Origin of the sequence: Bifidobacterium stellenboschense (assembly GCF_000741785.1) — a bacterium.
Lineage (GTDB): Bacteria > Actinomycetota > Actinomycetes > Actinomycetales > Bifidobacteriaceae > Bifidobacterium > Bifidobacterium stellenboschense.
In genome coordinates this window covers 57,672-115,342 of the sequence record NZ_JGZP01000016.1, presented here as the reverse complement: position 1 = coordinate 115,342, position 57,671 = coordinate 57,672, and the positions used below count along the sequence as shown (strand labels likewise).

Annotated in this window: 40 protein-coding genes, 2 tRNA genes and 2 pseudogenes (2 of these 44 cut by a window edge); 22 read left to right on the top strand and 22 right to left on the bottom strand. The window is 63.6% G+C overall.

Going from position 1 to position 57,671, the window contains the following annotated elements; translation table 11 throughout:
- The 5 genes from BSTEL_RS08605 to rsmI all read right to left on the bottom strand — a co-directional run.
- Positions 1 to 1,057, bottom strand: the 5' portion of a protein-coding gene (locus BSTEL_RS08605; RefSeq protein WP_034529572.1) for a hypothetical protein. It extends 647 nt beyond the left edge of the window; 1,057 of the gene's 1,704 nt are visible here — the first part of the coding sequence; its start codon is at positions 1,055 to 1,057; its stop codon lies beyond the left edge, outside the window.
- Entirely contained in the window at positions 1,057 to 2,148 is a 1,092-nt protein-coding gene (locus BSTEL_RS08600; RefSeq protein WP_162178992.1) for a hypothetical protein, read from the bottom strand. Before BSTEL_RS08600 ends, BSTEL_RS08605 begins: the two co-directional genes overlap by 1 nt.
- A gap of 195 nt (positions 2,149 to 2,343) precedes the next feature.
- Positions 2,344 to 2,961 carry a ribonuclease H family protein gene (locus BSTEL_RS11880; protein WP_034529566.1) on the bottom strand — a complete coding sequence of 206 codons (618 nt, stop codon included), beginning with the start codon at positions 2,959 to 2,961 and terminating at the stop codon, positions 2,344 to 2,346.
- 136 nt (positions 2,962 to 3,097) lie between these two features.
- Entirely contained in the window at positions 3,098 to 3,373 is a 276-nt protein-coding gene (locus tag BSTEL_RS12205) for a hypothetical protein (protein ID WP_156963245.1), read from the bottom strand.
- A gap of 400 nt (positions 3,374 to 3,773) precedes the next feature.
- Entirely contained in the window at positions 3,774 to 4,772 is a 999-nt protein-coding gene (rsmI, locus tag BSTEL_RS08585; protein WP_051922995.1) for a 16S rRNA (cytidine(1402)-2'-O)-methyltransferase, read from the bottom strand.
- A 326-nt stretch (positions 4,773 to 5,098) separates the two neighbouring features.
- Here rsmI and BSTEL_RS08580 point away from each other — a divergent pair, with 326 nt between their 5' ends.
- Together BSTEL_RS08580 and BSTEL_RS08575 are read left to right on the top strand one after the other, a co-directional pair.
- Positions 5,099 to 7,774 carry a YhgE/Pip domain-containing protein gene (locus tag BSTEL_RS08580; RefSeq protein ID WP_051922993.1) on the top strand — a complete coding sequence of 892 codons (2,676 nt, stop codon included), beginning with the start codon at positions 5,099 to 5,101 and terminating at the stop codon, positions 7,772 to 7,774.
- Positions 7,771 to 10,113: a YhgE/Pip domain-containing protein gene (locus BSTEL_RS08575; RefSeq protein WP_034529562.1), complete on the top strand. Its 2,343-nt coding sequence runs from the start codon at positions 7,771 to 7,773 to the stop codon at positions 10,111 to 10,113. The genes BSTEL_RS08580 and BSTEL_RS08575 overlap by 4 nt, the downstream gene beginning before the upstream one ends.
- Positions 10,114 to 10,742: 629 nt before the next feature.
- On the opposite strand, the gene BSTEL_RS08570 is transcribed toward BSTEL_RS08575, so the two are convergent.
- The 5 genes from BSTEL_RS08570 to BSTEL_RS08550 form a co-directional block, all read right to left on the bottom strand.
- Entirely contained in the window at positions 10,743 to 12,047 is a 1,305-nt protein-coding gene (locus BSTEL_RS08570) for an ATP-binding protein (protein WP_034529691.1), read from the bottom strand.
- A gap of 453 nt (positions 12,048 to 12,500) precedes the next feature.
- Positions 12,501 to 13,568: a class II fructose-bisphosphate aldolase gene (fbaA, locus tag BSTEL_RS08565; RefSeq protein WP_034529559.1), complete on the bottom strand. Its 1,068-nt coding sequence runs from the start codon at positions 13,566 to 13,568 to the stop codon at positions 12,501 to 12,503.
- 1,027 nt (positions 13,569 to 14,595) lie between these two features.
- A tRNA-Gly gene (locus BSTEL_RS08560) sits at positions 14,596 to 14,669 on the bottom strand.
- A gap of 277 nt (positions 14,670 to 14,946) precedes the next feature.
- The gene (locus BSTEL_RS08555; protein ID WP_238567679.1) at positions 14,947 to 15,849 is read right to left on the bottom strand and encodes a copper homeostasis protein CutC; all 903 of its coding nucleotides are present in this window, start codon (positions 15,847 to 15,849) and stop codon (positions 14,947 to 14,949) included.
- Between the two features lie 54 nt (positions 15,850 to 15,903).
- A complete protein-coding gene (locus BSTEL_RS08550; RefSeq protein WP_034529557.1) occupies positions 15,904 to 17,127 on the bottom strand; it encodes an ROK family transcriptional regulator in 1,224 nt (407 codons plus the stop codon).
- Between the two features lie 244 nt (positions 17,128 to 17,371).
- On the opposite strand from BSTEL_RS08550, the gene BSTEL_RS08545 reads away from it, so the two are divergent.
- Positions 17,372 to 18,895 carry a xylulokinase gene (locus tag BSTEL_RS08545; protein ID WP_034529556.1) on the top strand — a complete coding sequence of 508 codons (1,524 nt, stop codon included), beginning with the start codon at positions 17,372 to 17,374 and terminating at the stop codon, positions 18,893 to 18,895.
- A gap of 352 nt (positions 18,896 to 19,247) precedes the next feature.
- On the opposite strand, the gene xylA is transcribed toward BSTEL_RS08545, so the two are convergent.
- The 4 genes from xylA to BSTEL_RS08525 form a co-directional block, all read right to left on the bottom strand.
- A complete protein-coding gene (xylA, locus tag BSTEL_RS08540) occupies positions 19,248 to 20,594 on the bottom strand; it encodes a xylose isomerase (protein ID WP_034529555.1) in 1,347 nt (448 codons plus the stop codon).
- A 493-nt stretch (positions 20,595 to 21,087) separates the two neighbouring features.
- Positions 21,088 to 22,053 (bottom strand): zinc metalloprotease HtpX, encoded by a 966-nt coding sequence (gene htpX, locus BSTEL_RS08535; protein ID WP_051922991.1) that lies wholly within the window; start codon positions 22,051 to 22,053, stop codon positions 21,088 to 21,090.
- Positions 22,054 to 22,238: 185 nt separating this feature from the next.
- A complete protein-coding gene (locus BSTEL_RS08530) occupies positions 22,239 to 23,582 on the bottom strand; it encodes a serine hydrolase (protein ID WP_034529552.1) in 1,344 nt (447 codons plus the stop codon).
- A 255-nt stretch (positions 23,583 to 23,837) separates the two neighbouring features.
- Entirely contained in the window at positions 23,838 to 25,298 is a 1,461-nt protein-coding gene (locus BSTEL_RS08525; RefSeq protein WP_034529550.1) for an FAD-dependent oxidoreductase, read from the bottom strand.
- Between the two features lie 408 nt (positions 25,299 to 25,706).
- On the opposite strand from BSTEL_RS08525, the gene BSTEL_RS08520 reads away from it, so the two are divergent.
- The gene (locus tag BSTEL_RS08520; protein WP_084686215.1) at positions 25,707 to 27,230 is read left to right on the top strand and encodes an amino acid permease; all 1,524 of its coding nucleotides are present in this window, start codon (positions 25,707 to 25,709) and stop codon (positions 27,228 to 27,230) included.
- Positions 27,231 to 27,290: 60 nt separating this feature from the next.
- Entirely contained in the window at positions 27,291 to 28,286 is a 996-nt protein-coding gene (locus BSTEL_RS08515) for an asparaginase (RefSeq protein ID WP_034529547.1), read from the top strand.
- Positions 28,287 to 28,753: 467 nt separating this feature from the next.
- Here the strand turns inward: BSTEL_RS08515 and BSTEL_RS08510 are convergent, their stop codons facing one another.
- On the bottom strand, positions 28,754 to 31,942 hold the full coding sequence (locus BSTEL_RS08510) for an HAD-IC family P-type ATPase (RefSeq protein ID WP_338010581.1): 3,189 nt from the start codon (positions 31,940 to 31,942) through the stop codon (positions 28,754 to 28,756).
- Between the two features lie 593 nt (positions 31,943 to 32,535).
- Positions 32,536 to 34,524 (bottom strand): trypsin-like peptidase domain-containing protein, encoded by a 1,989-nt coding sequence (locus BSTEL_RS08505; protein ID WP_084686214.1) that lies wholly within the window; start codon positions 34,522 to 34,524, stop codon positions 32,536 to 32,538.
- A 245-nt stretch (positions 34,525 to 34,769) separates the two neighbouring features.
- Between BSTEL_RS08505 and tgt the strand changes: the two genes are divergently transcribed.
- From tgt to BSTEL_RS08490, 3 genes are all read left to right on the top strand, one after another.
- Entirely contained in the window at positions 34,770 to 36,119 is a 1,350-nt protein-coding gene (tgt, locus tag BSTEL_RS08500) for a tRNA guanosine(34) transglycosylase Tgt (RefSeq protein ID WP_034529544.1), read from the top strand.
- Positions 36,120 to 36,388: 269 nt separating this feature from the next.
- Positions 36,389 to 37,204 carry a nitroreductase family protein gene (locus tag BSTEL_RS08495; protein ID WP_034529541.1) on the top strand — a complete coding sequence of 272 codons (816 nt, stop codon included), beginning with the start codon at positions 36,389 to 36,391 and terminating at the stop codon, positions 37,202 to 37,204.
- 93 nt (positions 37,205 to 37,297) lie between these two features.
- A tRNA-Leu gene (locus tag BSTEL_RS08490) sits at positions 37,298 to 37,383 on the top strand.
- Between the two features lie 217 nt (positions 37,384 to 37,600).
- Here the strand turns inward: BSTEL_RS08490 and BSTEL_RS08485 are convergent.
- Complete coding sequence (locus BSTEL_RS08485) at positions 37,601 to 37,945, bottom strand: putative heavy metal-binding protein (protein WP_034529539.1); 345 nt, start codon at positions 37,943 to 37,945, stop codon at positions 37,601 to 37,603.
- A gap of 401 nt (positions 37,946 to 38,346) precedes the next feature.
- On the opposite strand from BSTEL_RS08485, the gene BSTEL_RS11525 reads away from it, so the two are divergent.
- From BSTEL_RS11525 to BSTEL_RS11515, 4 genes and pseudogenes are all read left to right on the top strand, one after another.
- Entirely contained in the window at positions 38,347 to 39,093 is a 747-nt protein-coding gene (locus BSTEL_RS11525) for a GNAT family N-acetyltransferase (protein WP_051922990.1), read from the top strand.
- Between the two features lie 1,043 nt (positions 39,094 to 40,136).
- Positions 40,137 to 40,239 (top strand): annotated as a pseudogene (locus BSTEL_RS13045) (DivIVA domain-containing protein); the annotation flags it as partial.
- Positions 40,240 to 40,244: 5 nt separating this feature from the next.
- Entirely contained in the window at positions 40,245 to 40,634 is a 390-nt protein-coding gene (locus BSTEL_RS12805) for a DivIVA domain-containing protein (protein WP_420796405.1), read from the top strand.
- A 125-nt stretch (positions 40,635 to 40,759) separates the two neighbouring features.
- Positions 40,760 to 41,152 (top strand): annotated as a pseudogene (locus BSTEL_RS11515) (very short patch repair endonuclease); the annotation flags it as partial.
- A gap of 212 nt (positions 41,153 to 41,364) precedes the next feature.
- Here BSTEL_RS11515 and BSTEL_RS08465 read toward each other — a convergent pair.
- Positions 41,365 to 42,672, bottom strand: coding sequence for an ATP-binding protein (locus BSTEL_RS08465; protein WP_034529537.1), 1,308 nt, complete (start codon positions 42,670 to 42,672; stop codon positions 41,365 to 41,367).
- A gap of 294 nt (positions 42,673 to 42,966) precedes the next feature.
- Here BSTEL_RS08465 and BSTEL_RS08460 point away from each other — a divergent pair, with 294 nt between their 5' ends.
- The 4 genes from BSTEL_RS08460 to dcm all read left to right on the top strand — a co-directional run bounded on the left by BSTEL_RS08460 (position 42,967) and on the right by dcm (position 47,453).
- Positions 42,967 to 44,121 carry an ATP-binding protein gene (locus BSTEL_RS08460; protein ID WP_238567677.1) on the top strand — a complete coding sequence of 385 codons (1,155 nt, stop codon included), beginning with the start codon at positions 42,967 to 42,969 and terminating at the stop codon, positions 44,119 to 44,121.
- Between the two features lie 47 nt (positions 44,122 to 44,168).
- Positions 44,169 to 44,414 (top strand): hypothetical protein, encoded by a 246-nt coding sequence (locus BSTEL_RS08455; protein WP_034529532.1) that lies wholly within the window; start codon positions 44,169 to 44,171, stop codon positions 44,412 to 44,414.
- A gap of 107 nt (positions 44,415 to 44,521) precedes the next feature.
- Positions 44,522 to 46,012, top strand: a complete 1,491-nt coding sequence (locus BSTEL_RS08450; protein WP_034529530.1) for a Sau3AI family type II restriction endonuclease — start codon at positions 44,522 to 44,524, stop codon at positions 46,010 to 46,012.
- 151 nt (positions 46,013 to 46,163) lie between these two features.
- On the top strand, positions 46,164 to 47,453 hold the full coding sequence (dcm, locus tag BSTEL_RS08445; protein WP_034529529.1) for a DNA (cytosine-5-)-methyltransferase: 1,290 nt from the start codon (positions 46,164 to 46,166) through the stop codon (positions 47,451 to 47,453).
- Between the two features lie 2 nt (positions 47,454 to 47,455).
- Here the strand turns inward: dcm and BSTEL_RS12200 are convergent, their stop codons facing one another.
- Positions 47,456 to 48,262 carry a hypothetical protein gene (locus tag BSTEL_RS12200; protein ID WP_156963244.1) on the bottom strand — a complete coding sequence of 269 codons (807 nt, stop codon included), beginning with the start codon at positions 48,260 to 48,262 and terminating at the stop codon, positions 47,456 to 47,458.
- 95 nt (positions 48,263 to 48,357) lie between these two features.
- Between BSTEL_RS12200 and BSTEL_RS08440 the strand changes: the two genes are divergently transcribed.
- A complete protein-coding gene (locus BSTEL_RS08440; RefSeq protein WP_051922987.1) occupies positions 48,358 to 49,209 on the top strand; it encodes an HNH endonuclease in 852 nt (283 codons plus the stop codon).
- 296 nt (positions 49,210 to 49,505) lie between these two features.
- On the opposite strand, the gene BSTEL_RS08435 is transcribed toward BSTEL_RS08440, so the two are convergent.
- Positions 49,506 to 51,911 carry an N-6 DNA methylase gene (locus BSTEL_RS08435; protein ID WP_156963243.1) on the bottom strand — a complete coding sequence of 802 codons (2,406 nt, stop codon included), beginning with the start codon at positions 51,909 to 51,911 and terminating at the stop codon, positions 49,506 to 49,508.
- A gap of 341 nt (positions 51,912 to 52,252) precedes the next feature.
- Here BSTEL_RS08435 and BSTEL_RS08430 point away from each other — a divergent pair, with 341 nt between their 5' ends.
- The 5 genes from BSTEL_RS08430 (at position 52,253) to BSTEL_RS08410 (ending at position 56,570) form a co-directional block, all read left to right on the top strand.
- Complete coding sequence (locus BSTEL_RS08430) at positions 52,253 to 53,356, top strand: hypothetical protein (RefSeq protein ID WP_034529522.1); 1,104 nt, start codon at positions 52,253 to 52,255, stop codon at positions 53,354 to 53,356.
- Positions 53,357 to 53,564: 208 nt separating this feature from the next.
- Positions 53,565 to 54,284 (top strand): hypothetical protein, encoded by a 720-nt coding sequence (locus tag BSTEL_RS08425; protein ID WP_034529521.1) that lies wholly within the window; start codon positions 53,565 to 53,567, stop codon positions 54,282 to 54,284.
- 28 nt (positions 54,285 to 54,312) lie between these two features.
- Positions 54,313 to 54,906, top strand: a complete 594-nt coding sequence (locus tag BSTEL_RS12195) for a hypothetical protein (protein ID WP_156963242.1) — start codon at positions 54,313 to 54,315, stop codon at positions 54,904 to 54,906.
- A complete protein-coding gene (locus tag BSTEL_RS08415) occupies positions 54,906 to 55,646 on the top strand; it encodes a prolipoprotein diacylglyceryl transferase (protein WP_034529516.1) in 741 nt (246 codons plus the stop codon). The genes BSTEL_RS12195 and BSTEL_RS08415 overlap by 1 nt, the downstream gene beginning before the upstream one ends.
- 165 nt (positions 55,647 to 55,811) lie before the next feature.
- Entirely contained in the window at positions 55,812 to 56,570 is a 759-nt protein-coding gene (locus tag BSTEL_RS08410) for a hypothetical protein (RefSeq protein ID WP_156963241.1), read from the top strand.
- A gap of 245 nt (positions 56,571 to 56,815) precedes the next feature.
- On the opposite strand, the gene BSTEL_RS08405 is transcribed toward BSTEL_RS08410, so the two are convergent.
- The gene (locus BSTEL_RS08405; protein ID WP_034529511.1) at positions 56,816 to 57,280 is read right to left on the bottom strand and encodes a hypothetical protein; all 465 of its coding nucleotides are present in this window, start codon (positions 57,278 to 57,280) and stop codon (positions 56,816 to 56,818) included.
- Positions 57,280 to 57,671, bottom strand: partial view of a hypothetical protein gene (locus BSTEL_RS08400; protein ID WP_156963239.1) — the 3' portion only. It continues 340 nt past the right edge of the window; the window shows 392 of its 732 coding nt (coding positions 341-732); the start codon falls outside the window, past its right edge; the stop codon is at positions 57,280 to 57,282. Before BSTEL_RS08400 ends, BSTEL_RS08405 begins: the two co-directional genes overlap by 1 nt.

Below are 57,671 nucleotides of genomic sequence, written 5' to 3'. Positions count from 1 at the left end.
GATCGCGGCTCAGCAGATACAGGGATCCATCGCCCATCAAGCGCCGGTCGAGAGGAATGTTCACCGGCGCATTGCGGGCGCTCTTCGCAAACGCACGGTATAACCGATATGCGTCCGCGATCGCACCGGACGGCCCGGCATCCGGATTCGGGCTCGGATTCGGATGCCCCGACTGATTATCGAACCACAGCTTCACCAGCTTCACCGGAATATCAACGACACGGATGGAACCGTTATATCGATCGCCATCATCCTCGGCGCTGAGATTGCATCCGCAATTGCTGAACCATTGACGGGCCTTGTTGATCATTTCTTTACGGATCGCTTCATCGATGCGATTGTCGAAATCAAGATCCGTCGAAGCGGTCTTTTTCGGCCATGTGCCGCTGTCGCCGCCGAACGCGTGTTCAAGGTCCTTCCTGATTCTCCGACTTTCCGTGTCGCCGCCCAGTACCGGCCCGCCATCCGACTCGGCCGGCTTGCCATCCAGTTGGAGCTCCTGTTCCAGCCGGTATACGTGCAGGGTCTCCATCACCCGCACGCTGGACTCATCCGACTTGAGATCCAGCATGGCATCTATCAGAGCACGCAACTGCCCATCGGTGATATCGCCGAGGTTCAGCTCGTCCTTGTCGGCGTTGGCCTCGCTCAACCGGCGCAGTTCCTCACGAGTCGCCCTGCTGCGCTCACGCTTCCGCATGGCGCCGATCGCGTTCGCATCGCGCCCGCCCGCGCGCACGTGCAGCAGCGGCTCGACCAGTTCCCACCGATCATTGATCACCGTGCTGAATCGGTATTCACGGTACAACCGGCCGGCGAGGTATCGGATGAGTCCGAGATTGTCGTCGCGATTCCTGTCCCTCCAGCGTTCCCGCACTCGCGCGCGGAATCCCCGTTTGATCAGATCATCGTAATATCGACCGATGATGGATCGTTTGGGTTCGGGCTCCCAATCGTCCGGGGCGGTACCCGGCTTGCGCACGGCGTCCAGAAAATCGTCGAACAGTTCCTGGACGATTTCGTCGCGCGATGGAAACGTCACGTTCTCCACGGCCATCACCGACCGTCCTCCTGCGGACGTGGCGCGCCGTTGGACGGCACGGTGTTCGGCGTCGCATCGCCGACCAACTCCTCCAACTGTTTTCTGACGTTTTGCAGCAGGCCCCTGATCGTGGCGAGCCGCGGATCGCCCAATGCCAATGGCGAAATACCAAGCTCCGCAAGCGTCAGGTCGAATGCACGGTACACGTCCATATCCAGGCCTTCGGGAAGCCCCCGCTTCTCCCACATACGACGGAATCGCTCATAACGCGCGATGAACTCATCGGGATTGATGAACCCGTCACGCCATTGCGTATAACGCTCGCATTGATCCCGGCACCCGATCTCGTAGGAATCAGGATTGAAATCCCAAGACTCCTCCCGCGCGCGAACGTCTCCCGGCACATACGTCAGCTCGCACCCGCTCAGCAATGCATAATATTGGGCCATCCTCATGGCCGCGTCATCGGCTTCGCAGAGGGGGTCGTCGAATTCATTGAGATCGAACTCGCGCTTCGTCAACGCCCGATCCAACCATCCGGCGTAATCCTTCCCCGCCGAATCGGCCGCCGGCATATAGGCGAAGTCGAAGAACACGCTGTGCTCGTCGTGGTTCAGGGGAAACTCGGGGTTCTGCGCCGCGATTCTGACCGCGCAGTAGAACAGATCGGCCAGCATCGCCTGGGTTCCGTCATCCGTTTCCCGAATCGCATCACCGTACTGCCAGGAGGGCCCCTCGATATCGTCATCGGAAGATATCCAATCGCCATTGGTGTCATCAGTGTCGAGAGGTTCCGGAACGTCAGGGAATTCGGCGGCAAGCCTGGCCCCTTCGTCGGCGGATTCCTGCCAGGCCACCATCTCGCCCCATGTCATTCCTTCGACGCGGCAGATATTCCTGAGACGCCGCACCGCGGTGCATTTGCGCGCCATGGCGTCGGCGAACCGCGCGGCCGCATCCTCGCTGTACCGCCCGTGGTCATCGCTGATCAAACGCCACAACGACACGGTACGTCCCAACGCGATTTCCTGTAATTGCGCCAGACCGCCTTCCACCACCGCGTGCCTGCCGTATAGATCAAGCAGGTCGGATTCGCTCATCGCCATGGTTCCCAGCTCCATTCATCCATCGTCATGCTCTATTATTCACCATTCGCTTCGCCGCATGATGACGCCATCGGCATCGTATACGACCGAAGTGGGGGTATGCTTCGGAACGATTCCGAAGCATACCCCCACCGTCTCATCGGGCATGCGCATCAGGCCGCGCCCCGGCCGTCGGGGCGCGGAGCCGATCCGGCGTCAGCAGTTCCCGACCGCCTCGTTGGCCAGACGATCGACCTCGTCGTTGCCGGAAGCACCGGAATGTCCCTTGACGTGGACGAACGTGATGGCGAGACCGTGCTCCTTCGCCTTCCTGCATGTCTCGATGTACTTGGAGACGCCGGCCGCACCGTTGTCCTCGTACAGGCCCGTCCCCCATGTGAAGATATTGAGATAGTCGTGAAGGATGACGAGCTTGGTCATGCCAAGCTCCATGGCCTTCTCGATGGCGACCGTGGCCCCCATGACCTCGCCGGCGGAATTACGGTCCTTCAGCATGGCCGGGTCGGCGCACGAATCCTTCCACCTATGCTCCTTCCCGTTCTGGTCGACGAGGAGGACGCCATACCCCACCTTGTCGACGTTCCCATTCGCATCCGAATGGGTCGAGCCATCGGTGAACGCATAGCACGATTCCGGCATGACGAACTCCGCGTCGCCGTAGCTCATCTCATAGGAGTCGGCGAGGAACTGTTCGGCCTCGGCACGGGTGTCGAACTTCTTGCAGAGATTGTAGGAATGGCTTTTGCACTCCTCCCAATCCTCGTAGATGCCCGTCTTCGAACCGGAGCGTCCGGCATAGAACTTCTTTCCCATGTGATTTCCTTTCAGGGTTGTTGTGGATACGATGTATTCGAGGTCTGCCTGTGGTCCGGGCGGTGTCGTTCGTTTCCGTCGACGGAAACGAACGACACCGCCGGGATGCGGGGCGCGCACGTCCATGCGCGCGGGCTCAGTAGAACCAGTAGGAACGGTCCGCGTACGAGGAGTTCGGGTTCTGGCGTGCGGCCTGGACGTTCGCGTTGTGCGCGTCCACCATCGCACGGTGCGCGGCCTGCCGCGCGGCCCTGTCCTGCGCGCGGCGCTGCGCGGCCTGCGCCTCGCGGTACGCCGCCGCGGACGCGCGACGCGCGTCGTGGCGCGCCTTGTCGCGCGCGGCCATGTCCTTGAAGAACGCGTCGTCGTCATTGGACGGTATGAGGTATCCGATGAGCATGAAAATAAGCATGACCAACATGGCGATCACCTCGCTTTCCTCTCACATCGGCTTGTTCCAGCCGGTTTGTCGTTGTTGTTTTGTTATGGCTTCATGGTATTCCCCTCATTCATCGCCATCCGTAATAATTACGAACGTCCGGAATCGCTGGAGGTGCTAAAGGTGGTAAAGACACTAAAGACGGCGAGACGGCAGCGCGACACCCCCTCACGACACCCCCTCAGTCAGCTTCGCTGACAGCTCCCCCTCAAGGGGGAGCAAAGGGATTTGAAGTCCTTGGTGGTCACGTAACGACCGATACGACAGCTCCCCCTCAAGGGGGAGCAAAGGGATGGAGCCCACCAAGGCCAGACCACAAAAGGGATGAGCCGGGCGGAGGCCCGGCTCAGAGGAGCAGAATCAGAGCGGAAGGCTACTGCTTGATGGCGAGGACGGCCTGATAGACCTGCTTGCGGTTGGCGAGCGTGCCGTCGGGCAGCGGGTGTTCGCCGACGACCTGCGTGATCGCCTCCTTGATGCGCAGGCCGTCCTCGAGCGCGCGGTCGATGGCGAGCACGGCCAGGTCCTCGATGGACAGCGCGCTCGGCGCGACGGCGGCCGCCTCCTCGTCGGAAGCGCCGGCGACGACGAGCACCATCTCGCCGCGCGGCGGATCGTCGTGCACGCTGTCGCGGATTTGGAGAATCGTGCCGCGGCGGATCTGCTCGTAGTCCTTGGTGAGCTCGCGGCACAGGGCCATGCGGCGGTTCGGGCCGAACGCGTCGAGCAGGTCGTCCATCGAATCGTCGATGCGGTGCAGCGTCTCGTAGAACACGATCGTGCGGCGTTCGCCCTGCAGCATGCGCAGATGCTGCACGCGCTCGGAGTGCTTGCGCGGCAGGAAGCCCTCGTAGCAGAAGCGGTCGGTCGGCAGGCCGGACAGGGCGAGCGCGTCGAGCACGGCGGACGGGCCGGGCGCGCAGGTGACCGGCAGACCGCGTTCGATAGCGCGGCGCACGATCGCGAGACCCGGGTCGTTGATCGTGGGCATGCCCGCGTCGGAGACGACGAGCACGGTCGCGCCGGTTTCCACGTTGTCGAGCAGGCCGTCGGCCTTGTCGCGCTCGTTGTGGTCATGGTAGGCGACGACGCGGCCGTTCACATGCACGCCCAGACGGTTCGCAAGGTCGTAGAGGCGGCGTGTGTCCTCGGCGGCGACGATGTCCGCGTGCTCGAGCAGGGCGCGCAGGCGCGCGGACGCGTCGCCCACGTTGCCGATCGGGGTGGCGGCGAGCACCACGGTGCCGGCCGGAATGGCGACAGGCACGGCGCCCGCCACGCCCGCCGTCACCACCGCGCCTGCCACGCCCGCCTCCAGGGCGCCCGCAGACTCGGCCGATTCGTTCACGTTCACATCCGCTGCATTCGTCATACCTCCAGTATCCCCCATCCCCTCGGACGCGTCGTCGCGAAGGTGAGGCGGGCACCCGGCGAACGCCCGATGGTCGTCCGACGGCCATCTGAGGGCGCCTCAGAACCTTCCGCGTCGCCTTCATCGTCACTTCTTAGGTACATTCACTGTTTCTTAGGTACGTATGCCCCGGGCCTGGGCGCCGGAACAGCCCCCTTTCGGCACCGAATCCGCGAGAACACCAACCTAAGAAACGCGCGATGTACCTAAGAAATGGGCAACGCCACCGAGTAATGTGCCCCACGGAACCGAAAACACGCCGGAGGAACGGAAAGAAGGCTGCCGAAGTGCGAACGATATGGCGTGTGTTCACCCGCGATCTGACGCGCATCCTGCGCAACCCGGTCGCCGTCGTGGTCACGTTGGGCGTGGCGATCATCCCATCGCTGTACGCATGGTTCAACATCCTCGCGAACTGGGACCCGTACTCCGCCACCGGCAACATCCAGGTGGCGGTCGTGAACAACGACAAAGGCACCACCTCGCCGCTCGTCGGCAAGCTGGACGCGGGCGCGCAGGTCGTCGCGCAGCTCAAGCGCAACCACCAGCTCGGCTGGCGGTTCGTCGACGAGACGACCGCGCTCGACGGCATGCAGACGGGCGACTACTACGCGGCCATCGTCCTGCCGAAGGACTTCAGCGCGAGTCTCGCCGACGCGCTCACTAGCCCGAAGCGGCGCCCGAAGATCACGTACTACGTGAACGAGAAGAAGAACGCGATCGCGCCGAAGATCACCGACACGGGCGCGACCACGATCGACGAGCAGATCAACCAGACGTTCGTCGCGACCGTCGGCGACACGGTCGCGAAGGCCGTGTCGCACGCCGGACGCGACCTGACCGGCGCGACCGACGCGACGCAGAGCGACGTGCTCGACGACCTCGACACCGTCGTCGACGACATCCGCGACGTGCGCGCGTCGCTCGACGACATCGCGACCACGCTCGACCAGTCCGACGGCACGATCGCGAGCGCGCGCGGCACGATCGCGAAACTCAGGAAGGCCATCGCCGCCGCGCAGCGCACGTCCTCGCAGTCGGGGTCGCTGCTCGCGCAGGCGCAGACCTCGTCGCAGCAGCTGTCCACGACAATGGTCGGCGCGCTCGACCAGGGTTCGGCCGGGTTGAGCGGCATCGGCGTGAAGGTGAACACGGCCGCGGGCAACGTGACCGGCACGCTCAACGGCGCGCAGGAATCCGTCGACCAGATCCACAACGCGATCGCGACGCCGCTCGGCCAGACCGCCGCCGCGGTCGACGACCTCAAGACGGCGCTGAGGCGCGCGGGCGTCGACGAGCACACGTCCGACCCGGCAGGTCAGCGCATCTGGAAGCAGGTGGACTCCCTCGCCGACACGGTCGCGAAGCAACAGCAGCAGGTCGACGACTTCCACAAGAACACGACCGCGTTCATCGGCGCCGGCAAGGACGCGGCCACGAACCTGTCCGATGCGACCGGCACGGCCGTCTCCGGCGGCATCACCGGACTGAACACGGCGCGCGGCACGCTCACCGGCACGGTCATGCCGAACCTCAACGCGTCGCTGGGCTCGTTCGCCGCGTTGAACGGCACGATGGCGGGCACGCTCGTCACGCTCGCCGACACCGCCGACCAGACCGACGGGCTGCTCGGTCAACTGGCCGACACGATCGGGCAGACCAAGACGACGGTGGCGGACACGCGCGACCAGCTCGACCAGCTCATCGGCGACGTGACCGGCGTGCGCACCGACGTGGCCGCGCTCGACAGCTCAGCCGCGTACACGGCCATCAAGGACCGGCTGCATCTGGACGACAAGGAGTTCGGCAGGTTCATGGGCTCGCCGGTCGCGCTCACCACGCGCACCGTGTATCCGACCGACAACTACGGATCGTCGGTCACGCCGTTCTACACGAACCTCGCGCTATGGGTGGGCGGGTTCGTGCTCATCGCCATCTACAAGCTCGAAGTGGACCGCGAGCAGCGCGGCGAACTGCGCCACCTGACCGCTACGCAGGCGTATCTGGGACGCTGGCTGCTGCTCGTCACGATCGGCCTATTGCAGGCGGTCATCGCCTGCGTGGGCGATCTCGTGCTCGGCATCCAATGCGAGCATCCACTGCTGTTCCTGCTCGCCGGGCTCGTCTGCTCGTTCGTCTACGTGAACATCATCTACGCGCTGGCGGTCGCGTTCCGGCACATCGGCAAGGCGGTGGCCGTGATCCTCGTCATCGTGCAAATCCCGGGCGCATCCGGCCTGTACCCGATCGAACTGATGCCGAACTTCTTCCGCGAACTGCACCCGTGGCTGCCGTTCACCTACGGCATCAACGCGATGCGCGGTCCGATCGCCGGCACGTACGCGAACCACTACTGGCTGGACCTGGGCCATCTGCTCTGCTACCTGCCGGTCGCGCTGTTCGTGGGCCTCGTGGTGCGCCGCTACGCGATGAACCTCAACGCGCTGTTCGACCGTCGCCTCGGCGACACCGACCTGATGATCACCGAGCACGACACGATGGTCAACGAGCGTGTGCGGCTCACCTCCACGTTCCGCGTCGCCGCGAACTCCGCCGAACTGCGCGAGTTCGTCACACGCCGCGCGCACCGGTTCTTCGACCGCTATCCGAAGATGATCGTCGCCGGACTCGTGCTGCTCACCGTGCTGCCGTTCGTCTTCCTCATCCTCCTGTTCCTCACGCAGGCGAAGATCGCGATGCTGTCCGCGTGGATCGCGTCGATCATCATCATCGACGCGTTCCTCATCATCGTCGAATACACGCGCGAGAACTATGCGCGCGAACTGGGCGTGAGCGCGCTGAGCGCCGACCAGTTCCGCGACGTGATGCTCAACGGCTACATCTGGCGGCGCCGGCGCGCGGGCGCGCACGCGGCGCCGGAAGCCGCGCCGGACGCGCCGGAACGCGCGGCGGCGCCGGAACCGGACGCCGAAACCGACGACACGAAGGGAGGCGCGCGATGAGGAACATCTGGCGGATCTTCGCCCGCGACGTGCAGCAGGCCACGCGCAACGTGATCGCGATCATCGTGGCGATGGGCCTCGTCATCGTGCCGGCGCTGTACGCGTGGTACAACATCGCCGCGAGCTGGAACCCGTACGGCAACACGAAGGCGCTCAAAGTCGCCGTCGCGAACACCGACAAAGGCTACAAATCCGACCTGATGCCGGTGCGCATCAACGTGGGCGAGACCGTGACGAGCGCATTGCGCGCCAACCACCAGCTCGACTGGCAGTTCGTCGACAGGACGAAAGCCATCGACGGCGTGTACTCCGGCGAATACTATGCGGCGCTCGTCATCCCGCAATCGTTCAGCGCCGACATGATGACCCTCTTCTCGCCGAAGATCCGCCACGCGAAACTCGACTACTACCTCAACGAGAAAATCAACCCGATCGCCCCGCACATCACCGACGCGGGCGCGAGCACGGTCGCCACGACCATCGACAAGACATTCGTCAAAACCCTCGGACAGGTGGCGCTGGGACTCGCCTCGAACGTCGCGCAATACGCCGACAGCCCGCAGATGCAACAGTACGTGACGAACGCCACGCAGCACATCACGACCATGTCGACGCGGCTGAAAGGCGCGAGCGCGCAGGCCGACTCCTACGCGAACCTGCTCGGCGCGGCCGACGGAATCATCGCGTCCACCGACCGGCTGCTCGGCTCCGCCGGCACCGGCGCGGCCGACGCGAAAAAAGCACTCAAACAGGGCACGAAAGGCGCGAAGGACCTGAACGCGGCATTATCCGGCGCGACCGACGGCGTCGGCGACGCGCTCACGCAGGCGGGCGGCGCCTACGACGGCGTCGACAAGCAGATCGATCAGGCGTTCGGCGACGTGAACACGCAAACCGGGCAGGTCGCGAGCGCGCTCACCACGCTCCAATCGAAAGTGAACGGTCAGGCCGACGCATACGGCGACTACGCGACGGCGCTACGTTCGCTCGCCGGATCGGCCACCATCCCCACGGTGCAGGACGCGTTGAACGCGGCCGCCGACCAGGCACAGAGCACGCAGACCAAGCTCGCCGCGGCCGCCGCCTCGCTCGGCGACGCGGCGAAACAAGTGACCGACGGCACGGCCGACATGGCCGCGACGCGACGCGACCTGAAGGCGCAGGTCGCGAGCGCGCGCAAAGCCGTCACCGATGCGGCCTCCACATACCAGTCGACGTTGAAGCCGCAGATCGACGCGCTCACCGCGTCTATGAGCGCGATGGTCGACCAGGCCGGCGGCGTGGTCGACGGGCTCACCGCGACCACGGCGAGCGTGCGCGGCCTGTCCGGCGGTATCTCGGACGGGCTGACGAACGTGCGCACCGCATTGGGCGAGGCCGCTTCGACGCTTGACAAGTCGGCGGCGAAACTCGACGACCTGAACGCGAAGTTCACGTCGGTGGCGGGCGGCTCCGGGGCCACCGGCGGCTCCGGGATGGACCTGTCCGCGATCACGTCCGCCGATCCGGACGCGATCGCCACGATGCTTTCCGCACCCGTCGCGGTCGACCGTGAGGCGATCTACCCAATCGCGAACTACGGTTCCGCGATGGCGCCGTTCTACACGATCCTCGCGATCTGGGTGGGCGCGATCATCCTCGTCGCGATGCTCAAGGTGGCGATCTCCGACCATGAGAAGGCGAAGATCCTCGGCCTCGGCAACGTGCTGCCGCTCGGCGAGGACGTGGGTCTGCGCGACGCGGTCATCATCGGACGGGCCGCCGGGCCGGGCGCGATGCTCGATGTGCTGCGCAAGCCGCGCTCCGAGTCGCCGGGCAACGCGCGACGGTTCGGGCTGCGTCTGCATCAGGAGTATTTCGGACGGTACATGCTGTTCGGCATGCTCGCGCTCATGCAGGGCACGCTCGTCTGCCTCGGCGACCTGCTGTATTTGGGCGTGCAATGCGAGCATCCGATCCAGTTCATGATGGTCGGATGGCTGGCGGCGCTCGTGTTCTCGAACATCGTGTACACGCTCACCGTCTCGTTCGGCGACATCGGCAAGGCGATCGCCGTGGTGCTGCTCGTCATGCAGGTGGCCGGATCGGGCGGCACGTTCCCGGTGGAGACGCTGCCCCCGTTCTTCCAGGTGGTGTCGCGGTGGCTGCTGTTCCCGTACGCGGTGGACGCGATGCACTCGGCCATGGCCGGCGCCTACGGCATGGAGTACTGGGTGGCGATGGGCAAGCTCGCCCTGTTCCTCGTGCCGTCGCTCGTGCTCGGCCTCGTACTGCGCAAGCCCGTGATCCGCCTCAACGACTGGATCATCCGCAACCTCGAAAGCACCAAAGTGATGTAACGATCCGGTCGCCTTCCGCTGAGGGCCGTCACCTTTCACGGAGGGTGACCCTCTCTCGCCCCCGCCGGCGGGGGCTGTCGGCGAAGCCGACTGGGGGTGGTCCACCCCGCCACGGCGAACGTGTACGATTCCATACCCAACGTGTACGGTTCGCAAGGCAACCTGCATGGTCTGACCGGCAACCTGTATACCCGAGGCACCAACCTGTATAAGAAAGCCACGAACCTGCGCGGTATGGCACCGAAGACCATCCTCCGATCAACGTCCCATCCTCGGCAAAAGCCCGGAATCCCGCCATTCCACATTCCCCCGACCAGCGCGGAAAGCCGTCCCTTCAGACACCCACCTCACACGTTCGGCTCCGAAGACTACACATTCCACCCCGAACCATACAGGTTCGCTCCCAAACCATACAGGTTCATACCCGGACTATGCACATAGGCCATCATCATGGTTGGCATCGGAGGCCTTCCGCTATGACAGCCCCGAAATCCGCTCTCAAAACAATGAGTGGCGAGCTTGGCATTAGCTACCAGTCTCGCCACTCATGTAATTCACTGAATCCGGTGACAGCCAATCACGGAGCCGCCCGAATGACCCCGCCCATAGACTGTCGGACAGAGAAAAGCTCACACGCCCAGTGCGCCGATGGGGATGACGTAGATTCCGTCTTCGCGACGGTATGCGTATTGGCCGATGCCAATTAGCACGGCCAGGAACTCAGGGGCACGGGTCCGGGCATCCGGGTTCCTCAGCAATTTGACCTTGAGACGATTCAGGTTCGCCGCCGCCTCGGGAACCTTGTCTTCGCTGGATTTGATTTCGATGCCACCCCATCGTCCGTCCGCCAGCTCGATGATGGCATCGCATTCCAGCCCGGAGTCGTCATGGTAGTACCGCACCGGCTCCATCCCGATATCCGGCAACGCGCGGGCGTACACTAGCAGGTCGCGCACACACAGGTTTTCGAACAGGAATCCGAAGGTCTGCCAATCCACGACCAACGCTTTCGAGTTCATGCCCAACACCGCGGCGGCAATGGACGGGTCGGCGAAGTAACGACGCGGCTTGGTCTGCAAACGCTTCGGCGAGCGAGCGGGCGGAACCCACCCCGGCACCGGATCGATGACGAACATGTTTTCGAACATGCTCACGTATTCGGAGACCGTGCGATCGGACACGAAATCGTCCGGATCCTCCTCGGATCCATACATATCCTTGCGCAAGGTCTTGAACGTAACCGCTTGGCTGACATTGCGCGACAGGGAGTTCATCAACCGTCTGGCGACATCCGGATTCCGGCCCAATCGGCCGACGCCTTCGGACAATGTCAATCGAACGTACTCGCGGATCAGCGTCTGGGCATCGGCCACTGGCATATCAATCGCTTCGGGCCATCCGCCCCGGCACACGGCATCCAGTAGTGTCTCCGTATCCATTGCGGCGCCCGTCGCCTCGAACTCATGATCGAACAGCGCTTGCAGGCTGACGGCGCCCGTGGATAGCCCGGACTCCAGCAGACTCATCGGATTCATACGAATGCGGCCGATGCGGCCCGCGCCGCTATGCTGCGGCAGGTTCCGTTGCCGCGGCGTCGATGACCCCGTCAACAGCCACTGCCCCTTCTTCCCCGAATCGTCGTCCACGTGATGCCGGACCTCATCCCAGATCGCGGGGACCAATTGCCACTCGTCGATGACATGCGGACGATCGCCCAGCAGCATCAGGGACGGATCGGCACGCGCCACGGCAAGATTGCTGCCGCGATCCACGTAGGTGATGCTTGACGCATGAGCCCGAGCCGACCACGTCTTACCGCACCATTTCGTACCCGCGACCTCGACGGCGCCGAAAATGCGTTGGTACCGTTCGATCTGGGCGTCGATGATTCGGGGACGATAACCGGAGGGCCTTATCACATCGCCGTTGTTCATGATCTCCACTGCCGTCCCTTCCACGCCTCACGATGCCGACTACCAAAATCCGAATTTTCCAACGACGAAAATCCGAATATCTCAACTACAATAATCCGAATATCTCAACTACCAAAATCCGAACTTTCCAACGACGAAAATCCGAATCGGAAGCAGGAGAGATGAAGGGGAGTTCGAGAATCCCAAGACCGGCAGCACATACATGAGGAGGACCGCATAAGAAAGGCCGGCACCTTGCGGTATCGGCCTTTCTTATGCTCTTTGCGGCTCTCAAGGGGAAAACCATCCCATACAACGGAACCGAGGGAATATCCGACTGGCACCCGACTAAGAGCGCGCAGCCCTCACGACCCGCCGGCGAGCGCTACACCCTCTGCATTCAGGAGCCTGCCGAAGACCGAGCAATGGTCCTCAGCGAATCGATTGGCACCCAGCAGCCGAGCAGCCCTTACCTCACTTCAGCGCCTTGCCGGCGGAGCCGAGCTCCTGGCAGGCTTCGACGACGCGCGCGGCCATCGAGGTCTCCGCCTCGCGGCCCCACGAACGCGGGTCGTAGAACTTCTTGTTGCCGACCTCGCCGTCGATCTTGAGGACCGCATCATAATGCGAGAACATGTGGCCGGCGATCGCGCGCGTGAACGCGTACTGGGTGTCGGTGTCGACGTTCATCTTGACGACGCCGTGGCTGACGGCCTCGGCGATCTCCTCCGGGCGGGAGCCGGAGCCGCCGTGGAACACGAGCGCGAACGGCTTGCCGGCCGGGAAATCGACCGCGCCGGCGGCGGAGGCGATGCGGCCGTCGACCACGGCGGTGGCGACCTCGCGCTGGATGTCGCCGAGCAGGTCGGGGCGCAGCTTCACGAAGCCCGGCTTGTACGCGCCGTGCACGTTGCCGAACGTGAACGCGGCCATGTAGCGGCCGCGCTCGCCGAGTCCCAGTCGCTGCGCGACCTTCACGCCGTCGGCCGGCGTCGAGTACAGCTTGTCGTTAATCTCGTGGCTGTGGCCGTCCTCTTCGCCACCGACCGCGCCGATCTCGATCTCAAGCACGGTGTGCGCCTTGACGGACTTGTCGAGCAGTTCCTCGGCGATGTCGAGGTTCTCGTCGAGCGGCACGGTGGAGCCGTCCCACATGTGCGACTGGAAGGTCGGCTCCTTGCCGTGCGCGACCTCGTCGGCCTCGTGCGCGAGCAGCGGGCGCACCCATTCGTCGAGGTACTGCTTGGCGCAGTGGTCGGTGTGGAGCGCGACGGTGATGTTCGGGTACTTCTTCGCGACCTCGTGCGCGAACGCGGCGAACGCCAGCGAACCGGTGACGCGGTCGTTCACGCTCTGACCGGAGAAGTAGGCGGAGCCGCCGACGGACACCTGGATGATGCCGTCGGATTCGGCCTCCGCGAAGCCCTGCAGCGCGGCGTTCAGGGTCTGCGTGCTCGTCACGTTGATGGCGGGGTACGCGTATCCGCCGCGACGTGCGGCGTCGAGCATTTCAGCATAACGTTCGGGAGTTGCGATAGTCATACGGCCATTATCGCGCCGCCGCCCGGAACACGCACGCCAGGTGCTCATTCCCCGCTGTGAATTCCCGCACAAGTCACGCCCCCGTCGCCTCGCGGCCACGTGCCGCAAGCCCACCCAACCCCGCACATGCCACTCCACACCTGCTACTCCGCCACGCACCCCGCCACATGCCAACCCGTCACATACCAACCTCGTCACATGTCACCCCCGCTACGTTCCATCCCATCGCATGCCAACCTGCCACGTGCCACTCCACCGCATGGCACCCCACCGCATGTCACGTGCCATGTGCCGATCCCGCCGCATGCCGCCCCACCACATGCCCCGTCACATGCCAACCTCGTCACGTGTCCCGTCACATGCCAACCCACGCCTGTTCCACGGTCCCGCCTGCCAAGCGTACGTTCGCGACGGGATTATCCCTTCTCACCGTGGAAAACGTACACTGACGATTCCTCAGCGTACGTTCTCCACGGTGGCGACCGAAAATACCGTCTCGAACGTACGCCACGCCCCCGCCGGCGGACACCATGCCGTGTGCACATGCTGGTATGCAGAGGCGTTGATCGGAGACGAGTACGCTCCCCTCTGGCGTGATTCCCGTCTCGCCCCGCCGCCGGCGGGGGGGCTCCCGCCGGAGTCGCCGCCGCCAATCACGATGACATGTATCTCGCCCCCGCCGGCGGGGGCTCCCGGCGAAGCCGGGTGGGGGTGGTCCACGCGACAGACCACGCGCCCCCTACGACGGCGCAACCCGTGCGACCACCCTCAGTCATGCTCCGCATGACAGCTCCCGCCAGCGGGAGCCGGTGGGACCGGCGCCCATCCCCCTACGAATCCCTGCAACCACCAAAGCATCGCAACGGTTCCCGTAGACCACGACAACGGAAGCGGTCTCGATACAGCTGTGACATCCCTATGACATATGCGCGGGGCTCAACACAAATCGTCCTCACCGTGTTCTCACGAGAGCCCGGACAATCCTTGAAAAAGCAAAAGAACCGTTGGTTGTCCAACGGTTCTTGATTGGAGCGGATGACGGGAGTCGAACCCGCCTTTAAAGCTTGGGAAGCTTTCGTTCTACCGATGAACTACATCCGCAAGGGTGCGTCTTTTGGACGCGAGCCCCCAGTCTAAACACGGTCCGGGACGTGACGCCCCGCCGTCTCACTACGCGGGCACACCCCGCACCTCACACCTCACCCCGCACCTCACACCTCACCCCGCACCTCACACCTCACCCCGCACCTCACGCCTCACACCGCGTCTCACGCCTCACGCCCTGGAAGCCCGAACAACCCGAATCCTCACGGGCGGCCAGCACACCGCACACCCCGCACCGTGCCTCACGCCCCGACAGCCCGAGCACCCCGCGCCTTCACAGGCAGTCAGCACCCCGCACGCTCCGCACCGCCCGCACGGCCGCGGCCACCTGCGCCGAATCGGTGCGCTCGTAGGCGCTGTCGCCGCCGCCTCCCGGCCCTCCGGCGGACCGCACCACCGTCTTGGCGGACAGGTGCAGCGCGTCGACGCCCGTCGCGGCCACGCGCGCGAAATCGGCCGGGCGCAGTCCGCCGCCGGCCATAATCTGGATGCGCCCGCCGGCCCAGTCGGCGAGTTCGGCGAGCGCGTCGACGCCGTCCGGCACGCTGGCCGCGCCGCCTGAGGTGAGCACGCGCGTGTAGCCGAGCGCGATCAGCGTCTCGAGCGCCTCGCACCGCGCCGCCGCCGGCACCATGTCGAACGCGCGGTGGAACGTCACGTCGACGTGCGCGCGTCCCAGCCGCGCCGCCTCCTCGTGCGCGCGATCGATGAGCCGTCGCGCGAAGTCCTCGTCGATCGTGCCGTCCGCGCGCAGTCCGCCGACGACGACGCCCGCCGCGCCGGCCTCCAATGCGGGTCCGATGTCGGCGAGCTGCATGGTCTGGTCGTCGGCATCGTAGACGAAGTCGCCGCCGCGGTTGCGGATGAGCGCCTGCACGCCGAGCGGGATGCGGGGCGGAACGGCATCGGCGTCGTTCGGATCATCGCCGGACGCACCATACTCACTGGACGCGCCGGACTCACCAAACGCACCGGCCGCAGCCGCCGCACAGAGCCGGATCGCGCCGTAGCTGGGCGTGAGGCCGCCGGTCGCGCCGAGTGCGGCGCACAGTTCGACGCGGTCCGCGCCGGCGGCCGCGGCGACGGCGGCGCCGCGCGCGTCCTGCACGGCGATCTCCAATACGGGCGTGGCGGGCGTCTCCGACGCATCCTTCTTCGCATTCATCGGCTTGTTCATGCCGGCGATTCTACCGGATGGATGCGGCGGCGCACGGCCGTCGCCGCCGACCGTTCACGCGCCGATGAACCGCAGCGGATCGTCGATGAACCGACGCAGGCCGCGTTCGGCCGCGCCGTACAGCGAGGGGTGTTCAGCGACGGGTGGCGTGGCGACGTGTACCGTCATGCCGTCCGGTCCGACGATCTCCTCGCGCAGGCGGTTTTCGAGCACGATGGTGAGTTCGTCGCCGAAGTGCGTCCACAGGCCGCCGAGCAGCACGGTGTCCACGTCGACGAGGTTGACGGCGGAGGCGATGGCGGAGACGAGCGCGTCGACGGCCCTGTCGATCACCGCGGTGATCTGCGAGTCGCCGGTGCGCCAGCCGTCGAGGAGCCGTTTGACGGCGTCCGATTTGGTGGCGAGGTCGCCGTCGGCGAGGCCGGCGGCTTCGACCATGGCGCGGCGGCCCGCGTACATTTCGAGGCAGCCGCGGCGGCCGCACGTGCAGCGCGGACCGTCCATCGCGACGGACAGGTGGCCGATCTCGCCGGAGAATCCGTGCGAGCCGCGGACCACTTCGCCGTCGCGCACGATGGCGCCGCCGATGCCGACGTCGGTGGAGACGTAGATGAAGGAGTCGCGTCGGTCGACGACGTTCAGGAAGTCGGCGCGTTCGGTAGCGTAGCCGGGGATCTGCGCGATGGCGGCCATTTTCGCCTCGTTGCCGGGGCCGGCGTCGAGGCGTCGCACCACGTCGAAGCGCGTGAGGTCGAGGCCGGTCCAGCCGAGGTTGCGGGCGACCGTCAGCCGGTTGCCGGTGACGACGCCGGGCAGGGCGAGACCGGCGCCGGCCACCGTGCAGCCGCGGCGGGCGAGTTGTTGTTCCAGCGATGCCGTCATGGTGTCGAGTTTCGTGAACACGTCCTGTGGGTCGCAGTCGGTCATGTCGTCGTTCACCCATTCGCGGCCGAGCGTGTCGCCGTTGATGTCGAGCGCGAGGCAGCCGTAGCCGTCGGTGTTGACCTGCAGGCCGATGCCGGCGATGCGGCCGCCGTGGATGCGCAGCGGTGTGCTGGGGCGGCCGTAGGATGCGGCGGCGATGGGCTCCCCCTCTTCGACCACGCCGGATTCGAGCAGCATCGAGACGAGCAGCGACATGGTCGCCTTGGTGAGTCCGGTTGCTTTGGCGAGGTCGGCGCGGCTCAGCGGGTCGTTCGCGCACAGCATCGCGTCGAGCGTCACGGACAGGTTGTGGTTGCGCAGGTCGTCCTGATTGATCTTCCTCAAAGCGGCCATGGTACCTGTCCCTTCGTGCTGTCGTCTTCGTCTTCTCTGTTGTCTTGGTCTTCGGGCCGTATGGCGACGTAGACTTTCATAGTAGACGCCGCGCGACGCATGCCGGCCGGCCGTCGCATGTCGTATGGCGTACGACGCGACCTCACTTGCATCTTCATGCCGGAATACAGTATAGTTTAATCGTCTAACTTATTAGGTGCGGCGCGTCGAAAGCCTTGCGCGCAGCCCTCATCGAGGAGGAAACATGACTCGCACATTGGTCGCAGGAGTCGATACATCAACCCAATCAACTAAAGTCCGCATCACGGACGCCGCCACGGGCGAACAGGTGCGTTTCGGACAGGCCAAGCACCCGGACGGCACGTCCGTCAACCCCGAATACTGGTGGGAGGCGTTCCAGACCGCCGCCGCGCAGGCCGGCGGACTCAACGACGTGGCCGCGCTGGCCGTCGGCGGACAGCAGCACGGCATGGTGATCCTGGACAAGCAGGGCAATGTGATCCGCGACGCGATGCTGTGGAACGACACCAGCTCCGCCCCGCAGGCCGCCGCGCTCATCGAGAAGCTCGGCAAGGCGGGCGCAGCGACCGCTGGCGAACCAGAGGATGTCGTCGCACGCGGCAAGCAGCGCTGGGTCAAGGCCGTCGGCTCCTCGCCGGTCGCCTCCTACACGCTCACCAAGGTCGCATGGGTCGCCGAGAACGAACCGGAGAACGCGAAGCGCATCGCCGCAATCTGCCTGCCGCACGACTGGCTGAGCTGGCGCATCGCCGGATACGGCCCGGTCGCGGAAGGCGAGGACGCGCACCTCGACAAGCTGTTCACCGACCGTTCCGACGCGTCCGGCACCATCTACTACGACGCCGCGCACGGCGAGTACCGCCGCGACCTCATCGCGATGGTGCTGGCAGCCGCCGAAGGCGAGGAGGCCGCCAAGGCCCACGCCGCATCCATCGTGCTGCCCACCGTGCTCGGCCCGCGCGAGACGGCCGCCGTGAAGGCCTCCCCCGCCATCGCCGGCAAGAACGTCGACGGCGGCTGCATCCTCGCCCCCGGCGGCGGCGACAACGCGATGGCCGCGCTCGGCCTCGGCATGGGCGTCGGCGACGTGTCGATCTCGCTCGGCACGTCCGGCGTGGCCGCCGCCATCGCCGAGAACCCGGTGTACGACCTGACCGGCGCAGTCTCCGGCTTCGCCGACTGCACCGGCCACTACCTGCCGCTCGCCTGCACGATCAACGGCTCGCGCATCATCGACGCCGGCCGCGCCGCCCTCGGCGTCGACTATGACGAGCTGGCCGAACTCGCGTTCAAGTCCGAGCCGGGCGCCGGCGGTATCACGCTCGTGCCGTACTTCGACGGCGAGCGCACGCCGAACCGCCCCGACGCCACCGCATCGCTCACCGGCCTGACCCTGCACAACACCACGCGCGAGAATCTGGCACGCGCGTTCGTCGAGGGCCTGCTGTGCTCGCAGCGCGACTGCCTTGAACTGATCCGTTCACTGGGCGCACGGATCGAGCGCATCCTGCTGATCGGCGGCGGCGCGAAGTCGGTGGCGATCCGCACGCTGGCACCGTCGATCCTCGGCATGGACGTGACCCGTCCGACCACCGACGAGTACGTGGCGATCGGCGCGGCCCGCCAGGCCGCATGGGTGCTGTCCGGCGAGGCCGAACCGCCGGAGTGGCCGCTCACCATCGACGGCGTGGAGACCGGCGAGCCCACCGAGGCCGTGTACGAGGCCTACGCGAAAGCCCGCGGCTGAAGAACCACCACCCCGCGCGGCGGGGGCTGTCGCAACACGATGGACCTCCCACCGGATACCGATGTTCACGCCCCCGCCGGCGGGGGCTGTCGGCGAAGCCGACTGGGGGTGGTCGCGGTCCGTTACCGAACCACCCTCAGACCGCCTACGGCGGCCAGCTCCCGCCAGCGGGAGCCACAGCGGGTGACGGAACAATCCGCCATATGGGATTGGCTCCCTCGATCGAGGGAGCTAATCAATCTCACGCCTCGTTCCGCAACTGCGGAGCGCTGCGCGCGCCATACGTCAGCTCGGCTTCGGCTCCCGCCTCAACCTCGCCCGAGGCTACCCGAAAGCCCACTGGGCTTTCGGCTCACGCCTCGGCCAGCGCGTCGACGATGTAGTTGTTGATGGTGGCCTTGACCTGCTCGAGGTGGTCGGACTTGGTCGCGGCGCGCAGCTCGGCCTGGGTCTTGTCGAGGCTGTACTCCTCAAGGGAGGCGAGCGTGACGTTGCCGTCCTCGATGTCCTTGCCGATGCCGGACTCGTAGGAGCTGTAGCGATCGGCCTGCAGATCCTCGATGTAGTGGTCCTCATGCATCTTGGCGGCGACCAGCAGGCCGGCGGCGTAGGAGTCCATGCCCACGATGTGCGCACGGAACAGGTCGTCGGCGGCGAAGGAGGTGCGGCGCGGCTTGGCGTCGAAGTTCAGACCGCCGTGGGGGCCGATCGAACCGTTGGCGAGGACCTCCCACATCACGGCGACGCAGTCGTACAGGTCAGACGGGAACTCGTCCATGTCCCAGCCGATGAGCTTGTCGCCCTGGTTGGCGTCAAGGGAGCCGAGGATGCCGTTCTCACGGGCGAAGCGAACCTCATGCTGGTAGGAGTGGCCGGCCAGGTTGGCGTGGTTGCCTTCGAGGTTCAGCTTGAAGACGTCGTCCAGGTCGAAGGTCTTGAGGAAGGCGAGCGCGGCGGCGGCGTCGAAGTCGTACTGGTGCGAGGTCGGCTCCTTCGGCTTCGGCTCGATGAGGAACTGGCCCTCGAAGCCGATCTCCTTGGCGTAGTCGGCGGCGAGGTGGAAGAGCTTGGCCATGTGGGCCTGCTCGCGGTGCATCTGCGTGTTCCACAGGTTCTCGTAGCCTTCACGGCCGCCCCAGAACACGTAGTTCTCGGCGCCGAGGCGCTTGGCGATTTCGAGGCTCTTCTTGACCTGGGCGCCCGAGTAGGCGAAGATGTCGGCGAACGGCGAGGTGGCGGCGCCGGAGACGAAACGCGGATTGGTGAAGAGGTTCTGGGTGTTCCACAGCAGCTTGACGCCGGTGGACTTCATGTTCTCCTCGATCTTGTCGACGACCTTGTCCAGGTTGGCGTTGGTCTCGCGCAGGGTGTCGCCCTCCGGGGCGATGTCGCGGTCGTGGAAGCAGAAGTATTCGACACCCAGCTTGGTGTAGAACTCGAAGGCGTAGTCGACCTTGGCGAGGGCCAGATCCATCGGGTTGGTGTACTTGTCGTACGGGCGCTCGGCGGTGCCGTCGCCGAACGGGTCGACGAGGCGCTGGTCGAAGGTGTGCCAGTAGGCGACCGCGAAGCGCAGCCAGTCCTTCATCTTCTTGCCGGCGACGACCTTGTCGGCGTCGTAGTAGCGGAAGCCGAGGCCTTCCTTGGCGCCGCCCTTGCGACCGACGTACTCGATCTTGTCGATATCCCACAGACCCATTGCAGTCTCCTTTGATGTTCGTGTTCACTGCGTTCTTCGTCGGATCCGCGTGGCGTCCCATCGCTGTGCGCCGCCATCCGTTTCCGATTGACGATTCAATATGTTAAATGGTTGAACAATGTTTGTCAAACGAATAAACTTAGTGGCCTTCATACGGCGTGTCTCCAATGATTCCAACGTTTTCCCGACTCAACCGATCACCGTGACGACGCGCCCCACTGCAACAGACGGCAACTCCACCATCCCTACGGCCAAGGAGCCACGCCCCCGGCGTCGTCAACCCCCGGCTCAAACACCCGTTATCTCCGATGTACAGCGCCAAACACCCGATTCAACGCCCCCGCACCCCCATTTGACGCTGTAGACAGCAAAAAACGGGTGTTTGCGCCGGGTGGGCAATCGCCGGCGCAAGACGGAGGCATGATTCGGCGCATCCCCGCCGGCACAACGCGAGGCGCGATTCGAAGTAAGGCCGCCGGCGCGATGCACGAACCTACCAGCGCACCTGCGCGGGCCCACCGAACCCGCCGGCCCCGGCACCGCCGCCATACACCTGGGCGGCGCGCATCTCCTGGGCCATCTGCATGAGGCGCTTGATGCGGTCCTCGGTCGGCGGGTGGGTGGAGAACAGCTTCGAGAATCCGGCGGCGGAGAACGGGTTGGCGATCATCATCGCGGAGACGGACTGCGTGCCGGCGGTCTTGCGCATCGGCGTGGTCTGCGCGCCGTACGAGATCTTGTTGAGCGCGGAGGCGAGCGCCTCCGGGTCGCCGGTGAGCATGCTGCCGTCCTCGTCCGCGTCGTATTCGCGCGTGCGGGAGATCGCCAGCTGCAGCAGCGACGCGGCGATCGGCGCGAGGATCGCGCTGAGCAGCACGCCGATCAGGCCGAGCCCGCCGGACGCGTTGTCGCGGTCGTCGCGCGACGTGCCGCCGCCGAAGTACATGAGCGAATAGCCGAGATACGTGATGACGGTCGCCATCGCGGAGGCGACCGCCGAGGTGAGGATGTCGCGGTTGTATACGTGCATCAGCTCGTGGCCGAGCACGCCGCGGATCTCGCGTTCGTTGAGGATCCTGAGGATGCCCTGCGTGCAGCAGACGGCGGCGTGGCGTTCGTTGCGCCCGGTGGCGAACGCGTTCGGGCTCATCGTCGGCGCGACGTAGATGCGCGGCATCGGTTTGCCGGCCTTCGCGGACAGTTCGCGGACGATCTTGTACAGCGTGGGCGCCTCCGCCTCGCTGACCTCCTGCGCCCCCATCGACGCGATGGCGAGCTTGTCGGAGAACCAGTAGGAGAAGAACGTGGAGCCGAGGCCGATGAGAATGAAGATGCCGAGGGTTCCTCGACTGCCGCCCGTGGCCCACCAGACCAGCATGACGACGCCCCACATCAACCCGAAAAGCAGGGTCGTCTTCAGGCCATTGCAATGGCCGTGCACACGCATTTTGCCGTCCATGTGGTTCACGCTATCGGGGGTATCTGAAATTTCGCTGGACATCGCCCGGACGCGCCGTCAGCACGCCGGTGCCGCCACAAACGCAGCCGCCGACCCAACGCGACACCGGTCCGCCAAGCGATGTTTCACGTGAAACACACCCCTCGCCCCGCAACCTCTCCCCCAGCCGGCTCCGCCGACAGCACTTACTTCGCCATCGCGGACGAATGGACCCCATCCAACGCCGAGACCAACCCGGCAACCAAGTCATATTGCCCGACCGCGTCGGTCATCACCGCGAGCACATAGTCGCCGGAACCGGTCGAGACGATGCCGGCGTCATTCAACGCCTTGTAGTCGCCGTCGTCGATCCATCCCGCCTTCGTGTACACGGCGTAACCGTCCGAATCGCCCAGCGCGTTGTGGATGCTGGAGTTGAGCGTGTCGGTGAACTCGCCCGCGAGCCACTGTCGCGCCTCATCGGACGTGACGGGCTTCGATCCGCGCACGGCGAGCGTCGAATCGCCGTGGAACAGGTAGCCGTATCCCATCGTCCACATGCGCGCCATGTCGGTCGACGAGATGTCGAGGTACGCGCCACTCGTCACGTCGGCGCCCACATGCGCGCGCGTCGCCCACGCGGCGAACGAGCCGGACCCGTACGTGCGGTGGAGCGCGGCGAAACTGCTGTTGTCGGACACGGTGACCGCCTGCGCGATGAGCTGGTTCACGCCCGCGCCGGTCGAGGTGAGCGTCATGTCCGACGCGATCGCCGACTCGTCCTCGCCGGACGCGGCGCCCGTCGCGCCGGTCGCGTCGCCGTCGCCGGACGACACCGGCTTGCCGTCGGCGCCGACGCCGGTCGGATCGGAGTCCGACGACTGCGCGACCGCGTCGAGGTCGACGGTGCCGGTCGCCGCGAGCGCGAGGATATACGGGCCTTTGATCGCGGAGGCGGAGTAGCGCGCGTCGCCGCCGTGCACGGCGAGCGCGCGGTAGGTCGTCATGTCGACCATCGTGACGGAGACGCCGTATCCGGCGGACGTGACGGTCGCGACGGCCTGGTCGAGGGCCGCACGGTCGTCGTCGGAAAGCGTGAATCCTTCCGTGGAGACGTCGGCCTTGCCGTCGAGTTTGCCGAGCGCCGCCACCGCGCGTTCCGCGACGGTGAGCGTGCGCGGCTTGGTCGCGGCCGCGCGGCTCAACGTGGGATGTCCGGCGGCGGCGCTCACCGCATCGTCCGCGTCGGACAGCCAGCCGGGCACGTGCGCGACGACGGCGACGACAAAGCAGATGACGGCGAGCGCGGCGGTGCCGACGACGATGCGACGGCGGCGGTAGACGGCGCGCATGCGTTTCGACGCACGCTGGTATTGCGTGGTGCGGCGGCGGCGAGCGGGCGCGCCGGAGCGGCGCGATTGCGGGAGGGAGGTCTTGCCGGAGTTGCGTGACTGCGGGAGGGAGGTCCGGCCGTTGCGGCCGCCGCGCGGCGAGCGGGCGCCGCCCGACCTGCTCCCCCGCGGAGAGCCGGCGGAACGCGACTGCTTCATGATGACCACCTTCCCGATGCGCAAACGGGCGACGGGCGTGGGGACGGACTATCGAACCGTTTGAGGAACCTGTATACGAGAATATGACGAAGCCGCGATTGGCGGGGTTTCACACGAATCATCGTGCGAAACCACCGCCGATCGCGGCTTCGGAGCGATATGCGACGCGACGCGTCACGGGGACGCGGGGACGCGGATGTTTCACGCGGTTTCACATCGTGTCACGTGAAACACGATGTGAAACGGGCCGCGCAATCACTCGGCGTGGGCAAGCTCGCGCATCTGGGCGGGCTCGATGACCTTCTTGTGCTCGCGGCCTTCCTTCGCACCCTCGGCGCGTTCGAAGGCGTCGACCTTCTTCCAGCCGGCGAAGTCGATCGGCTTGACGCCGCGGTCGGCCAGCAGACGGTCGATGGACTCGGGGTCGCGGTCAGCGGCCACGCGGCCACCCTCGGCGGCCTTGGCGAGATCCTCGAGCATGTTGGTGACGATGGCGAGCGCGTCGGACTTGGTCGAACCGATCAGGCCGACCGGGCCGCGCTTGGCCCAACCGGTGGCGTAGAGGCGCTCGCGCACTTCGCCGCCCTCGGCTTCAGCGGTGATGCGGCCGTCGCCGTTCGCGTTGGCGAGGTGGGCACCGTGGCTGTCGTAGGCGATGCCGGGGGCTTCGGCCGGCTGGTAGCCGATCGCGTGGTAGACGGCCTCGACCGGGTAGTCGGTGAACTCGCCGGTGCGGTGCATCACGCCGTCGGCGCCGGTCTCGGTGCGCTCGACGCGGATGGCCTTCACCTTGCCGTCCTCGCCGACGATCTCGGTGGGCGCGGAGTTGAAGTGGACGTAGTACTTGCGGTCGGCCGGGTTGCCCTCGTAGTCGACGTCGCCGTCGTCCTCCATGTCTTCGGCCATCTCGCGGATGGCGAACAGCTCCTCGACCATCTGGCGGGTGAGCTTGTCCTTGCCGGCGACCTCGATGGTGTCGTCGTCCAGTTCGAAGTCGTCCTCGTTGATGATGAGCTGCACGCCGGGCAGCTTCTCCATCTCGCGCAGCTCCTGCACGCTGAACTTCGCCTGGGCGACGCCGCGGCGGATGAACAGGTGGAGCACCTTGGCCTTGTTGTTCTGGATGCCCTCGTAGACGTTGTCCGGAATGTCGGTCTTGGCCTTGAGGTCGTCGGCGTTGCGCATGAGCTCGCGCGCGACGTCCATCGCCACGTTGCCGCCGCCGATCACGGCGACGTTCTCGGCGGTGAGCGGCCATTCGCGGGCGCCCGTGGGGTAGCCGTCGTACCATTCGACGAACTTGGCGGCGCCGTACACGCCGTCGAGGTCGGCGCCGGGGATGCGCAGCGGCTTGTCCTTGACGGCGCCGGTGGCGAACAGCACGGCGTCGTAGCGGGCGAGCAGGTCGTCGAGGGTGACGTCCTTGCCGAACTCCACGTCGCAGTAGAGGTGGATGTCCGGGTTGTCGAGCGTCTTCTCGAGCGCGGAGGCGATGAACTTGATGGACGGGTGGTCGGGGGCCACGCCGTAGCGGACCAGGCCGAACGGCACGGGCAGCTTCTCGAACAGGTCGATGCGGGCCTTGGTGCCGAGGCCCAGCTCCTCGCCGAGCTTCTTGAGCTGGCGCAGGAAGATGTCGGAGGAGTAGACGCCGGCGGGGCCCGCGCCGATCACGGCGATGCGGAGTTCGTTTGCAGTATTCGAAGATTCAGTCACGCGTAACAGGTTATCGCAAGCCACCGAATCGCGGTACCCCCGTTTTCCGCGTATTTCCGTGTGTTTTCGCACATTCCGCACATTCCCGCGACCCGTACGTCGTTCCGTACGCACCCCAGGGCCGCCCCGTGCGTTCCCGGAGCCGGCCCGCACACTCCCAAGACCGCACCCCACGCACTTCTTAGGTACATCGTGCGTTTCTTAGGTAGGTGTCCCGCGAACAACCGCCCCGAAATCCCGAAGCCCCGTGCAGGTCTTCACCGAAGACCTACCTAAGAAGTGGGGAATGTACCTAAGAAATGACGGAATCCGTTCACCTGAATGGTCATCAAGCGTCATATCATGTTTCCCGATCGCGCGCCATGATGCCGCGATATCGGAGCATCCACCGACACAAAGGACAGAATCATGAGTGAGAGAGAGAAGACGACAACGTCGGAGCCCGCACCCGCGAGTGCCGGCAAGAAGTCGATCAAGGAGACCGGCACGGAATCCAACACCGTCGTGCGCGATAAGGGCGACGCCGGCTACGCGAAGGAGCTCAAGCCCCGCCACATCCAGATGATCGCCATCGGCGGCTCGATCGGCACCGGCCTGTTCCTCGGCGCGGGCGGCCGTCTCGCGCAGGGCGGTGCCGGCCTGACCATCGCCTACGCGATCTGCGGCATCTTCGCGTTCCTGATGGTGCGCGCGCTGGGCGAGCTGGCGATCCGCCGCCCGTCGTCGGGCGCGTTCGTCTCCTACGCCCGCGAGTTCCTGGGCGAGAAGGGCGCGTACATCACCGGCTGGATGTTCTTCCTCGACTGGTCCACCACCGTCATGGCCGACATCACCGCCGTCGCCGTGTACTTCCACTACTGGAAGGCGTTCGCCGACGTGCCGCAGTGGCTGCTCGCGCTCGGCGCGCTGGCCCTCGTGTTCGTGCTCAACATGATGAGCGTGAAGATGTTCGGCGAGGCCGAGTTCTGGTTCGCCGCGATCAAGGTGTTCACGATCATCGCGTTCATGGTCATCGCGATCTGGGCGATCGTCACCGGCGCCCCGGTCGGCGACACGCATGCCGGCATCGCCAACATCACCGAGCATGGCGGCTTCTTCCCGATGGGCATCGCGCCCGTGTTCGCGCTGACGCTGGGCGTCGTGTTCGCATTCGGCGGCACCGAGATGGTGGGCGTCGCGGCCGGTGAGGCGCAGGAGGCCAAGGATGTGCTGCCGAAGGCCATCAACTCGATGATCATCCGCATCTTCGTGTTCTACGTGGGCTCCGTGATCCTGATGGCGCTCGTGCTGCCGTACACCGCGTACTCGTCGAACGAATCCCCGTTCGTCACGTTCTTCTCCGGCATCGGCATCCCGCACGCGGGCGACGTGATCCAGGTGGTCGTGCTCACCGCCGCCCTCTCGTCGCTGAACGCCGGCCTGTACGCCACCGGCCGCACGCTGCGTTCGATGGCCATCGCCGGCTCCGGCCCGAAGTTCGCGGCCCGCATGAACAAGCACCACATCCCGTACGGCGGCATCATCATCACGTCCGCGCTGGGCCTGATCGGCGTGGTGCTCAACGCGGTGCTGCCGTCCGACGCGTTCGACATCATCATGAACCTGGCCGGCATCGGCATCGCCGGAACGTGGGCCTCCATCCTCGTCACGCACCTCGCGTTCCTCAGGAAGGTGAAGGCCGGCGAGGAGACGCGCCCCGAATACCGCATGCCGGGCGCCCCGTACACGAACTACGTGTCGCTGGTGTTCTTCGCGATCGTCGTGATCTCGAACCTGACGAGCGCCTCCGGCCGCTGGACGCTGGCCCTGTTCGTCGTCGTCGTGATCGCCATGATCATCGGCTGGTACTACGTGCGCGGGCGTATCGACGGCAACCTGCTGGACGAGATGCTCGACGCCGACGCGGTGGACGAGGTCGAAGCCGCCAAGTAGCGGGCGGCGCGAACGGACGGACCGGACAGGACCGAATAGACCGGACAGGAGGCAATCATCATGCGCATTCACATCACGTATACGGGCGGCACGATCGGCATGGTCAACTCGCCGCACGGGCTCGCCCCCGGCGCCGACATGCTCGGCTGGCTGCACGGACTGCTTGACGGCACGCAGATCGGCACCGACGAGGTCTCGTACACCGAACTCGACCCGCTGATCGACTCGTCGTGCGCCACGCCGGACAGCTGGCAGGCGATCATCGACGACCTGCGCAGCCACCGCAACGACGCCGACGCGTTCGTCGTGCTGCACGGCACCGACACGATGAGCTACTCGTCGGCCGCGGTGTCGTATGCGCTCACCGGCTTCGGCAAACCGATCGTGTTCACCGGATCGCAGTATCCGCTGGGCATGGTCGAGACCGACGCCACGGCCAACGTGACCGGCGCGCTCAACGCGGTGATCAGCGGCCGGGCGCACGGCGTCTCGCTGTTCTTCGGCCATCATCTGATCGCCGGCAACCGCGTGAGCAAGGTGTCGTCGTGGGCGTTCGAAGGCTTCGACGCGCCGTCGGCCGGACTGCTCGCGCAGACCGGCGCGCCCTGGCACTGGGAGTCCTACGAGGGCCGCGGCGAAGGCTGGTACGACCCGCTGCCGTACGCGCGGCATGACGTGGCGGTGATCGACATGGCGCCGGGCATCACGGCCGCGCGCCTCGACGCCATGCTCACGCCGCGCCCCGAGGCGGTGCTGATTCGCGCGTACGGCGTCGGGAACGTGCCGTGCACCGAGCCCGGTCTGACCGACGTGCTCGCGAAGGTGCTGGACGAGGGCGTGCCCGTCGTGGTGGCTTCGCAGTGCCAGCAGGCGACCGTGCTGCTCGGCCACTACGAGGCCGGCGACGCGATCGCGCGCGCGGGCGCGGTCGGCACGGGCGACATGACGCTCGAAGCCGCCTACGCGAAGATCGTGTTCCTGCTCTCGCAAGGATTGACCGGCAAGGATCTCGCCGCGTGGATCCCCCGTTCCATCGCCGGCGAGATCACCGTGTGAGCGGTCTTGCGCCACCCCGCTTCTTAGGTACATCGCGCGTTTCTTAGGCCGGTGTTCCCGGGAGAACCACCCGGGAACACCGGCTTTTTCGTTCGTGAACACGCAGGAAGGCAACCTAAGAAACGGCACATGTACCTAAGAAACGGCATCTCGCTTGGGAGGGGTGCATTCTGGCCGTTCCGGAGACGTATCCGCGTTACGAGGGGTGCCTCATCACGGTCATTCCGGGCGCGAAGAGCGTTATCACGTCGTTCGAACCCGTTATCCCCTTTGCCGGATACCCCTCGTAAGACAGTTACCTCCGCGCGCAGACGACGAAGTACCCCTCCCAAGCGAGACAGCACCATGTGAAGGCGCCTTCGGAAAGCACTGCCAGCACCGCCGGCACCGCCGCCATCCGAATCCCACACACCACGCTGTGTCACCGACACAGCGCAACCGGCGGTGCCGCTGATCCCGGGATGCCGCTAATCCCGGTCCAGCACGGCGGTGAGCGCCCACAGGATGCTCACCACGTCGATGCCCTCCTGCAGGAACGCGCCGACGACCACCGGAATCAAATCGAACGCGGCCGCGACCATGCCGATGACGGCGAGCGCAAGTCCCACGACCACGGCCTGGAGCATCACGCGCTTCGTGCGCCGCGCGATGGCGATGGCGCGCGGCACGGCGGCGATGTCGTCGTTCATCACGACGACCTGCGCCGATTCGGAGGCGGCGGTGGACGTGCCGTCGGTCATCGCGACGCCGATGCCCGCGGCTGCCAGCACCGGAGCATCGTTCACCCCATCCCCCACCATCATCGTGACAGGTGCGGCGGCCGCACGGAATCGGCTGCACAGACCAGCCACGTTCCGCCGCCCGAATCCGTCGGCAACGCCTTCCCGCACGGCGTAGGCTTGACCGGCGGCCGCTTCCCCGCCGGTTTTCGCGAAACCGTTCCCGCGTTCCTCGTTTCCACCAGCGGCATCGCGCACCGCCGCCACCTTGTCCTCCGGGAACAGTTCGGCGTGCACTTCGTCGATGCCGACCTCGCGCGCGATGATTTCGGCGGAGGCCCGCTTGTCGCCGGTGAGCATCGTGAGTTTGGCGACGCCCAGTTCGTGCAGGCGTGCGAGCGCGGATTTCACGTTCGCACGCGGCACGTCGCGCAGCACGATGCGCGCGACCAGCCGCCCGTCCACCGCCACATACGACGCCATCTCGTCCGCCGCCAGCATCCCGAACCGGGCTCCACTCTTTGCACCCCGTTGAGCGGACTGCATTCCCGACACCGGCACCGCGGTCACCGCGTCCTTTGCGTCCCCTTCCAGGGGGAGCTGTCCGCGGAGCGGAGTGAGGGGGCCGGAGGCAGACCACCCCTCGGCTCGCACGGCTCGCCGGTCCCCGCCAGCGGGGACAGCCATCTCACCCCGCCCCCGCTGGCGGGAGCCGTCTCCTTGGAAGGACCCCATGGGATGTGCACGCCTTATCTCATCCCGCCCCCGCTGGCGAGGGCCGTCTCCTTGGAAGGGTCCCATGGGGCGCGCACGCCCTATCTCATCCCACCCCCGCTGGCGGGGGCTGTCGGCCGCAGGCCGACTGGGGGTGGTCGTCATCACGAACCCGTCCTCGCCCGCGGCCGCGAATGCGAGTCGCCCGACGCGCACCGCATGCCCGTTGACTTCGGCGGAGATCCCCTTGCCGGACTCCTCCTTCACGTTCGTCACGACCGGATAGTCACGCCCGTATCTGCCATGGCCGGCACCCGCCACGCTGTCGCTCGCCGCGACGCCGCCCGCAACGGCCCCCGCCTCATTCTCCGGACATTCGCGCCGCCCGGCCGCATACCGCGCATGCAGCCGCCCGAGCGCCTTGCGCCCGGCCGCCGCGATGCCTTTGGCGAGCACGTGCACCGAATAGCTTTCGACCACGCCCGCGAACATGAGCACATGGTCCTCGTCGAGCTTCGGCGCGCGCGAGCCACCTGCACCGGTACCCGAATCGGCAACTGAGCCAATCGCCCCGGCGCCCAAGCCACCGCCATCGACATCCGAATCACCGGAACCGACATTCGAACCGCCCACACCCGCAGAATCCGCGACACCATCATCATCCACCATCTCCACGCGTACGACCTGCGGCTGTTTGACGGTCAATGTGCCGGTCTTGTCGAAGAACACCTGCGTGACGCGTCCCAACTGTTCGATCACGTCCTGCGTCTTGATGAGCACGCCGGCGGCGGCGAGGCGCGACGTGCCGGCGATGTACGCGACCGGCGCGGCGATGAGCAGCGGGCAGGGCGTGGCGAGCACGAGCACTTGCGCGAATCGCAGCGGCGTGCCGGCCACCGCCCATGCGACGCCGGCGATGAGCAGCGAGAGCAGCGTGAACGGCACGGCGAGCCGGTCCGCGGTCCGCACGACCGCCGGCCGCGACTCCTGCGCCTGACTCACCATCGCGAGAATCCGCTGGTATTGCGAGTCGGCGGCGACTTCGACGGCGCGCATGGCGAGCGTCGTCGAACCGTTGACCGCGCCGGACATGACGCGCGCGCCCGCGTACACTTCACGCGGCACCGGTTCGCCGTTGATCGCGCTCAGGTCGAGCGTGGCCGCACCGGACAGCAGTTCGCCGTCGACCGGCACGGTTTCGCCGGGCAGCACGATGACCACGTCGCCGAGTCGCACCTGGTCGACGGGCACGGTGTCGAATCGCGCGTCCGCTCCCGGCCGCACGCGCGCGTCGGCGCGTGCCACGGCCGGATCGCAGGTTTCCGGGTCGCGGCCGGTGAGCGCGCACACGTCGTCCGCGGTATGATTCTCCGCCTCGACGCCGCGGCCGGACGCGTCTCGGGTGGCGGTGCCGCGGCCGGATGCGTTCCGCCCGGCGGCGTGCGCGGCGGTCACGTGACGGAATCCGTCGTCGTCGCGAATCGGCGCGATGTTGCGGGCTGCACGAGGCGCGTCATCGGCGGTGTCGGAAGTACCGGCGCGGCGGGCGTTCTCCCGACCGTCGCCGTCGCGGCCGCCTCCGTCCACTCCCCTGCCCACGCCGGGCAGGTTCGCGACGTGCGCGGTGCGCGGCGCCGCGTCGAGCAGTGCGGTGAGGCTGTGTTCCGCCTTCGACTGCGCGTATTCCTCGATCGCCTCGCCGGACGTGACCATGAGCACGACCGCCCAGGACGCCCAGTACTCCCCCACGGCGAGCGTGGACAGCATGGCGAGCACGGCGAGCAGGTCGATGCCGACCTGGCCGTGGCGGATGTCGTCGATCATGCCGATGACGGTGCCGATGACCGTGTACGCGACGAGCGCGATGACGATCCACTGGCCGAGCGAGGGATGGGTGAGCGCGGCGAGCGCGGATGACGTGAGGGATGCGAGGGATGCGAGGGATGCGGGCGACGCGGATGATGCGGATGATGCGGGCCACGAAATCACACTCCACAGGCGGATGTTCCACAGCAGGGCGACGGGAATCGCGGAGAAGATGACGACCGGCAGCATCGGCAGGCGATGGCACAGGTCGATGATCGCGGGGATGACACCGCGATGATCCGATGGGATGGATGAGGCCGCCGGGATGACGTGGGCTTGTGAATCGATACGAGAATCCGACGAGGTGGTCTGGTCGCCGGAACCGGTGGCGACGGATGGGGATGAGAGCTGGCTCATCTGATGCTCCTTACGCTGGTACGGGCCGGGCGTGCCGCTTTGCACTTACTTGGCCTTGACGGTATGCAAAACGTGACGCACGGCTGGTGCGGTCACGCCTTGTTAACCCATCGGCGGGCATCGGACGGGAGAATGGTCGCGGATTTCCGAAGCGCACGGATTGCCATGGGCACCCGTCATCCAATCGGCCATGGCCGATCATCGGAACCTGCGACTCCCACGTGATGCATCGCTCGATACACGGCGTAAAAAATCGATATTCGGTTATTGCGCTGTCACTCTAGCAGTGGCCCGCGAGCGCCGCAACCCACGGCGTGGACGCGTCCACACGCATGATGCGTCCATCTCCCGCATCTAGGCAAAAAGCCGACAGGTCACACACATGGTGCGATCCCTTGAGGGGAGCGGTCAACGTGGCCGGCGGCGTGACGGTGTATCTGTTTGCGCCCCCTTGAGGGGGAGCTGTCGGCGCAGCCGACTGAGGGGGAGTCAATAGGCACACACCGCGACGTCGTTCCCCACTTGCGGTCGGTCCGGAAACGGAAAAGCCCCGGCACTCGCGCGAAGCGAATGCCGGGGCCGGACGCTGCCGATCACCACATGTTGAACGGGAATCCGTTGTTGCCGGAGTCGCCGTTGCCGGAACCGTCAGAACCGTCCGAACCGGAGCCGTCGGAGCCGGAACCGTTGCTGCCGGTGTCGGAGCGGTTGGTGCCGTTGACGGCCTCCTCCTGCTGGTCGAGCGTCACGTCGACGTCCATGGTCTTGCCGTCGCGCACGATGGTGAGCGTCGCCTTGTCGCCGAGGGCCGCGGCGCGCACGAAGCCGAGCAGGGAGGCGTTGCTGGAGACCGCGTTGCCGTTGAACGCGACGATCGTGTCGCCTTCCTTCAGGCCGGCCTTGGCGGCCGGGGAGCCGGAGACCACCGCGGAGCCGGACGTGCCCTTGGTGATCTTCGCGCCGGCGCGGGTCACGCCGTCCGCCTCGACCGTGGAGGAGGTGATCGTGATGCCGAGCGCCACGTGCTTGACGGAACCGTTGTCGATGATCTCGTTGGCGACGCGCTTGACGAGGTTCGACGGAATCGCGAAGCCGATGCCGATCGAGCCGGAGGTGCTGGAGGACGACGAGCTGGACGTGGAGGCGATCGACGAGTTGATGCCGATCACCTGACCGGCCGCGTTGAAGGTCGGGCCGCCCGAGTTGCCCGGGTTGATGGCCGCGTCGATCTGGACCGCGTTGGTGACGATGTCGTTGTTGTTGTCGTCCATCACCGTGACCGGTCGGTTGAGCGCGGAGACGATGCCGGAGGTGGCGGTGTCGTCGTAGCCGAGCGGGTTGCCGACGGCCATGATGTTCTCGCCGACGGCGAGCTTGTCGGAGTCGGCGAATTCGACGGCCTTGAGGTCGCTCGGCGGATTGTCGAGCTTGATGACCGCGAGATCGGTGGTGGTGTCGGTACCGACGACCTGCGCGGAGTACATCTGGCCGTTGGAGAGCGTCACCTGGATCTTCTGGGCGCCGGAGATCACGTGGTTGTTGGTCACGATGTGGCCCTTGGTGTCGAGGATCGCACCGGAACCCTGCGCGGTGCCGTCGGACAGCTGGGTCTGGATGGAGACCACGGAGCCGGAGACCGCTTTGGCGACGGCCTGCCAGTCGGGGGCTTCGCCGGACTTCGCGGTGGCGGAGCCGGAGCCGGACGTGCTGGAATCCACGTTGGCGAGCGAGCTGGTGGTCGGCACCTTGACGGCGCCGCTCGTGATGGCCGCGTAGCCGACGCCGAGGCACAGGCCGGCGGACAGGAGCGCGGCGACCACGCCGATGACCACGCCGCGCACGGTGCCGTTGGAGGCCTTCGGGCGGGCGTTGGGGTTCGGGCCGTTCTGGAAGGCCGGGTCATTGGGGGCGCCCGGGGTGCCGGGGGTTCCGGTGCCGGCCGGGGCGAACGGGTTGCCGTTGTTCGGGGTGGTAGCGGCGTTCTGCTCGTTGCCCTGCGGGGCGAACGGGTTGGTGGAGGCGCCGGTCATACCGGCGTACGGGTTGCGGTCCTGCGCGGGCTGCGCGCCGCCTTGCTCGCCTTGTGCGCCCTGCGCACCGGCGGCCGGGTTGACGGGCTCACCGGGCTGCGTGGGAACCGGACCGTAGGCGCCGTATTCGGGGGCCGGACGGTACTGGCCGTACGCGGGCTGGGACGTGGGAATCGAGGTCGTCGGCGCGGCCGGGGCGGCGGAGACCACGGTCTGCTCGCCCTTCGCCGCGGCGTAGTCGGGAGCGACCTCGGGAGTGCCCGACGCGGTGGCCGGGGCGGCGGAGACCGGTGCCACGGGCGCGGTCGGGAACGTCTGGGTGGGGGCCGCGCCGGATGCGGCGGCGGCCTGCGCGCCCTGCACGGCCGCCGGGTCGATGGTTTCGGTGGGCTGCTCGTTCGCGGCAGGGGCTCCGGGGGCGGGGGCGCCGGCAGCGGGGGCACCATACTCGTATTGCGGATTCTGCGGCGTCTGCGGCTGCGCGGCCGGGGTCTGACCGCCCTGCGGCTGCGCGTTCTGGGTCGCCCTGTGGGTTCCAGCTGTTCTGCTCATCAGCCATAATCGTCTGCTCCTTCATAGGAACGGCGGCATCATCATCCATTGCCTGTACGGTTGTCTGTACGGTCTGCACTTCAGCAATCCCGCCGCCGGTTCGTATTGCTATCTAAGAGTAAAGGCAGTGGCTCTGTAAGTTTCCTGAATGTTCGTTGGAAGTGCCGAGTGAATCTTCTCCCGACTTCCCGCATACGCCCGTCCACGATCTCCCTGCAATCCGCTTGTCCGCCTAAAGTGAAGCTATGACCGACAACCCCACGAACACCACAGCCGACGCCACGGCGAACACGCACGCCCCCGCCGCGGCCGACCTCAACGAGCACCCGCGCGGAGCCGCCCCCGGCAAACCCGGCGACCGCGCTGCGTTCTCATTCGAGACCATCACCCGCCTGCCCGACGCGGCCGACGGCAAAGGCAAGGGCGGCGCACGCTACGGCCGCACCGGCATCATCCACACGCCGCACGGCGACATCCACACGCCCGCGTTCGTGCCGGTGGGCACGCAGGCCGCGATGAAGGCGGTCCTGCCCGAATCGATGCGGGACCTCGGCGCGCAATGCCTGCTCGCCAACGCGTTCCACCTGTTCGAGCGCCCCGGCGAGGACGTGCTCGACGCGGCCGGCGGCCTCGCGAAGTTCATGAACTGGCATGGTCCGACGTTCACCGATTCCGGCGGATTCCAGGTCATGTCGCTGGGTGTCGGCTTCAAGAAGACGCTCGCGATGGACGTGACCGGCATGAAATCGGACGACATCATCGCGGAAGGCAAGGAGCGTCTCGCCTGGGTGGACGAGGACGGCGTCACGTTCAAATCGCCGCTCAACGGCGACGAGCACCGGTTCTCCGCCGAGATTTCGATGGGCATCCAGCACAAGATCGGCGCCGACATCATGTTCGCGTTCGACGAGCTCACCACGCTGATGAACACGCGCTCCTACCAGGAGGAGTCGGTGGAGCGCACGTACCGTTGGGCGCAGCGCTGCGTGGCCGAGCACCAGCGGCTCACCGAAGCGCGTCTCGGCAAGCCGTACCAGGCGCTGTACGGCGTGGTTCAGGGCGCGAACTATGAGGACCTGCGCCGGCACGCGGCCGAGCAGATCGCCTCGCTCGACTTCGACGGCGTGGGCATCGGCGGCGCGATCGAGAAGCGCATCATCGGCGAGACGTGCGCGTGGATCTGCGACGCGATGCCGGAGAACCGCCCGCGCCACGTGCTCGGCATCGCGTCCGTGGACGACATCTTCGCGTGCGTGGAGAACGGCGGCGACACGTTCGATTGCGTGGCGCCCGCGCGATGCGCCCGCAACGGCGCGATCTTCACGCGCCAAGGCCGTTACAACATCAAGCGCGCGCAGCACAAGTTCGACTTCGGACCGTTGGAGGAGGGCTGCGACTGCTACACGTGCGCGCATTACTCGCGCGCCTACGTGGACCATCTGCTGCGCGCGCACGAATTCACCGGGTTCACGCTCGCCACGATCCATAACGAACGGTTCTTCGTGAAACTGCTCGACGACATCCGCGCCTCGATCGACGGCGGCTACTTCGAAGAGTTCCGCGACGAATCCCTGGCGCACTTCTACGGCAAGTAGGCGCGACCCGACCCTCGACCCAGCCCCCGAGACGCACGGCACGACCCCGAGACGCACAACACACCCCGAAACGCACGGCGCTCCCCGTCCTACTCCCCAAGTCACGCGGCGCACCCGCCCCCGATCCCACGTCACGCGGCGCCTCCATCTTTGCTCCCCCTTGAGGGGGAGCTGTCCGCGAAGCGGACTGAGGGGGTGCCACCCATCCGACCCACGCCATGCTCCCCACCCCATCCATCACCCACCCCAATCATCACAAAGGCATCACGATGAATCTTCTCGAAGCAATCGACGCGCGCCACGCAATCCGCGCCTACACGGACGAACCGGTCGCGGCGGATACACTCGCCGCGCTGCAGGCCGAAATCGACGCGTGCAACGCGGCGAGCGGCCTGCATATTCAGATGGCCGCCGGACTGGACGACGCGTTCCTCGGGTTGAAAACGCACTACGGCCGGTTCAAGGGCGTGCATAACGCGATTGCGCTGATCGGGCGCGCGGGCGAGACCGGCACGGGCGCGGATGGCGCAGGCGACGATAGGACCGCCGACGAGAGCTCCCCCACCACGCTGCAATCGTTCAAGGACGCGGACGGCACGCCGGTCTCGTCGGCCGCCGCCGCGCTGCAGGAGCGCGTCGGCTACTACGGCGAACGGCTCGTGCTGCGCGCCGTGCAGCTGGGATTGGCGACGTCGTGGGCGGTGCTGGACGGCGCGGAGACCGTGCCGTCGGCCGACGCGTGGTGGACGTTGGATGCAGGCGAATCCGTGGTGTGGGTGATCGCGTTCGGGCACGGCGCGCGCCCGGGCGGTCGGCGACGCACGAAGCCGATCGAGGAGCTGGCGAGCGCGGCGAACGGCACTGCGGCCGAGAACTGGCCGGATTGGTTCATCCACGGCATGGAGGCGGCGATGGCGGCGCCCACATCGCTCAGCCAGCAGCCGTTCCATTTCACGCTCAACGAGGATGGGTCGGTGACCGCGGAGACACTGGCTGGCCTGTTCGCGCACGTGGGCCTCGGCTGCGCCAAATACCACTTCGCGGCCGGTGCCGCTCCGCATGAGGTGGAGTGGCGCGCCGCTTAGGAGCGTCGGAACGCGACCATTCCGGCGCGACACGCCGAAGACGCGCTCAATTTGCGTCTCGCGCGGGAGCAGTGCTAAGTTATCCACTTGTCTGCGAGTGTGGCGGAATGGTAGACGCGCTGTCTTCAGGTGGCAGTGAGTGTATGCTCGTGGGGGTTCAACTCCCCCCACTCGCACCAGCAAGAAAGGGCTGGAACCGAAAGGTTCCAGCCCTTTTGCTTTGCAGGCTAATGGTCAAACGTGCCCGGGCAATGCGGGTTAAGTAAAGAAACGTGGGTCTTATCCGCGCATGTCATCGGTGTGGCGTGGATCATTTCGCTCCCGCCGGCGGGAGCTGTCATGCGAAGCATGACTGAGGGTGGCCGCGATACGCGACCACCCCCGTCCAGAAAGCCATCAATATCCCTTCACCCGTGCGCGTGCGATCTGTACGGCGGTGCCGGAGGCGGTGACCATGAGCATGGAGCCGTCGGTGCCGAGCACTTCGTAGTCGATGTCCACGCCGACGACGGCATGGGCCCCGAGTGCTTCCGCACGCTGCTGCATCTCGGCGATCGCCTCGTTGCGCGCGCTCGTCAGTTCCTCCTCATACCCCTTGCTGCGCCCGCCGAACATGTTGCGCAGCCCGGCGCCGATGTCCCGGAACATGTTCACGCCGGCGACGACCTCGCCGAACACGATGCCCTGATAGTTCGTGATCGCATACCCTTCGACCGACGGTGTTGTGGTGACGAGAATCATGATGCTCTCCTTGGCGTCCGTCCGGTGCATGTTCCGGCGCACACCCGGATTCGCATGCGCCCATAATCCCCAGAATAGCGGCACGCCATGCGAAGAATCCCCGGCACGGGATTCTCCCCTGCACCTTCAAAGCCCGACAGAGCCTCCCCGCCTGATCACCCGTCTAATCACCCCCCTATTGAACCACCCCCCCTACCCCCTTTTCTTCTTTGCGCACCCCGGCTTTGCCGAGGGAACACATGAGCACAAATACGGTCGTATCCCATTGTTTAAGCGAGTTTCGCGGAAACCCGCACATCGATACACGCATCAGTACGACCACATGGTGAATAGGGGGTATCGCCCGACATATTTACCCCCTACTTTCGGGGGCAAGAAGGGGGAAAGGAGTATTCCATACCATGTCATGCGATACCGGCTCCGAAGCCAGCGACACGACAACCTTCAATCACCGATCCGGCGATTCCGCCGACGAACGTCACTCCACGCGGCGCGCCGTTCACCGATCCACGCATCGACGACCCACGACCGTCAACGGCGGCACAAACGCGGCACCGCACGCCACGAACACCCGACGCCCCGAAGGACACACCCAACGACATACCGGGCGCAAACGAGGGCCGCATCTCTCCGCACCGACGATGGATGACCTCGCCGATCTTCACGCCTTGTTCGCCGATCCACGCACCTGGTGGAACGCGCCGAATCACCGCCACACCAGCCTCGACCAGACACGCGCGCTGCTGGAATATTGGCTCGACGACTGGGCGCATCAGGGCATCGGCTACTGGGTGATGCGCGACAACCCCACCGGCCGATTCCTCGGCGCAGGAGGCATCCGCCGCACCGGCGACATCCTGAGCATGCGCTACTACATTCCGCCGCGCTTGTGGCATCGCGGATACGGCTCGTATCTCGCGGCAAGTGCGCAGAAGGTCGCCGCGAGTTACGATGCCGCGTTGCCTATTTTCCTCGCGTCCCTCGCGCGTAACTACGCTTCCTGCCTGATCGCCGACAAGCTCGGATTCGTCGTGGTGCGACGTGACGTCGACTTCACCGCCGACGCGGCGTCCCGTCGCATCTACGCCGACCGTGCCGTAATGCCGGGGGACATCGCCGCCTATCTCAACATGCGCGAAACCATGTGACGCCGGCGATATAGCACGCTACGACGGCCATGCATGGGGCAATCCGGAGGGGGGCCGGACCGCCGCATACGTGGCCGCCTTGGCATGCCCCGCTCGCTCCCCTGCCGATGCCGACAGCATTGGCGGAAGCCGTCTCTCCAACAAGCCGCGGCCGCAACCCGACCTGAACAGCATCGCCTCGCTCCCCGCTGGCGGGAGCGAATGGTTTCCACTCAGGGCGCACGCCCTCGCAGCATCGCCTCGCTCCCGCTGGCGGGAGCTGTCCCTCACGGGTTCCCCGCTGCTCCATCTGTTCCGAACGCACCGCTCGCTCCCGCTGGCGGGAGCTGTCCCGCGAAGCGGGACTGAGGGTGGTTTCCCGTATTCCCAGATACGGACCCCCATTCCGTCTCGACAGACGGGAGCAAGCTCCTATCAGACCGCCCCCTCCGCCGGAATGTGTATGGTTCTGAGCAACATCTGTATGGTTTGACAAGCAATCTGTATAGTTCAGCATGCAATATGTAGGATTCAGCACGCAACCTGTATGAATTGATGGCGTTTCTGCGTGCCCACCCCGTGAAGACAGCCTTCCCGAAGGTTCGGCCACAATCAACAATCATTGGAATCACGCGGTTTTTGATTAGGCGAACGGTCCACCAACGGCCGCTCTTCAGCAAGCCACCCTACACGTTCGCCACCAAAGACTACACATTCCGCCCCAGACCATACAGGTTCGCCCTCGAACCATACACATCCGGCGGCGAACCATGCAGGTTCGCCCTCTCGTTCTACAGGTTCGCCCACCACGGCCCTTGCAAGACCGTTCGAGGCCATGCGAGCTGCCCTCTCGCTCTATTGCGAGCCGCCCTCTCGCCCTCTATTGCAAGCCGCCCTCTCGATCTATAAGGTTTCGCCAGCCGCAGCCCAGCCGCCTGCCTATCCCCGGCATCCCATTCACGAAAGCCCGCCGACGCTCCCCTCCCCAGCGCTTACCGGGGGCTAGGCTGGATATGGGATCGACGGCTCTCCACGAGAGCGCCCAACAGACAAGGAGAACGACGATGGTCAGCGTGGACGACATCCGCAACAAGACGTTCCAGACAGTACGGTTCAAGGAAGGCTACGACGTGGACGAAATCGACGACTTCCTTGACCAGGTCGTCGACCGCATGAAGGCAGGCCGGCCGATGACCGCGGCCGAGCTTGATGCGCAGACGTTCCACACGGTGCGTTTCAAGGAGGGGTACGACGTTGCCGACGTCGATGAGTTCCTGAACGAGCTCACCCACGACGCGATGACGCGCGGCAGCACCCCAGCCCCTGCGGCCACAGTCTCCACAGCCACAGCCCCCACAGCCGCCGGCGCCGCCACGGCAGCCCCGAGCGTCACCCCCGCGTACCCCACCGGCACCGGTACCGCCACCCCCACACCCGCACCCAGCGCCCCCTCACCTTCCGGCATCCATGATGATCCCCGCGCAAACGGATGGGACGCAGGAGCGGCATCGGTTTCGGGGAATGATCCGTTCTCGGGCGACGAGGCTCAGATTCCGTGGTGACGGTGACTGCGAAGACCCAGCAGAACGCGCAGAACGCGAAACCCCCGAAGAAACCGGAACGGTCAAAGCGTGCGAAACAACCGAAACAACCGGAGAAGTATGCGCACGGCACCCGGTCGTACACGATGTCGCATATCCGTGGCAAGGACACGTCGATCGAGGTGCTGGTGCGCAGCTACCTGTTCCGCCGTGGTCTGCGATTCCGCAAGAACGACAAACGCTACCCCGGCCATCCGGACGTGGTGTTGCCGAAGTGGCGCACGATCGTGTTTGTGAACGGGTGCTTCTGGCATGCGCATGAGGGGTGTTCGCGGCATAGCACGCCGAAGTCGAACGTGGAGTTCTGGACGGCGAAGCTGCTGCGCAATCGCGAGCGCGACCGTCGCCAGCATGCTGAACTCCGGGCGGCCGGCTGGCGCGTGATCGACGTGTGGGAGTGCGAGCTTGTGAAGTCCAAGCGCGAGGAGCGTCTCATCCGCCTCTACGACGAAATCGTCGTCGGCAGCAGCAACGGCAGCGGAGACACCGCCAGCGCCACTCCCGACGCCAGCGCGGTCAGCTCCACCACTGGCAACGCCAGCCCCGCCACCACCAACACCAGCCCCGCTACCGGCAACACCAGCCCCACCAACGCCAGCCCCACCGACAGCGTCGCCGAAGCCTACAATTCTCGCAGCGCCACCAACTAATTCCGACATCCCTCATGTTCGACCAGCAAGAGGCCAGCCGGCTACCGTTCGAGCAGCCAGTCGAGTGCGTTGACGATTGCGATGCCGTCGTCCGTCGTCCCCAGCCCGAATGTGTCCAGCGTAAGCACGATACGCCGCCCGCCGCCAACACCAACGCCGCCGCCAACACCAACGCCACCAGCACCAACACCGTCAGCACCACCAACCCCAAGCCGACGCAGCCGCTGGAGCGGCTCGAGTTCCCGCGCCCGCGTATGCGCGTCGAGGATGCTGGCACTTACTTGGATGAACAGCCGTTCCTGGGCGAGATCGTCGCCGATGCGCGTGGCGACGAAGTCGATTTCGAGATTGTCCATCTTGCCGACCTGCACGTCGTATCCGCGGGTGCGCAGCTCGTTGTGCACGACGTTTTCGAGCAGGAAGCCGAAGTCTCCAGCGGGGTATCCGAGCAGCATGTTCCGGATGCCGAGGTCGGCTGGGTAGTATTTGCTCAATCCTTGCAGGTAGCCGCCGCCTTTCACGTTGATGCGTTGCGCACGGTAGAACAGGAAGGCGTCCAGCAATCCGGAGATGTATCGTTCGATGGTTTCGTTGGCGGTGGGCCTGTGCGCGCTTTTGAGCCGGTGCTCGATGTTGCTGATGGATACGGGTGAGCCGGCGGTGTCGGCGAGGTATCGTGTCACGTCGTTGAACACCATGGGGTTGCGAATCTGCAGGTATTGTGCGATGTCGCGCATGAGGATGGTGTCGTAGATGCCGCTTAGGACGGTGTGCGCGAGCATCTGGTTCGTTCCTTGGTCGACGACGGGTGGCAGTCCGCCGTATCGCGTGTACCGTTCGAATGCGGCGGTACGGGCCGCCGGGGAATCGTCGATGCCAGCGTAGTTCAGGAATTCGCGGAACGACAGCGGGAATACACGGATTTCGACGTGGCGTCCGGACAGCAATGTGGCGAGTTGGCTGGAGAGCAGGTGAGCGTTCGATCCGGTCAGGTAGATGTCGATGTCTTTGTCGACGCGTAGCGCGTTGACTGCCTGTTCCCAGCCGTCGACGAGTTGTACTTCGTCGAGGAGGAGATAGTGGCGTCCGTCGCCTTGCGTGAGTTCGTCGATGCGGCGGTACAGCCGGTCCGCACTGTAGGCGTGGTATTGGAATGATTCGAGATTGATGGTGATGATATGGTCCTCGGGGATGCCGTCGTCGACGAGCCGTTGTGCAAGGAGTGCGAGCAGCGATGATTTGCCGCATCGACGCATGCCGGTGATGACTTTGATGAGCCCGTTGTCTTTGACGGCGAGCAGTTTGTCGAGATACGCGGGGCGGGTTTTCAACTCTTGTCGCTGTTTCATCTGACTCATCCTCGACTTCCGACTTTTACTAGTGTACTAGTAAAAGTCTAGCAGCATCTTCTACTTTTACTAGTACGCTAGTAAAAGTAGAAGCTCGGCGCATCGACGGCACCTCCCGCGACACCCACGCCATGCGAGCGAAGCAACCAGCCACGATTCCATGTCAAATTCTCAGTAGACCTTATGCCAAATTATCAGTAGGACCTATGCCAAACTGTCAGTAGAGGTTATGTTAAACTCTCAGTAGGAGTCGATAATCGTTGAGATGACGGGAAGATAATGATACCTAGGACATTGGCCACGGAGATCGACGAACTGCTCGCCGGATTCCCCGTGGTTTCCATCACAGGCCCAAGGCAAAGCGGCAAGACCACGCTGGCAAGAGAGCTACATCCGGAATTCCGATACGTCAGCCTGGAAGATACGGACACTCGGCATCTCGCCGAGGACGATCCGCGCCTGTTCTTCACCATGTACCCGAAGCACACGATCATTGATGAAGCACAACGCGTTCCCGAGCTGTTCTCGTATCTCCAAGGCATCGTCGATGCCACCAACGAACCGGGGCAGTTCATCCTCACCGGTTCCCAGAACTTCTTGCTGCTGAAGTCCATCTCGCAATCACTGGCCGGACGAGTGGGGCTCACATATCTGCTTCCTTTGACCTATTCCGAAATCGTGAAGGCAGGGCTTCAGCCCGGCAATCTCGACGAATGGCTGCTCCGAGGTGGATACCCCCGTCTATACTCCAGCCGCCTGTCTCCGAACCGCTTCTTCGACACCTATGTCAGCACTTATGTGGAACGTGATGTGCGCGGTGAACTGGGAGTGCGCAAGCTCGCCGATTTCAGGCGATTCCTCGGATTGTGCGCTTACCGCATCGGGGAACTCACCTCCGACAGCTCCCTCGCCACCGATGCCCGTATCAGTACGAACACCTCCAGTGATTGGATGTCGATTCTCGAAGCGAGTTTCGTTACATTCCGCCTGCAACCGTATTACCGCAACTTCGGCAAGCGTCTGACAAAGACGCCGAAACTGTACTTCTACGATTCCGGCCTGGCCGCGCACCTGTTGGGGTTGGAAAGTGTGGATGACCTGCGCTCGAACAATGCATTCCGTGGGCATCTATTCGAGAACATGGTCGTTTCGGAAATCGTCAAGGAGTACTACTCGCGCGGCAAGACACCACACGTCTACTATTGGCGCGACTCCAACCAGAAGGAAGCCGACCTGATTGTCGAAAAGGCGGGGCGTATACGGTATCTCGTGGAAATCAAGGCATCCTCCACTTATGATCCCCACGCGTTCGCCACGTTGGATTCCCTAGGAGAATTGATGGGATGTGATGCCAATCAAAAAGTGCTGGTCTACGGCGGTGATGATTCGTTCATGACACGGCATGGGCGGGTCATCAGTGTGCGGCAGCTACACGAATTGGTGGAGTAGACCAACACAACGGTAGCCTGACGCCGTCCGTACGCGACGGCGCAACCGTGGACGGCGAGCCGTCCGGCCGCGAGTGGTCGTTCCGCGCCGAAACGCTTGACGATGTCGCCCGCGAGACGCACCGCATCGCGGACGACGTGATGGATCCGACGGCCGTTGTGACCGGCATGCTGAACGACGGTGTGGATATCGACACCGCCTACCACCGCATGTGCACGGTCCGCGACGGCTTGCGTGAGACCAGCGCCATGGCCGACAGACTCGCCAAGATGCTGGCGGTCAGGGCGGATTAGGGGTCTTTAGCGACAGTCCATGATGGTTCCTGACGAAATACCCCACCAGCGCCCCACCGGGCATACAATGGGTTGACCGCAAAGGAGCCAAGGGATTGGGGACGACCATGAATGATGCCGCATCGGATTTCAACGAGACACGTGAATATTCGAGTCTTGACGAAGTGATGACTTCGTTGTTGTCGGCGAAAGACAAGACATTCCGCGAACTCGATAAGACCGGCAGGGCGTTGAAAGGCGGGAACAAAGGCTCTCTCGGTCAGATCATCGAGGAATCCGTTCTGGGCTACGCCATCAATTCCGATGCCGAACCCGATATCCGCATCGGAGACACCAGCTATGAGCTGAAGGTGACTCCGCTCAAGCACATCAAGAAGAGCAAAGAGACCTCGGCGAAGGAACGCCTCGTCATCGATATCATCAACTACATGGCCCTCGCCAGTGAGGTCGACTTCGAGTCATCGAAGATGTGGGACAAGGCGAAGAACATCATTCTGGTCTATTACTACGACGACCGCGCCGATAAGCAGCGGGAGCTACGCATCGACTGCAAGGTCTTGGCCTCTTATCTTCTCCGATATCAGACAAACGATTTGGAGACCATTAAGGAAGATTGGGAGACCATTCGCGCGAAGGTCGCCAGTGGCCATGCCGATCAGCTCAGTGAATCGGACACCAATTATCTGGCGGCATGCACCAAAGGCGCAAACTCGAAGCAGCTGCGGGACGCACCGGCGCCGGAAGGTGCGGACACGCCTACCATCCGCGCCAAGCAGCGTGCCTTCAGCTTCAAAACGTCGTACATGACCGCCATCGCCCGGCAACTACTGGCACAGCCCTCGGAGTTGCAGCAGCTGCCTTTGACCGAGCATCAGAGCCTCAACGGATATCTTCAAGACCGGTTCGCGCCATATATCGGTAAAACCGCCGGGGATATCGCAGCCGAACTCGGGCTCGCAATCCAGCCGACTGCAAAACAGTACAATGCAAACATTGCGCGTGCGATGCTCAGCATCAAGAAAAGCAACATCCTCAAGACCGAGGAGTTCTACAAGGCCAACGTCAGCATGGTAAAAACCGCGACCGTGTATCCGAATGGACTGCCCAAGGAGAGCATGCCGTTCAAAGCATTGACGGATGCGCAGTGGCAGCAGTGGGCGGACCCCGACATCGGTTGGGACGATTCTTTCCTGAAGGAATTCTTCGAGACGAACCGACTTCTCATTGCAGTCTCCCAATCGCCCGTTCCCCACCAAGCCGGCCATGATAAATCCAAGGATGTATTCCGCGGAGGATTCCTCTGGAACATGCCGGCGGAAGATGTCGAGCAGTACATCAAGCCGGCATGGGAATACGTACATGAGCTGCTTGTTCATAAGACGTGGCTCAATTATGGCGTCCGCGGCAAAAACAAACTACCAGGTCAAACCTTCAATAAGGTCTTTCACCTACGCCCACATACGAGCAAGGGGAAAGACAACGGCAATGCCTCCGATATCACCATACTCCCCAGCGGCGAGGCAATCACCAAGCAGGGGTTTTGGCTGGACAGACGATACATCATCAAAGCCATCAATGCCCACAATATGCTTGCCTGATTGCGTTCCCCCTGCGGTCCTGCGCTCTTGTCCATCTGGCGGGAAGCACAGGACCATACCCACGGCATGACACTCCAACTTGATCTCGGAGTCAATTTCTTGTATACTCCATCCAGAGTATAGAACGGATGTTCGGATCGAAAGGATTGCCGTGGCCAACGAGATTAGAGTCGCCGAGCTCTTCGCCGGTGTGGGCGGGTTCCGCCTTGGACTTGATGGCTACGGCAATCCCGGAGACGATTTCTACATGAAGCCCGCCGGGCCTTTCCATACCGTGTGGGCCAACCAGTGGGAACCCATGGGGCAGAAGACCAAGCAGTTCGCTTGGCGCTGCTATGAGAAGCGCTTCGGCGAAGGTTCCTGCGTGAACGAAGACATCGCCAAGGTACTGGATGAGGTCGAGGCCGGCGAACGCACCATTCCCGATTTCGACATGCTCGTCGGAGGCTTCCCTTGCCAGGATTACAGCGTCGCCAAGCCTTTGGCTCTTGCGGCCGGCATCGAGGGACGTAAGGGCGTGTTGTGGTGGAGCATCAACCGGCTTTTGGAGATGCGTCACCCCAAGTACGTGCTACTGGAGAACGTGGACCGGTTGCTGAAGTCCCCCGCCAGCCAACGCGGTCGCGATTTCGCGATTATTCTCTCTTGCCTTAACCGCTTGGGATACAACGCCGAATGGCACGTCGTGAACGCGGCCGAGTACGGCATGCCCCAACGACGCCGCAGGGTATACATCTACGCCGAGCACAATGGTTCATGGGATGAGCCGGAAACCCAACTGTTGTCGACCGGAGTCATGGCACAGGCGTTCCCCATCATCCGCAGCGTGAAGGAGAAAGAGCCCGCCAGCTTCGACATCGGTGAAGACCCCTATGAAATCACCCAGAGCTTCGGCAAGGGCGATAAGGTCAGCGTGTTCCGCAATGCGGGTGTCATGATTGACGGCCACGTGCTGACCATGCGCGTTGACGCCGTATATGACGGACCGCACAAGACGCTCGGCGATGTGCTCGTTCCCGCTTCAGAGGTGCCCGAACAGTTCTGGATCGACGACGCCAAGCTGCCGTCATGGCAGTATCTCAAGGGAGGAAAGCGCGAGGAAAGAACTACCGCAGCCGGATACACGTACACGTATTCCGAAGGCCCGGTCGCTTTCCCGGACTCGCCCTCCGCTCCCAGCCGCACCATCCTGACCGGAGAAGGCGGAGCCGGAGCCAGCCGCACCAAGCACGTGGTCGAACAGGATGGGCACCTTCGCCGCCTTGTCCCTGACGAACTGGACCAGCTCCAGATGTTCCCCAAAGGCTGGACCAACGACGGCATGACCGACGGCCACCGAGCCTTCTGCATGGGCAACGCCCTAGTCACAGAAATCCCTCATCGTATCGGTATGGTTATCATCCAACAAACGTCATCCCAAGACAAACACTATTCACATTGAACCTATGAGTTAGGTTCTTTCATTCGCTTCTCATAAATACGGAAACCCTGACGCTCAAGAATGAAATCATCTTTAATGACACCAACTCCATCTTCAGAAATAAGATACACCCCCTTGGCAATAGAGTGAAGGAGCCTTTTTTTAACTACAAGATTAATCGGCTTTTCCACATACCCATAATCACCACCATCTTTCTTATCGCGGGAAAAAATAAAACAAAAATCATCTACACCTGATTTTATTTTCTCCCCAGGCGCATAATTACGTCTAATCTCAAAAGCCTTTCTCCGAAGACGCTGCAAATCCCATCCATACGATTCAATTTTCTCAACAAGCTTGTTCCGCGAAATAAGCATGGCAGTAACTACAGTGAAATCGCGGAAGTCTAATATTCTTTTATTGCGTGTCCTTATGCAACTATCCAACCACCCCCTCTCACCTCCCGGAATACTACATCTTCCATTCGGCCACACTATGAGATAATAGTCAGTCTTGGTGTCCTCGTTGACAAACCACCCATCCACTTCGCCACATCGTTGAATTGACGACAATTCAAAGGCAAACGTGTTTAAATGGCTATTAAAGAAATGAAAAGCACCTTTTTCGTCTATGTTTTTTACATCTTCGCCATAGAACAACCTTCCATCAATACCTAGGAGCTGATCATCTCTCCCACGCTCCCTTTGCCATCGATAACCGTAATCTTTTAAATATGCATAAAAATACCGGTCAAGGAAATCTGCAAGTGCAACTTCGGCACCGGAGTCAAACCTCCTGTTGCTCTCTTGAATGTCTACACCGTTCACCATCGAACTCCTCTCACCAGTTTTGTATACAAATGTAAGAATAGCTTAACCCAGCACAACGAGAACTGTTCATCCCAAACGGGCGTATCCTGGGCAGCATGGATATACGAGGCGACACCGGAGCTCGTGGGGCAAAGTGGTCCTATGAGGAAACCCTAGCGGCATTCGGACTGTACATGCTACTAAATCGACGACAGCGCAATAACAAGAGCGCGCCGGAGATAGCACGCCTCTCCGAAGGTCTGCATCGAACGTCTGGGGCCGTGTACATGAAATTGATGAACCTCCGCACATACGACCCCAATGAACACGCGCAAGGCATTGCCGGCCTGCGACATGGAAGCCAGTACGAACCACGCATCTGGGAGGAGTATCTGGCCCAAAACGACTCACTGCTTGCCACCGCCCTGCACTATTACGCCGAGTTCCTAAAAGGAACCCAACCAATTCTGGAGCCGCGCACGCAGACGCTCTCGATAGTGGAAGATGTAACTTCGACATTCATCGCGGAATTCACATCGCATGGCACACAGTCGCAACCTCTCGGTTCGGAACGGGAAACAATCACTCTGACCCGCGTCAATCAGAACTATTTCCGCAACTCACTGGTTGCGAACTACAACGATTCCTGCTGCTTGACCGGCATTTCCTTAGAACCACTTCTTGTGGCCAGCCATATCAAGCCATGGAAGGACTCCACCGGATTCGAGAAGACGAACGCCGCCAACGGCCTACTGCTTAATGCATTCCACGACAAGGCCTTCGATCGCGGTTATATGACCGTCGATGATGATTATCGGGTACGCATCTCCAGACAGGTACCGCACACCGATGTCAATGAAAAGTGGCTATATCAATTCGAAGGGCAACACATCGTCATGCCGAAGGTGAATCCCCCGTCGCACGAATTCCTCGAATACCACCACAAGCACGTCTTCCTGACAAGCTGACGTCGGCCATGTCGCCGCGTTCGACCATCCGACGCTCACCACGAAACCCACCGCGTCCGGCGAGGGCCGCGTGAACGTGACGCTTTCCACGCTGCGGCTCGCCAAACCGCTCGACCCGGAACTCTACCGCCACCTGACCAGCTGAGGCGGATGCGGAGGGCCGGCAAGCCCCAGCGAAACGAATCGGACATCACACACCCGTACCGTTTCGCCTGCCGAATCCCGTCAGCCGATGCCACCTCGAAGAAGCCCATCAAATCGGCAGAACACGGGCGGCCAACGAGTTCGGGCACCCTCTACTCGGCATCCGGTCCCGCACCGTACCGCATGCGTTCCGCGATGATGCCGAACTGGCGACGGTAGAGATCGGCCTGACGGCGTAGCGTCTCCACCCATTGCCAATACCGGACAATCTGCCGTTGCATCTCCGGAGACACAATCGGTATCTCCAGTTCCTTCGGACTCGCCCGTCGCCCCTTAGACTTGGCGACCAGCTCACGGTTCCATCGGCCGCGCAGCATCAACGCGAGATACTCCGGGTCCGGAACGACACCGTCACGGCCGTAATCTAGATCCGCTCTCACGACATACACGCTTCTGGACACGCGGTGCCCTCCGTCCTGGTCGATGGCGACCTGAACATCACCGTTGACGGTGAGCAGGATGTCGTCGCGCTTGGTCATGATATCCGGTCTGGCCCTCGGATGGGCTTCGAGCTCCCGGAGTCTCTCATCCCAAGACGGGATGGGGGGACGCGCCACAATCCTGTCCGGCATAGGCTCATCCGGCATAAGCTCATCGGCCACGGCCCCCTCCGAGGCACCATCCGAGGTACCATCCGCCGGCTTCCCCGCGGTACCCTCCGAGGCATCTGCCGAGGGGGCATCCCCCAAGACGATCCAGTCATAGTCGCGCACATCGGATGTGCGGATCACGTCATCCGGCAGTCCTTCGCGCTCCGAACCGGGGACCGTGCCCTGCTGAATCCATGCGACATCCTTCAACGGCGCGACGGGCACGTCTTGCAACCCGCGGAACAGCTTGTCGTCCTCACCCAGCCGAACCAACTCGTCCAGAGCCGATGCGGCATCCTCCCGCATCTTGCGAATCGACTCCTCGCCGTCCCGATAGGCCGTGATCAGCGATGTGGGTTCCGGCGTCTTGCGGCGCAGCAGATCCTTGGGCAGCAACGATGCTCTGTCATGCGACGACGTCACTTCACTCACGGGGACCATCCGCGCGGCGATGCCCTTATCGCAGAATCCGCGCAACGGTCCGACGAGATAATCGGGAATCCCGCCCTCGTCCCGATACAGTCCGGCATCACCGCTCGCGTCGACCACCGCTACGCTCCCGCGCGACGGGTCCGGCGCGGACAACACCCACAGATACACGGGCACGACCGACGTGACGTACAGGTTCGCCGGGAGCGCGACGACCGCCTCCACGCAACCGGCTTTCAGCAGTTTGCGACGGAACTCCTCCTCGGCGCCCACGCGGAACAGGACTCCCGCGCTCGTCACCACGAACGCGCGTCCGCGCTTGCTCAGATGGCTGATGGCGTCCTGGATCCACGCCACCGAGGCGTCCACGACCACCGGCTTGCCGGACTGCGTGACTGTGGGGAAACAGTACTTCCACCGCGGATCATTCTTGGTTCCCTCGTCCGGCTTCCACTTGGAGTCGATGACCGGCGGCTCCTCCATGATGAGGTCGGCCTTCACCTTCGGGAACGGATCCTCCGCGAACACGTTCGCCTGACGGATGACGGACCCGTCGGATGCGGTCGGGAGCGTCACGTCGGTCGTTCCGGAAAGACCGTCCAGCAGGAGCCGGCGGGTGGCGACTTCCAGCGATCCCTTCCTGCTGTCGGCGCAATAGACGGGAGGCGTCCACATGTCGCCGTCACGCGCCTTGCGGAGAAGCGTCAGATACGATTCCATGATGCCGCACGCCGGATCGTAGACGATCGGAATGGACTCCTTCGGCAGTCCGGCGCGCCAATACGATTGCGCGAGGTCGGCGAGCAGATGCGATACGCGCGAACCCGGCATTCCGCTCTCGCCGCGCATGCGCCCCAGACTGGCGATGCTGCGCTCCAGCATCGCCGAAGACAACTGCGAGAAGGCCGTTCCGTCGACCTTGAAGAGGCTATCGACGTACATCAGCAGATCGTGCAGTTGATAGAGCGTCAACCCGCGCACTCTGTCCGTCATGGTCAACGCCATGCGGATGACCTCGTCGGCGTGCCTGCTGCCTTCCCCGCAGCCGGCGCCTTCGAGGATGCGCTTGACCAGCGGCGCCAGACGGCTGCCGATCGGCGTACTGTCATTCTGATCGTTGGTTCCATCGACCAGTTTTTTCCAACGCGCGGACAGACCGTATTCGTCGACGACGACGCGCAGGCACATCGCCCACAGCACAATCGATACGGCTTCGACCGGATCGCCGTCGCCGCGCCAGTGTTCGAGGAACGTCCACATCCCCTGTTCCAGACGGATGTCCTTATACTTGACACCCCTCGAATCGAGCCATTTGACGACTGCGCCGTAGTCGAACAACGGCCGTCCGTCCTTGGTCGCAACGGACTGGGGGAAGCCGGTGTTCGCGCGTTTTCTCCAATTGGAAACCGCCGAGGGACGCATGTTGACCATTCTGGCGATGTCCGATGAGGACAGCATATAGGAATATTTATCACCCACGACCGCATGCTCCTTGTTTGCGGCGGGTGCCGGAACCCGCCGATGTTCGTCAATGCCTGTTGGACACGAAAGCCTACCGCGCGCGACCCCCGTTTGTCAATTGTGAAACTATCTCACACAAAACTCATGTACACTGTTTCCCAGGTCGTCCCGAACGCACCGTGCATCGCGGCGCAACCACACAAGCGAGACGACCCAGCATCGGCACAGTGCCGACACGAACGTTTGGTCAAGGAGGGTCAACATGCGACACGCCGAGTGTTTCCAACGAAATCGGCCACTCTCATGGCTTTTATCCGGTTGTGAATGATGAATGGAATAGAAGGACGGAGGTCATCACCATGAACAAGTCACGTCGCACCAATCCACAGCGTAGGCGTCGTGGGGCATCCCGCAGGCGTCGCCATCCGGCATGCCCCATCGTCAACGAGCAGCTGCGCTTCTGGAAGGAGACCTATCGGCCACCGCAGCACCAGCGACCTGACTACTCCATCGGTCAGGAGATCATCGACTGCAAGGGACCGAACGAACACATCATCGCCATGCTGCTGCCCATCGCCGAGCGCTTGCTGAAGAACAAGCCCAATTTCCGCCGCCAGCTCAAGCATCTCGAATGCAATCCCAATTACGCCATGCTCAGCGAGCCTGACGGCGTGGTGATGAACCTCTGCTACCAATGCGACCGCGACGGAACCCCCATCGGATTGGGACCCAAGTTCGTCGATCTGTACGCGGAGGCGACCAGCGACGCATCATTCCTGGCGCGTGCCAGCACGGCGATGTATTGGGCGCTGCTGGACGTCTACGACGATACGGACTTCGGTCGTCTGGCCGCCACCATCAGGCATCGCCTGACCAGCGACACCAACAAGGCCTTCTTCGTTGAGAGGAAAGCCCATCATCTCGACGACCAGTCGAACCAGAACGCCTCCACAGGCACGTACTACAAGCTCCTGGGCGCCCCCGACAGAATCGTCCGAGCCCGACGCAGAACGGTGTACGAGAAGGTCTATCGCCCGTTTACAAAACTTAAAATGCCGTCCGAGGAGGAACTGCAAGCCAAGCATCGGCAGCGTATGCAGTTCCAATACCACGTGAATGACGATGGCAACGGCATCAGCATCGACAGGTGCAGAGGCTGCAATCTCGGCAAGAACAAAACAGAGGCCGAGTTGTACGGCGAATTCGACCGATGGCTGATGTTCCTGTTTCAAACCGTCCACGGGGCATTGAGCATCTACGATGTCGCCCAGGTCATGGTGGACTTTCGTCCCGACCTGATCCAGGACGGCTTCGACCCGTCCCCCAACATGGAGAAGGCGCTGGAATACGACGAACGGTACTCCGACAAACAGGATGAGTTCGAGGATCGGATATCCGATCGCGTGATGACGTTCATCGACGATACGACGTTCCCGACCTATGCGGACCCCTGGATGGCCTGAGCAAGCCAATCCGGGTGCGCGGCCCTGTGATTGCGGACGATAAAGGAAAGGAACACACCGACGACGCACCCGGATAAGACCCACGTTTCTTTACGTAACCCCAAACAGTTAGCCAAGGATGGCCAATATGCGACACGCCGAGTGTTTCCAACGAAAATAGCCCTCCAGCAACCTTTGTCCGGTTGTAATGAGCGGAAAGGAGAACGATATGCAATGCATGATATGCGGAGCGAAACTGACCGGCAACGGACGTTGCCTAGCGTGTGAGCGCCGTCAGCTCATCCGAAGCGCCACGCCGGATCGGCTCTGCTACCCGAATCGCGGTATTGACCCTCAGTTGCAGCATGAGTGGAACCAGTTCTTCATCCGCGCCTATAACGATGTCTCCGACAACGGTCACTACACAGGTGCCGAATCGTTCGGTCCGCCTATGAGGTATTTCAGTGACGATGAACGACGAATGGCCAACGCTCCCTACGAATTGCTCCAACACAGGCACTGGACGTACACGACTCGTGACCATGCAACCGTCGATTCATCCGGAGACGTGACTTTCCATCGCGGAGGCACATATAGGGCTTGGGGCACGGCCGGCATGGATCTCTACCGATTCCTCGCACAGGGGTCACTCACCGTAACCGAACACGGGTTCTATTATCTTCCCACGGCTTTGGTCAGCGGGCACTCGTTCTGGAGCGGGAAAGAGACACTCCGCCCCGCCACGACGGGATTCGCTTCCGTAGGGTTCTCCGACATCGAATCGGCAATCATCCTGAACTGGGACACCGTACAGCTCGAATACAACAACTGGACGCACTATCGCCTCATCACGCCGGTGGCGACGCTCATCTTCGCCCTATACTGCCTATGGCGCGATGCCAACAATCCACAGCTGCCCACGGTCCTGCAAGTCTGGAGTTGGGTCTGAGCAGCAGCCAGAACGGAAGGAGAACGGAATGAGCAACCCCAATCAGCAACCCACGATCCCTCTGCCGCCGCAAACCCAACAGGCGGATCCCGCGCAGTCATATGGCTATGGGTATGGTCCGTCCACCGTCCCCATGAACGCGCCGACGGCCCCGGGATATGTCGGAACTCCGATGAACGCGTCTTACCCTGCGGGGCCGGTGCCGCCGTCAGGGCCGGTGCCGCCGGCTTATTCGAACCCAGGATATCCGAATGATCCGTATCCGCCGAACGGAACTGGACCATACAACAGCTATCCGTATGTGGTACCGAATCAGGCACCGCAGAAAAAGCCGGACTCGGCCGCTGGATTAGCTCTTGCTATTGTCAGTCTCAGTATCGGCATTCTCGGCGCAATTTTCTGTTGTCTGGGAATTTCCAATCTCGACTTTTTGATTCCTGCAGCCTTCTTGGGAATCATGGGGATTGTGGCCGCCACCATATCGAAAAAGCTTGGATACAAGGGCACAGTGAGAACGGCCGGATTCGCCATCTCCGTAGTCGCACTGTCCGTCAGCGCGGTCATCCTCATCACATGCTTCGGCTGCGTTGCATCCTCCGATAGCTCTTCACGTAATACCTGATGTATCCTTATCTGATATTCGGCACGACCGTCCTATCCACATACGGCGTTTTGTTCGTCACGGCCGCGTTTGCCGCCGGCGGGTACATCACGCTCCGCACATGGCATGAACGACAATCCGTCGAAGACGCGATCTACCTGTACGCATTGACCGCGATCGGCGCAATCGTGGGAGCGAAACTTGTGTATGCACTCATCACATTCGCCAGCGGTAAGGCTCACTCTCCATCGGAGATTTTCGGAGGCTCCTCCGTCGTAGGAGGCATAACCGGTGCCGGTATCGGAGCGATAGTGACGTGCCGGTTCTTCGGCTGGAATATCTTCTCGTTCCTGCCTCGTCTGGCGCCTGCGCTGCCGTTGGCGATATCGATTATCCGCATCGGGTGCCTGTTCGAGGGATGCTGCTACGGGAAGCCGTTCGCATACGGCATCGTATTCCACGAATCCCCCGTCGCCCCCAACGGCATCCCGCTGGTTCCGACGCAAATCATCGATTCCATCATCATGTTCGTGTTGTTCGGCGTCATGCACATACTCTCCGCACGCATAACGCCAGAACGTCTGCTGACGATACTGACGTGCTGCTGCGCGGCGGCACGATTCACCGAAGACTGGCTCAGAGGGGACGCCGCCCCCGTGCCGCTGCCGTTGCTCACAATGACGCAAGTGGTGATTCTCGCGCTGATGCTGCTCGGCATGCTGATGATAAATCCGGTTAAAGCACTAGCACAGCGGCATTAATACCTGTATCAGCGCGTGACACGCCGATAAAGCCCTGTGTTTTCAACGATTCGCATGTCATTCATTGCGTTTGTCCGGTTGAGATGAGTGACAAGGAATTCGGAGGAAACGAATGGAGGTCTCGCCATGAACGGGAACCAACAGCAGCATCGGAATCGTCGAATCATGAGCATGAGCAGGTTGGTGGCGTTGGCGGCATCGGTGCTGGTCATCGCAAGCTTGTCCGCATGCACGCAGCCGTACACGTATGCATCCGGAGCCACCGACGATAGCGGCGAGCAGTCGTCCGCCGCGTCCGAGCGGAGCAACACCACTGGAGATGACGCTTCCACGGATTCCGACAATTCAGCAGGCACGTCGGATGCGTCGGAGGCCTGCCAGGCAGTGGTCGATGACACGATCAAGGCGTTCAACGCGCTCAAGGAGGAAGTCGACAACGCCGACATCAATACAGATATGCTGCTCGCCAAAGACCCGAATCTGGAAGTGCAATGGGAGATCGCCTCTGAGAATCTGACGAAACCGGATCTGTCTTGTGACGGCTCAGTCGAATCGATGCAACAGACGGTGAAGTCGGCGCAGAAACTGGAGAAGTCGTACAAGGATAAACTCATCGAAGTCAAGAAGCTCATTAGCAAGGCGGAAGACGAACTCAGCACTTCCACCGATCCATCCACGCTGCCCACCGACGACTCCCTCGAATCCCGCATCGCCCAAGCGAAAGCCGTGCTGAAAAATACGGCGAATGGCGGCCTCTGCAATCCGTATGACCGCGGTCGTCTGGCAGACGTACTCGCCGCATCACAGGATATGCTGACCAGTGGAACCGCAAGCGAGCAGGACATCAAAGCCCAATCATATAGCTTGCATCAAATCACGGAGGATGTCCGTACGAACAAGTGTCTGGCCCGGACCAACGAGTGATTCCGTACGCCACCGGACGACATTGCAGTGCTAAGCTGTTTGCCATGCTGCGTGGGATCCCGCGACGAAGGGGAATGATATGAGTTGTGCACCTCGTTATTTGGATGAGACATATGAACCACCACGCCACGATTATTCCATTGGCAGGGAAATCGCCTCCAACAGGGGCCCGGGGGAACAGACACTCGCGGCGTTGACCCGCACCGCCGAGCAAATATTGAAGGAGAACCCCAAGCTCGATAGAATCACCCAAGCTGTCTGATATCGGGCGGGGCGGGGAGCGGATGCTCGCCTTCTTCGCCCATGCGGCCCCATTCCAGGATTTGGTAGCGTACGGGCACGTTGCCGGCGCGAATTTGCATCGCCACCTCGAATGAGGCCCCAAGGACGCACCACTGGTGCGCAAGCTTGCCGATGGTCACGGCATAGTGGCGCAGGCAGTAATACCACGTATGCACGTGCAGGCAGGCGGGATCCCAACAGTATCCGCGGATGAAATACTCCGGATCCTTAATGCAGGGTATCGGCTCGGGGCCATCGTCGACGTAGACGCAGAACGGTTTACCTTTTCCCCGACCATCCGGATCCGGTGGGAAATCGACGTCAACGGGGCCTCCGGTCGTCACCTGTTCCGGCGAATCCACCGCCAGTCCCCGAGTGATGTCTCGCGTCACCGTTCCCCGCGTCATCACCGCGCCAGTCATCAACATCACACGTTCTCCCGATTCTCCGCACGCAACCGCACCAACGCCTGCGTGACAATCCCGTACCCCTCGGATTCGCGCATCATCACGAGACGATGCAACAGCGCGGAATCCTCCTCCAGCCGTGCGAGCACCTCCTCGTCGCCGACCACGTCCGGTCCCTCCGGATACCGGGAGTACACGCTGACAGCCGCCGGGTTGCCGTACCGGTACGGTTCCGAACGTTCGACGCCGATCTCCACGTCCCTGTGCATGCCGTCCGTCCTGCGTGACCGGCACGTCAGCTGCGTATCATACGTGAGCGGGAACACAAGACCGCATCGTCGTTCCGAGACCGCGCACACCCACGGCATGCATGTGCCACCGTCAGCCGTGTCATCATCGTCCTCGATCAGCA

What these genes read in the sequence shown, in the direction of transcription:
- BSTEL_RS11525 (WP_051922990.1), top strand. Translation starts at nt 38,347, where the DNA reads ATGTCATGCGATACCGGCTCCGAAGCCAGCGACACGACAACCTTCAAT.
- rsmI (WP_051922995.1), bottom strand. Translation starts at nt 4,772, where the DNA reads ATGACGAATGCAGCGGATGTGAACGTGAACGAATCGGCCGAGTCTGCG.
- BSTEL_RS08425 (WP_034529521.1), top strand. Translation starts at nt 53,565, where the DNA reads ATGCAATGCATGATATGCGGAGCGAAACTGACCGGCAACGGACGTTGC.
- BSTEL_RS12200 (WP_156963244.1), bottom strand. Translation starts at nt 48,262, where the DNA reads ATGGTGAACGGTGTAGACATTCAAGAGAGCAACAGGAGGTTTGACTCC.
- BSTEL_RS08505 (WP_084686214.1), bottom strand. Translation starts at nt 34,524, where the DNA reads ATGAGCAGAACAGCTGGAACCCACAGGGCGACCCAGAACGCGCAGCCG.
- BSTEL_RS08495 (WP_034529541.1), top strand. Translation starts at nt 36,389, where the DNA reads ATGAATCTTCTCGAAGCAATCGACGCGCGCCACGCAATCCGCGCCTAC.
- BSTEL_RS08550 (WP_034529557.1), bottom strand. Translation starts at nt 17,127, where the DNA reads ATGGCCGCTTTGAGGAAGATCAATCAGGACGACCTGCGCAACCACAAC.
- BSTEL_RS12195 (WP_156963242.1), top strand. Translation starts at nt 54,313, where the DNA reads ATGAGCAACCCCAATCAGCAACCCACGATCCCTCTGCCGCCGCAAACC.
- BSTEL_RS08515 (WP_034529547.1), top strand. Translation starts at nt 27,291, where the DNA reads ATGCGCATTCACATCACGTATACGGGCGGCACGATCGGCATGGTCAAC.
- BSTEL_RS08570 (WP_034529691.1), bottom strand. Translation starts at nt 12,047, where the DNA reads ATGAACAACGGCGATGTGATAAGGCCCTCCGGTTATCGTCCCCGAATC.
- BSTEL_RS08545 (WP_034529556.1), top strand. Translation starts at nt 17,372, where the DNA reads ATGACTCGCACATTGGTCGCAGGAGTCGATACATCAACCCAATCAACT.
- BSTEL_RS08415 (WP_034529516.1), top strand. Translation starts at nt 54,906, where the DNA reads ATGTATCCTTATCTGATATTCGGCACGACCGTCCTATCCACATACGGC.
- BSTEL_RS08530 (WP_034529552.1), bottom strand. Translation starts at nt 23,582, where the DNA reads ATGAAGCAGTCGCGTTCCGCCGGCTCTCCGCGGGGGAGCAGGTCGGGC.
- BSTEL_RS08555 (WP_238567679.1), bottom strand. Translation starts at nt 15,849, where the DNA reads ATGAACAAGCCGATGAATGCGAAGAAGGATGCGTCGGAGACGCCCGCC.
- tgt (WP_034529544.1), top strand. Translation starts at nt 34,770, where the DNA reads ATGACCGACAACCCCACGAACACCACAGCCGACGCCACGGCGAACACG.
- BSTEL_RS08520 (WP_084686215.1), top strand. Translation starts at nt 25,707, where the DNA reads ATGAGTGAGAGAGAGAAGACGACAACGTCGGAGCCCGCACCCGCGAGT.
- BSTEL_RS12205 (WP_156963245.1), bottom strand. Translation starts at nt 3,373, where the DNA reads ATGCTTATTTTCATGCTCATCGGATACCTCATACCGTCCAATGACGAC.
- BSTEL_RS08410 (WP_156963241.1), top strand. Translation starts at nt 55,812, where the DNA reads ATGAGCATGAGCAGGTTGGTGGCGTTGGCGGCATCGGTGCTGGTCATC.
- BSTEL_RS12805 (WP_420796405.1), top strand. Translation starts at nt 40,245, where the DNA reads ATGAAGGCAGGCCGGCCGATGACCGCGGCCGAGCTTGATGCGCAGACG.
- BSTEL_RS08510 (WP_338010581.1), bottom strand. Translation starts at nt 31,942, where the DNA reads ATGAGCCAGCTCTCATCCCCATCCGTCGCCACCGGTTCCGGCGACCAG.
- BSTEL_RS08430 (WP_034529522.1), top strand. Translation starts at nt 52,253, where the DNA reads ATGAACAAGTCACGTCGCACCAATCCACAGCGTAGGCGTCGTGGGGCA.
- BSTEL_RS08600 (WP_162178992.1), bottom strand. Translation starts at nt 2,148, where the DNA reads ATGGCGATGAGCGAATCCGACCTGCTTGATCTATACGGCAGGCACGCG.
- BSTEL_RS08440 (WP_051922987.1), top strand. Translation starts at nt 48,358, where the DNA reads ATGGATATACGAGGCGACACCGGAGCTCGTGGGGCAAAGTGGTCCTAT.
- BSTEL_RS08465 (WP_034529537.1), bottom strand. Translation starts at nt 42,672, where the DNA reads ATGAAACAGCGACAAGAGTTGAAAACCCGCCCCGCGTATCTCGACAAA.
- BSTEL_RS08405 (WP_034529511.1), bottom strand. Translation starts at nt 57,280, where the DNA reads ATGTTGATGACTGGCGCGGTGATGACGCGGGGAACGGTGACGCGAGAC.
- xylA (WP_034529555.1), bottom strand. Translation starts at nt 20,594, where the DNA reads ATGGGTCTGTGGGATATCGACAAGATCGAGTACGTCGGTCGCAAGGGC.
- BSTEL_RS11880 (WP_034529566.1), bottom strand. Translation starts at nt 2,961, where the DNA reads ATGGGAAAGAAGTTCTATGCCGGACGCTCCGGTTCGAAGACGGGCATC.
- fbaA (WP_034529559.1), bottom strand. Translation starts at nt 13,568, where the DNA reads ATGACTATCGCAACTCCCGAACGTTATGCTGAAATGCTCGACGCCGCA.
- BSTEL_RS08485 (WP_034529539.1), bottom strand. Translation starts at nt 37,945, where the DNA reads ATGATTCTCGTCACCACAACACCGTCGGTCGAAGGGTATGCGATCACG.
- BSTEL_RS08450 (WP_034529530.1), top strand. Translation starts at nt 44,522, where the DNA reads ATGAATGATGCCGCATCGGATTTCAACGAGACACGTGAATATTCGAGT.
- htpX (WP_051922991.1), bottom strand. Translation starts at nt 22,053, where the DNA reads ATGGACGGCAAAATGCGTGTGCACGGCCATTGCAATGGCCTGAAGACG.
- BSTEL_RS08575 (WP_034529562.1), top strand. Translation starts at nt 7,771, where the DNA reads ATGAGGAACATCTGGCGGATCTTCGCCCGCGACGTGCAGCAGGCCACG.